This is a genomic window from Paraburkholderia lebeckiae (assembly GCF_050436225.1).
Classification (GTDB): domain Bacteria; phylum Pseudomonadota; class Gammaproteobacteria; order Burkholderiales; family Burkholderiaceae; genus Paraburkholderia; species Paraburkholderia tuberum.
In genome coordinates, this window is sequence record NZ_JBNDLU010000002.1 from 3903275 (window position 1) to 3960945 (window position 57671).

Genomic DNA, 57671 nt, shown 5'->3' on the forward strand with positions numbered 1-57671 from the left:
TCGGCGTCGGACTTCTCATCGTTCCTGTTGCAGGCGCAGGCGTCGAAGGCCCAGATCCTCGGTCTCGCGAACGCGGGCGGTGACACGATCAATGCGATCAAGGCCGCGAAGGAATTCGGCATCACCAAGACGATGAAGCTCGCCGCGCTGCTGATGTTCATCAACGACGTGCACAGCCTCGGTCTCGAAACGACGCAAGGCCTGGTGCTGACCGACAGCTGGTACTGGAACAAGGACGCCGACACGCGCAAGTGGTCGCAGCGCTACTTCGACAAGATGAAGAAGATGCCGTCGAGCCTGCAGGCTGCCGACTACTCGGCGACGATGAACTATCTAAAGGCGGTGCAGGCGGTGGGCTCGACCGATCCGGACAAGGTGATGGCGCAGTTACACAAGACGAAGATCGACGACTTCTACGCGAAGGGCTACATCCGTCAGGACGGCAGCATGATCCACGACATGTACCTGATGCAGGTGAAGACGCCGGCCGAATCGAAGGAGCCGTGGGATTACTACAAGATCACTGCGACGATTCCGGGCGATCAGGTCTTCACGACCAAGGCGCAGACCCGCTGCGCGCTGTGGAAGTAAGCGCGGGCGCAGTAAGCGGTCGAGGATCGCGCAGACCTGAGAGAACCGCCGGCGGTGCAGGGGCACGCGCTGGCGGATGACCGTTTCAGATGCCGCACGTGATGGGCAGCGTCGCCGCTCGTCGCGTGCCGGCCGGATCGTGCGTCACCGATCTCACCTTGACGATGGCTTGAAGGGCTAAGGGCTTCAATGGACATCTTTGGCGTTCCGCTACCGGCGATGCTGAGCCAGCTTCTGCTCGGGCTCGTGAACGGCTCGTTCTACGCGATTCTGAGCCTCGGGCTGGCGATTATTTTCGGCCTGCTCAACGTGATCAACTTCGCGCACGGCGCGCTGTTCATGCTCGGGGCGATGCTCGCGTGGATGGGGCTGTCGTATTTCAATCTGCCGTACTGGGTGATGCTCGTGCTCGCGCCGCTGATCGTCGGACTGGTCGGCGTCGCGATCGAGCGCTCGATGCTGCGCTGGCTTTACAAGCTCGATCATCTGTACGGCCTGTTACTGACGTTTGGCCTCACACTCGTGATCGAAGGCGTATTCCATTCGATCTACGGCTCGTCGGGCCAGCCGTACGACGTGCCGTCGGCGCTGTCGGGCGCGACCAATCTCGGCTTCATGTATCTGCCGAACTATCGCGCATGGGTGGTGGTCGCGTCGCTGGCCGTGTGCTTTGCGACATGGTTCGTGATCGAGAAGACGCGGCTTGGCGCGTATCTGCGCGCGGGCACCGAAAACCCGAAGCTCGTCGAGGCGTTCGGCGTCAACGTGCCGCTGATGATCACGCTGACCTACGGCTTCGGCGTCGCGCTCGCGGCGTTTGCCGGCGTGCTCGCCGCGCCGGTGATTCAGGTGTCGCCGCTGATGGGCCAGTCGATGATCATCACCGTGTTCGCGGTGGTCGTGATCGGCGGCATGGGCTCGATTATGGGCTCGATTCTGACCGGCCTGATGCTCGGCGTAGTCGAAGGACTCACGCGTGTGTTCTACCCCGAGGCGTCGGCGACCGTCGTCTTCGTGATCATGGCGCTCGTGCTGCTCGTGCGTCCGGCGGGTCTTTTCGGCAGGGAAAAATGATGCAGAGAAAAGTGCTCTACGGTCTGCTGCTGATCGTGCTGCTTGCGGTTCCGGTGCTCGGCATCTATCCGCTCTTCGTGATGAAGGTGCTGTGCTTCGCGCTGTTCGCGGCCGCCTTCAATCTGCTGATCGGCTATACGGGCTTGCTGTCCTTTGGTCATGCGATGTTTCTCGCGTCGGCCGGTTACGTGACCGGCTATGCGATGCAGACGCTCGGCTTTTCGCCGGAGCTCGGCGTGTTGAGCGGCACCGCGGCGGCGACGCTGCTTGGGCTCGTCGTCGGCTTCTTCGCGATTCGCCGTCAGGGTATCTACTTCGCAATGGTGACGCTCGCGCTCGCGCAGATGGTCTACTTCGTGTTCCTGCAGGCGCCGTTCACGCACGGGGAAGACGGTCTGCAAGGCGTGCCGCGCGGCAAGCTGTTCGGCGTGCTCGATCTCTCTTCGGATGTCGCGCTATATTTCGTCGTGCTCGCGGTGATCGTTGCGGCTTTCCTGCTGATCGTGCGGATCGTGCATTCGCCGTTCGGGCAGGTGCTCGTCGCGATCAAGGAAAACGAGCCGCGCGCGGTGTCGCTCGGCTACGACACCGACCGTTTCAAGCTGCTCGCATTCATTCTGTCGGCTGGCATTGCGGGTCTCGCGGGTTCGCTGAAGGTGCTGGTGCAAGGCTTCGAAACGCTCAGCGATGCCTATTGGACGATGTCCGGCCTCGTGATCCTGATGACGCTGGTGGGCGGCATGGGCACGCTGTTCGGGCCGTTGCTCGGCGCCGCGTTGATCGTGTCGCTCGAAGACAGGCTCGGCGATATCGGCGCGGCACTCGCGTCGATGACCGGCATCGACTGGTTCCGCTCGCTCGGCGAATCGGTGACGATCGTCACGGGGCTGATTTTCATCGCGTGTGTGCTGGCGTTCCGGCGCGGCATCGTCGGTGAGATCGTCGCGCGAGTGCGACCGTTGCGGGCTTGAGATTGGCTGTTTGATCCCGCCTGCGTGTGTGTGGTCGCCCGCTTGATGCAGTGCGATACGAAATCGCTTCGACGTCCGATCTAATTACGGCTCGTGCTGAAGGTCCGCTGGATCAAGGGCTCAGGCGAACCTGTGGCAAACCATGTGACGAAATGCCCCTACGTGCCCCAATCCGGTGCCGCAGTGCACCGCTAGGGTAATTGCTAGTTGTGACTGCTGGGGTGGTCGTTTAATCTTCACGCAGTTCTGATGCACCCCGAATTTGCAGGTGGAGAACGAGGAGACAATTGAGGCACTCAGTGCCCAGAAGAAAGCGCTGTTGGATTGATATCCAACAGCGCTTTTTTATTTCTGTTTATCGAATTTTTGACTTGATCTTTGGGCTATTTCGCGCGCCATTTTTTATTCTCCGCGAACCGCTGCATGTAACGTGACAAGCCTGCGAAACGCTTGCAGGACGGCGCTTGCGTCCGTTACACTCGCTATTCACCGACCACTGGGTTGGCAATTAAATCCGCGGGATTTAATTGCATTTGAATAACGGGGTTAATAGAGGAGCAGGATGAAGTCGGCATTGCGTTGGATCAGCGCGGCATTGGTCGCCACAGGGGTCTCGGCTGCATGGAGCGGCCATGCATTCGCGGACGTGAAAATCGGCGTCACCGTGTCGGCAACAGGACCGGCCGCATCGCTCGGGATTCCGGAAAAGAACACGATCGCGCTGCTGCCGAAAGAAGTGGCGGGCCAGAAGATCGACTACATCGTCCTCGACGACGCAACCGATTCCACCCAGGCGGTCAAGAACGCCCGCAAGCTCACTAGCGAAGACCACGTCGATGCACTGATCGGCTCGACCGTCGTGCCGAACTCGCTCGCCATGATCGACGTCGCCGCCGAAACCTCGACGCCGATGATCTCTCTGGCCGCGGCTGCGGGCATCGTCGAGCCGATGGACGCGAAGCGTGGATGGGTCTTCAAAACGCCGCAAAACGACATTCTGATGGCCACGGCGATCGCGCAGAACATGGCCCATCACGGCGTGAAAACGGTCGCGTTCATCGGCTTTTCCGACGCGTACGGCGAGAGCTGGTTCAAGGAATTCAGCAAAGCCGCCGACCTCGCGAAGATCAAGATCGTCGCGAACGAGCGCTTCGCGCGCAACGATGCATCGGTCACGGGCCAGGTGCTGAAGATGATGTCGCAGAACCCGGACGCGGTGCTGATCGCCGGTGCGGGCACGCCGGCCGCGCTGCCGCAGAAAACCCTGAAGGAGCGCGGCTACAAGGGCAAGTACTATCAGACGCACGGCGTCGCGAACAACGACTTCCTGCGCGTGTGCGGCAAGGATTGCGAAGGCACGTGGCTGCCCGCTGGCCCGCTGCTGGTCGCCGAGCAACTGCCCGAGGCGAATCCGGTGAAGAAGAGCGCGCTCGCGTACAAGCATGCGTATGAAACTGCGTATGGCGCGGAGACGGTGTCGACGTTTGGCGGTCACGCGTGGGATGCGGGTCTGCTGCTGCAGCATGCGATCCCGCTCGCGTTGAAGAAGGGGCAGCCAGGCACGCCGGCATTCCGCGAGGCGCTGCGTGCCGCGCTCGGAGGCACGAAAGATCTGTCCGCGTCGCACGGCGTCTTCAACATGAGCGCGAACGACCATGCCGGTCTCGATCAGCGGGCGCGCGTGATGGTGCAGATCGTCGACGGCAAGTGGAAGCTCGCCGGCGACTGAGCGAAGGCTCTGCGCCACGGGACCTCATCGAAAAAGACGCGTGCAGTTGACGCGTCTTTTTTATTACCCGAGCCGGGCGTCTGCATCGCGCAAAAATGTGGTTTCGCTGCTTCAGGACAAACCCGCATTTGGCGCACGCTCTCTTGACCGTCGATAATGCAGAACGCAAACTACTAACATATTAGTGGTCTATGCAATGCCTGATTGGAATAAAGCCGCGGCACAGAAACGGGGCGTATGACGCGAATGCGCACTCGCGCGACGCGAGAGGAGCGGTACCCAACGCAGCGGGGGAAGCTATGCGTGCCGAGCAGGGAAAACCATGCTTGGCACACCTGAACCCGCTCACTAGATTCAAACACCCGGCCCAGCAAGCCGGTTTATAGATAGGCGCTTTTCAAAGCGTTTGGAGACTCGCAATGAAAAAGACAAGGCATTGGGTACGCACCGGCATCGCGATGGCGCTGATGTGCGGCGCGGGGGCTGCATTCGCGCAGGTGAAGATCGGCGTCACGTTGTCGACGACGGGGCCGGCCGCGTCGCTCGGGATTCCTGAAAAGAACACGATCGCGTTGCTGCCGAAGGAGATCGGCGGCAAGAGCGTGCAGTACATCATCCTCGACGACGGGTCGGACACCAGCAAGGCCGTGCAGAACACGCGCAAGCTGATCGACGAAGACCGCGTCGACGCGATCATCGGCTCGACCGTCACGCCGAATTCGCTCGCGATGCTCGATCCGGCCGCTGAGGGCAAGACACCGGTGATCTCGCTCGCGGCATCGGCCGCGATCATCCAGCCGATGGATGCGAAGCGCGCATGGGCATTCAAACCGCCTCAGAACGACAGCCTGATGGCCGACGCTATCGCCGATTACATGCAGCATCACGGCGTGAAGACGGTCGGCTTCATCGGATTCTCGGACGCATACGGCGACAGCTGGAACACGACGTTCGACGCCGCCGCGAAAGCGCACAACCTGAAGATCGTGTCGAACGAGCGCTTCAACCGCACCGATGCATCGGTGACGGGCCAGGTGCTGAAGACGATGGGCGCGAATCCCGACGCGGTGCTGATCGCGGGCTCGGGCACGCCGTCGGCGCTGCCGGCCAAGACGCTGAAGGAGCGTGGCTACAAGGGCAAGGTCTATCAGACTCACGGGGTCGCGAACAACGACTTCCTGCGTGTGTGCGGCAAGGATTGCGAAGGCGAACTGCTGCCGGCCGGTCCGATTCTCGTCGTCGATCAATTGCCGGATTCGAACCCGGTGAAGAAGTCGTCGGAAGCCTATAAGAACGCCTATGAGAAGGCTTATGGCGCGGGTTCGGTCGCGACCTTCGGCGGCCACGCATGGGATGCCGGCCAGATGTTGCAGGCTGCGATTCCGGTTGCGCTGAAGACCGCCCAGCCGGGCACGCCGGAGTTCCGCGTGGCGCTGCGCAACGCGCTCGAAAACATCAAGGAGCTGCCAGTGTCGCACGGCATCATGAACACCACCGCGAACGACCACAACGGCCTCGACCAGCGCGCACGCGTGATCGTGCAGATCGTCGACGGCAAGTGGAAGTTGCAGAACAACTAAGACTATTTACACAAACAAGTAGCGGTACGCGCCTCTCGCGCAATCATGCGGTGCATGACGCCGCATTGCCATTGTGTTCGACGACAATGGCATCGACCGCCGCGCCGCGTCCCGGCGCGGCGGTTGTCTTTTCAGACATGCAGATCGATGGCCGGCTTCGCACCGCGCCGTCGCGACCGTTTCCCGGTTTTTCGATTTCGACGCTTCAGGACGAGGAAGTATGGATCTATCAATTGCGGCGATCCTCGCGCAGGACGGCATCACGACCGGTGCGATCTACGCACTGCTCGCGCTTGCGCTGGTGCTGGTGTTTTCCGTCACGCGGGTGATCTTCATCCCGCAAGGGGAGTTCGTTTCGTACGGTGCGTTGACGCTCGCCGCACTGCAAACGCAGAAGTTTCCGGCCACGTGCTGGCTGTTGATGGCGATGGGCGCGGCATGCTTCGTAGTCGAGACGGCGGCCGTGTTACGGCATGCTGAGCGGCGTCGTCACGCGGCGCGCACGCTGCCCGTGCTGGCGGGGAAGTACCTGCTGTTTCCGATCGCGGTCTACGCGCTCACGCGCGGCATCTTCCTGCAACCGCTGCCGATGATCGTGCAGATCGCGCTGACGCTGCTGATCGTGATTCCGATGGGTCCGTTCGTGTATCGCCTTGCCTACGAGCCGATCGCGGAGGCGACCACGCTGGTGCTGTTGATCATCGCGGTGGCCGTGCATTTCGCGATGGTCGGTCTCGGCCTCGTGATGTTCGGCGCCGAAGGCTCGCGCACCAACGCGTTTTCCGATGCGACGTTCAACATCGGCACGTTGTCGATCTCCGGGCAGAGCCTGTGGGTGATCGGCACCGCGGCCGTGCTGATCGGCGCGCTGTATCTGTACTTCGATCGCTCGATCTCGGGCAAGGCATTGCGCGCGACGTCGGTGAACCGGCTCGGCGCACGGCTTGTCGGCATCGGCACGACGCAGGCGGGACGTCTCGCGTTCACGCTTGCGGCGGGGCTCGGCGCACTGTGCGGCATCCTCGTCGCGCCGCTCACGACGATCTACTACGACTCGGGCTTCCTGATCGGTTTGAAGGGCTTCGTGGGCGCGATCATCGGCGGTCTGGTCAGCTATCCGCTGGCGGCGGCCGGCTCGATTCTCGTTGGTCTGCTGGAGTCGTATTCGTCGTTCTGGGCGAGTGCTTATAAGGAAGTGATCGTATTCACGTTAATCATCCCGGTGCTGTTGTGGCGTAGTCTTGCGAGCCCGCACGCCGAAGAGGAAGAGGAGTGACACGATGAAACGAATCATGCAAATGAAGGTCTTCTGGTTGTTCCTCGTGGTGCTGTTCGCTTTGCCGGTTCTGCCGCATCCGATCCATGTACCCGAGTACTGGGTCACGCTGCTGAATTACATCGGCCTCTATTCGATCGTCGCGATCGGCCTCGTGCTGTTGACGGGTATCGGCGGAATGACGAGCTTCGGGCAGGCCGCGTTCGTTGGCATCGGCGCGTATGCAACCGCGTATCTGACGACGAACTTCGGCGTGTCGCCGTGGCTCGCACTAATCGCGGGCGTGATCGTCACTGCGCTGGTTGCGCTGATGCTCGGTCTCGTGACGATGCGCCTATCCGGCCACTTTCTGCCGCTCGGCACGATTGCGTGGGGGCTCGCGCTGTTCTACCTGTTCGGCAATCTCGACATGCTCGGCAAGTACGACGGCATCAACGGCATCCCGGTGTTGAATGTTTTTGGGATCAATCTCGAGTCCGGCCGCCATATCTATTACCTGATCTGGGTGGTCGTGCTCGGCGCGGTCGTCTCTGTTCAGAATCTGCTTAATAGCCGGCCGGGTCGCGCAATCCGCGCGTTGCGCGGCGGTGGTCTGATGGCCGAGGCGATGGGCGTCAACACCGGCTGGATGCGCGTCGTGATTTTCGTCTATGCCGCGGTGCTTGCCTCGGTCTCGGGTTTTCTGTACGCGCACTTGCAGCGCGCCGTGAATCCGACGCCGTTTGGACTGAATCACGGCATCGAGTTCCTGTTCATGGCGGTGGTGGGCGGCGTCTCGCACGTTTGGGGCGCGGTGCTCGGCGCGGCGATCCTGACCGTGCTGCAGGATTATTTGCAGACGCTGCTGCCAAAACTGCTCGGCGAGAACGGCAACTTCGAAGTGATCGTGTTCGGCATCATCATGGTGCTGCTTCTGCAGTACGCGCGGCAGGGCGTCTGGCCGTTCGTCGCGCGCTTTTTCCCGCGTGGCCCGCGGGCGCATCTCGCAGATCACGCGGATCCTCTGCCGCAGCGCAACAAGCCACAGACCGGCGAAGACCTGCTGACGGTGAACAAGGCGCGCAAGCAGTTCGGCGGTCTCGTCGCGGTGAACGACGTCAGCTTCGAGGTCAAAGCAGGGCAGATCATCGGGCTGATCGGACCGAACGGCGCAGGCAAGTCGACGACCTTCAATCTCGTGACCGGTGTGCTGCAGGCGACTAGCGGCGAGATCACGTTCCGAGGCGAGCGCATCGATGCGCTGAGTTCACGTGAAATCGTCAAGCGCGGCATCGGCCGCACGTTCCAGCACGTGAAGCTGCTGCCGGGTATGAGCGTGCTCGAGAACGTCGCGATCGGTGCGCATCTGCGTGGCCATGCAGGCGTGTGGCGCAGTGTCGTGCGGCTGAACAGCTCCGAAGAGGCGCGGTTGATGGCCGAAGCCGCTCGGCAGATTCGCCGCGTCGGCCTCGAACAGCACATGTATGACGAAGCGGGCAGCCTGGCGCTTGGTCAACAGCGGATTCTCGAAATCGCGCGCGCCCTGTGCTGCGATCCGACTCTGCTATTGCTCGATGAACCGGCCGCTGGTCTGCGGTATCAGGAAAAGCTTCAGCTCGCCGAACTGCTGCGCAGACTGAAGACAGAAGGGATGAGCGTACTGCTCGTCGAGCACGATATGGATTTCGTAATGAATTTGACGGACCGGCTCGTGGTGATGGAGTTCGGCACGCGGATCGCAGAGGGCCTGCCCCAGGAAGTCCAGCAGGATCCGGCGGTGCTCGAAGCATATCTGGGTGGGGTGGAATGATGGACAACATGACAACGAACGGCGTGGCGGCGGCGGGGCCGATTCTCGAAGTGAGTCATTTGTCCGTCCGCTACGGCAAGGTTGAAGCGCTGCACAATGCGGCGATCAAGGTGCGGGCGGGGCAGATCGTCTCAGTGATCGGCCCGAACGGCGCGGGAAAGTCGACGCTGCTGAATGCGATCATGGGCGCGTTGCCGACGTCCGGTCATGCGAAAGGCGCGGTTTCCTATCAGGGCGACGACGTCAGCGCTATGCCGGTCGAAAAACGCGTTGCGCTTGGGATGTGCCTGGTGCCGGAAAAGCGCGAGCTTTTCGCTTCGATGACCGTCGAGGACAATCTGCTGCTTGGCGCCTACCGGCGCAAGCGAGCAGGGGAGCGCAACTTTCTCGATCAGCTGGAACCGGTGTTCGCACTGTTTCCGCGGCTGAAGGAGCGGCGCAAGCAGGCGGCCGGCACGCTTTCCGGCGGCGAGCGGCAAATGCTCGCTGTCGGCCGCGCCCTGATGGGCAAGCCCGATCTGCTGATGCTGGACGAGCCGAGCCTCGGTCTCGCGCCGCTGATCGTGAAGGAAATCTTTCATATCATCAGCGCCTTGCGGCAGACGGGCGTCGCGACGCTGCTGATCGAGCAGAATGCGCGCGCTGCATTGCAGATTTCGGACTACGGCTACGTGCTGGAAACCGGCGAATTGGCGTTGGAAGGACGGGCAACCGACCTCGCGCAGAATCCCCGGGTGATCGAAACCTATCTCGGTCTTGCCAAAAAGATGGCATAAGCGTGCACTTGTTTCGCTGATCGCTGTTTCTGGAAGCGGTGTGTTTCACGTGAAACACACCGCTTTTTTATTGTTTCACCATTCGGACGAAATTCGCGCCGCAACTGAACCCGTTATAATTCGCCCACACATTTCCTTTGAAGGCTCACGCGACGATCTGGCGTGAGATCCCGCGATGTTTTTTCCCACAGAATTTGACGTAATCGTCGTCGGTGGCGGTCATGCCGGCACCGAAGCTGCTTTGGCGTCGGCGCGCATGGGCAACAAAACGCTGCTTTTGACCCATAACATCGAGACCCTTGGTCAGATGAGCTGCAATCCGTCGGTTGGCGGCATTGGCAAAGGCCATCTGGTCAAGGAGATTGACGCGCTAGGTGGCGCCATGGCGGCCGCCACCGACGAAAGCGGCATCCAGTTTCGGATCCTGAATTCGTCGAAAGGACCGGCGGTCCGCGCGACGCGCGCTCAGGCCGACCGCGTGCTGTACAAGGCCGCGATCCGCCATCGTCTAGAGAATCAGCCGAACCTCTGGCTATTTCAGCAGGCCGTCGATGATCTGATGGTCGAGGGCGACCGCGTGGTCGGGGCCATCACGCAAGTGGGTATTCGTTTCCGGTCTCGCGCGGTGGTGCTGACGGCGGGCACGTTCCTCGACGGCAAGATTCACGTGGGGTTGAACAACTACACCGGCGGACGCGCGGGCGACCCGGCTGCGGTTTCGCTGTCGGCGCGCTTGAAAGAGCTGAAGCTACCGCAGGGCCGGCTTAAGACCGGTACGCCACCGCGAATCGACGGTCGCACGATCGACTATTCGCAGCTGGAAGAGCAGCCCGGCGATCTGGACCCGGTGCCGGTGTTCTCGTTCCTCGGGCGTGTCGAGCAGCACCCGCGCCAAGTGCCGTGCTGGGTCACGCATACGAATCAACGGACACACGACATCATCCGCGGCGGTCTCGATCGTTCGCCGATGTACACGGGCGTGATCGAGGGGGTGGGACCCCGCTATTGCCCGTCGATTGAGGACAAGATTCACCGGTTTGCGTCGAAGGAATCGCATCAGATCTACCTCGAGCCGGAAGGTCTGACGACCAACGAGTTCTATCCGAACGGGATTTCGACGAGCCTGCCCTTCGACGTGCAGCTCGAGCTGGTGCGTTCGATGCGCGGCCTCGAGCATGCGCATATCCTGCGGCCGGGCTACGCGATCGAGTACGACTATTTCGATCCGCGTGGGCTGAAGGCATCGCTAGAAACGAAGGTGATCAGTGGTCTGTTCTTCGCCGGACAGATCAACGGTACGACCGGCTACGAAGAGGCAGCTGCACAGGGCGCTCTGGCCGGCATCAACGCCGGTCTGTTCGTGCAAGGGAAGGAAGCATGGTGTCCGCGTCGCGACCAGGCCTATCTCGGCGTGCTCGTGGACGATCTGGTCACGCGCGGGGTGTCCGAGCCGTACCGGATGTTCACAAGCCGCGCGGAGTACCGTCTGAGCTTGCGCGAAGACAACGCCGATATGCGGCTGACGGAGATCGGGCGCGAACTCGGCGTGGTCGATGACGCCCGCTGGGACGCCTTCAGTCGCAAGCGTGACGCTGTTTCACGTGAAACACAGCGCTTGCGTTCAACCTGGGTTAATCCTAAGACCTTATCGGCAGAAGAGGCGACCGCTTTGCTTGGCAAGCCAATCGACCACGAATACAGTCTCGCGGACCTGCTGCGTCGTCCGGGCGTCAGCTATGACGGCGTCTGCGGGCTGCGTGACGGCACTTGTGGCGCGCCCGAAGCACTTGCGGAAGACCGCGTGCTACTCGCACAAATCAAGGAACAGATCGAAATCGGCGTCAAATATCAGGGGTACATCGACCGACAGGCCGGTGAGATCGAACGCAACGAGGCGCAAGAGAACACGCGTCTGCCTGAAGGGCTGGACTACACCGAGGTGCGTGGGCTGTCGTTCGAAGCTCGCCAGAAGTTGATGCAGTTCCGGCCGGAAACGATCGGACAGGCGTCGCGTATTTCGGGCATCACGCCTGCCGCGATCTCGCTGCTGATGGTCCATCTCAAGCGCGGCCTCGGGCGTCGTCCGTCGAAGTCCGCCGAGCCCGGCGCCGACAGCACGCCGGTGGTTCAATGACGGCAGCGCAGAGGGGAATCGACCAGCAGGCCTTGGCGTCATTGCTGGCGGACGGTGTTCGTGAACTCGGTCTCGAACTCAGCGATGCGCAGCAGCGCAGGTTGCTCGATTACGTCACGCTGCTCGCGAAGTGGAACAACGTCTACAACCTGACAGCGATCCGCGATCCGCAGCAGATGCTAATCCAGCACATTCTCGATTCGCTATCGATCGTGCCGCATCTGGCGCCGCGCGGGCCGTCGTCGGCGCTCGACGTCGGTTCGGGCGGGGGGCTGCCAGGCATCGTGCTTGCGATCGTGCTGCCCGATTGGACCATCACGACGAACGACATCGTCCAGAAGAAGACTGCCTTTCAGTCGCAGGCGAAGGCGGAACTGGGCCTCGCGAACCTATCGGTTGTGACCGGTCGGGTGGAGACGCTGCGGCCTGGCGCCGAAGTACCGGCAAAGTTCGACGTAATCGTCTCGCGCGCGTTCGCAGAACTCTCGGATTTCGTTACACTGGCCCGTCATCTGGTTGCGGAGCAGGGCGCGATCCTGGCGATGAAGGGTGTGCGGCCGGATGCCGAAATCGCGCGTCTGCCGGCGGGCGCCCACGTGGAACGGATCATCCGGCTGAACGTGCCGTCGCTGGACGCCGAGCGGCATCTGATCGAGGTGCGAGTGGACCCCGAAAGCTGACGGCCGCTGCGACCTGTAAGCACACTCAACGATTTTCACTTCATCCAAGCAGCAAAAGGGACACACCAACGATGGCAAAAATCTTCTGCGTTGCGAACCAGAAGGGCGGCGTCGGCAAGACGACCACCACAGTCAATCTGGCCGCGAGCCTGGCAGCGCAGGGACAGCGAGTCCTTCTCATCGATCTGGACCCGCAAGGCAACGCCACGATGGGCAGCGGTATCGACAAGGCCGAATGTACGAACACGGTCTACGAGGTGCTCGTGGACAACGTGTCGGTGGCCGATGCGCGCGTGCGGCCCGAGGCGGTCGGATACGACGTGCTGCCCGCGAACCGTGAGCTCGCGGGCGCCGAGGTCGAACTCGTCAGCATGCAGAATCGCGAGCGTCAACTGAAGGCGGCGCTCGCCGGGGTCGAGGGCGAGTACGATTTCGTGCTGATCGATTGCCCGCCGGCTTTGTCACTGCTGACGCTCAACGGACTATGCGCCGCGCACGGCGTCGTCATTCCGATGCAGTGCGAATACTTCGCCCTCGAAGGGCTGTCCGACCTCGTCAACACGATCAAGCAGGTCCACGCGAATCTGAATCGAGACCTCAAGGTGATCGGTCTGCTGCGCGTCATGTTCGATCCGCGCATCACGTTGCAACAGCAAGTCTCAGATCAATTGAAAGAGCACTTCGGCGACAAGGTCTTCGACGCCGTGATTCCACGCAACGTGCGATTGGCCGAGGCGCCCAGCTACGGGCTGCCCGGTGTGGTGTTCGACAGGGCGTCGCGAGGCGCGCAGGCGTACGTGCAGTTCGGCGTCGAAATGATTGAGCGGGTGCGCGCGCTGAATGACGCGCCCCAGGCATCCTAAGCGGATCGAGGAAGCACGATGAACGCAGTAGCAAGAAAGAAGGGACTGGGCCGCGGTCTGGAGGCATTGCTCGGCGGCACCGCCGATATCACCGAGGCAGCGGTGATCGACGGCGCGCCGAACGTATTGCCGCTCGGCAAGATGCAGGCGGGCAAATACCAGCCGCGCATGCGCATGGACGAAGGCGCGCTGCAGGAGCTTGCGGCCAGCATCCGCGCGCAAGGGCTGATGCAGCCGATTCTCGTGCGTCCGATCGCGGCGGATCGCTATGAGATCATCGCGGGGGAGCGGCGTTTTCGCGCGGCGCGGCTCGCAGGCCTCGACGAGGTGCCGGTGCTTGTGAAGGACGTGCCCGACCAGGCCGCCGCGGCGATGGCGCTGATCGAAAACATCCAGCGCGAGGATCTGAATCCCCTCGAAGAGGCCCAAGGTATCCAGCGCCTGCTCGACGAATTCAATTTCACGCATGAGCAGGCGGCGGAGTCGGTGGGACGTTCGCGCAGCGCGGTGTCGAACCTGCTGCGTCTGCTGAATCTTGCGACACCGGTACAGACGATGTTGCTCGCCGGCGATCTCGACATGGGCCACGCTCGCGCGCTGCTCGCCGTCGACGCTGCGACGCAGATCACGCTGGCCAACCAGGTCGTCAACAAGCGCCTGTCTGTGCGCGAGACGGAAAAGCTGGTTGCGATGACCACGAAGGTGACGCCGGCGGTCAAGGCCCGCGCGAATCCGGACGGCGGCCGTGACACGCGACGCCTGGAAGAGGAACTGTCGGACCTGCTGTCCGCGACGGTGAAAATCAAGCTCGGCCGACGCGGTCGCGGCCAGGTGCTGGTGGACTTCGGCGATCTCGACGCGCTGGAAGGCATTCTGGTTCGTTTGCGCGGGAACGCGAACGTCTGAGCGCAGATTGGCGCTCAGCAGGCAAGGGTGATGAACGGCTGGCGGCCTGTGCAAGAGCACTGCCGCTAGTTAGTCTACTTCGGTGCGAGCGACTATTGTGGATTCCAAAACAACCGATGCACGAATAATCAGGAATCCTAGCTTCAGGCGCTCCACCTCCACGCGATAATAATCCTGACGAGCCGCTGTCAAAGGCGGCGCGATCATCATCGAAAATTGCCGTGAGGTTGATTCAGCTCAATAGAAGAGCTGTCCCGTTCAGCCCTTAGAAAAGAGGCATTTGTTGCATTTTCGAGACGTCTGCCGCAGCGTCGAAACGCACCGCCAACGAGCTTCGATCCACGCGACCACCCGCACGGGTTTTGCCGCCCCTCGCCCGCCTTACATTTGACGTGTTTCGCGTCGTTAGCGTACGTTCTACCGCATCGTGAAGGGAAGTTTCACGCGATTATAGGCTGACCTAAAGCCTTGAATTGCCTGCAACTATCGCTTACAATCGCCCGGATTTAATTGCACGGCAACCCCGTAAGCGCTGCGTAAACTCGCGGGCTGAACGAGACTTTCGGAACATTGCGATGGCGGTCAAAACGTCGAATCTGTCGCCGGAGAATGGTGACGACAGACACCGCGCTGAACGCTCCGCACCCGAGATGTCCTCCAGTCGGCAGCTCGATCCGGCCGAAGCGTGGGATGACGCGCAGGAAGATAACAATATCGTTCCGCTCACGCGGGCCGAGGCGGAAAAGCTGTTTGGTCCCGGCGTGGGTCGTCCATCGCGCGTGACGCCGTTCAAGGTCGTCGCAGCGCAAATGGTTTTGTCCCTGGTTGCAACGCTGTTGTGGTGGCTGTTCTACAAGCCGCCGGGCGCTGCTGCGCTGTCCGCGTTCCTCGGGGGGGCGATCTGCTGGGTGCCGGGCGCGTTGTTCGCGGCACGACTGAAAAAGCAGGGCGGCGCCGAGACCGTGATGAGCTGGATGATCGGCGAAGCACTCAAGATGGGGACAACGATTGCGATGTTTGTCGCAATCGCCTTCTGGTATCACGACGTACGCTGGATTCCGCTGCTCGTGACCTACCTCATCGCGCTGAAGACTTACTGGATCGCCTTGGCGTGGCGCTAAGGTAGCAGCACAAAAAATAGCAGCAAAAAGAATTTAAGGCCGGCGCGTAGCGCCGGCACGGGTGTGCGGATGAGACAGGGCCCGCACCCGGTGCGTTCCCGCAACACAGTATTCCGGCGGGAGCGGCCTCGAACGATTTTCGACAATTTGGGTGGCTTTAACGATATGGCAGCTAGCGAAGGCACGCGCGCAATGGATCCGTCCGAGTACATCGCGCACCACTTGCAGAACTTTTCCACCGCACACCAGACGTCGATTTTCGACATCCATGTGTGGAATCTCGACACCCTTTTCTGGTCGATCGTGTGCGGCCTCGTCACGATTTTCGTACTGCACCTGGCAGCCCGTAAGGCAACGGCCGGCGTGCCGGGCCGCTTCCAATGCGCGATCGAAATGCTGGTCGAAATGGTCGAGGATCAATCCAAGGCCATGATCCACGGCTCGCGCACCTTCATCGCGCCGCTCGCGCTGACCGTGTTCGTCTGGGTCGCGCTGATGAACTCGCTCGACTTCATTCCCGTCGACCTGCCGGGCCGTGTGATCGGCTGGCTGGGTCTGTCCGAAGCCATCCCGCACCACCGCATCGTGCCGACCGCCGACCTGAACGGCACGATCGGCATCGCGCTCGGCGTGTTCGTGCTGATGATTTACTACAACTTCAAGATCAAGGGCGCTGGCGGCTTCGTGCATGAACTGCTGTCCGCTCCGTTCGGCGCGCATCCGCTTCTGTGGATCCCGAACCTGGCACTGAACATCATCGAGTTCGTCGCGAAGACGGTCTCGCTCGGCATGCGGTTGTTCGGCAACATGTACGCGGGCGAACTGTTGTTCCTGCTGATTGCCCTGCTCGGCAGCCTCTGGAGCTTCGGCGCGGACACGACGGTGCTTGGCTTCATCGGCCACGTGGTCGCCGGCACAGTGTGGTCGATCTTCCACATCCTGATCGTTCTGCTGCAGGCGTTCATTTTCATGATGCTGACGCTGGTGTACATCGGCCAGGCACACGACACGCACTAACCTGCGCTGTCGGCAAAGAATCGTAGTTTTTAAATCCCAGTTCCAACCAGTTCTAAAAGACTTTTCACAAAGGAGTGATCATGCAAGCTTTCATCGCCAACATCCAGGGTCTGACCGCCATCGGTATCGGCATCATCATCGGCCTGGGTGCTATCGGCGCCTGTATCGGTATCGGTCTGATGGGCGGCAAGTACATTGAAGCGTGCGCCCGTCAACCGGAACTGATGAACCCGCTGCAAACCAAGATGTTCCTGCTGGCTGGTCTGATCGATGCGGCGTTCCTGATTGGCGTTGGTGTGGCAATGCTGTTTGCGTTCGCGAACCCGCTGCTCTCGAAGCTGGCAGGCTGAGGTTCCTCGGAGGTTTGCGCCTGAGCTATAACTGGTAAAGGCGCAGGGCGGAACGGGTACTGGGGCGCTGATCGAGCAGAATCGATGAGCGCCTTGCCGTTTCACTTTCCGAACAAGCAACGTTTAAGGAAACACCGTGAATCTCAACGCAACCCTGTTTGCGCAAATGGTCGTGTTCCTGATCCTCGCGTGGTTCACGATGAAATTCGTGTGGCCGCCGCTGATCAACGCCATCGACGAGCGCGCGAAGAAGATCGCCGACGGTCTGTCCGCCGCGGAAAAGGGCAAGCAGGAACTCGAAGCCGCCCACAAGCGCGTCGACCAGGAGCTGGCTCAGGCTCGCAACGACGGCCAGCAACGCATCGCCGACGCTGAAAAGCGCGCGGTCGCAGTCGCCGACGAAATCAAGGCTCAGGCGCAGTCGGAAGCCGCCCGCATCATTGCGCAGGCGAAGGCCGACGCGGACCAGCAAGTCGTGAAGGCACGCGAGACGCTGCGTGGCGAAGTCGCAGCACTCGCTGTGAAGGGCGCTGAACAGATCCTGAAGCGCGAAGTCGACCAGGCAGCTCATGCTGACCTGCTGAATCAACTGAAAGCAGAGCTCTGATCATGGCCGAACTTGCAACCATCGCCCGTCCGTACGCGGAAGCGCTGTTTGGCGTGGCCGAAGCTGGTGACATCGCCGCCTGGTCCACGCTCGTGCAGGAGCTGGCACAGGTTGCGCGTCTGCCCGAAGTGCTGTCGATCGCCTCGAGCCCGAAAGTGAGCCGCGCCCAGGTTAGCGATCTGCTGCTGGCTGCGGTCAAGTCGCCGCTCAAGGACAACGCGCAAGCGAAGAATCTGGTGCAGATGCTGGTGGACAACCATCGCCTGCAGCTGCTGCCGGAAATCGCCTCGCAGTTCGAAGAGTTGAAGAACGCCCGCGAAGGGGCAGCAGATGTGCTGATCGTCAGCGCATTCCCGCTCGAAGGTGCGCAGTTGAACGAACTCGTCGCAAGCCTCGAACGCAAGTTCAAGCGTAAGCTGAAACCGACGGTCGAAGTCGATCACTCGCTGATCGGCGGCGTACGCGTGACGATCGGCGACGAAGTGCTCGATACCTCGGTCCGCGCGCGGCTCGCCAGCATGCAAACGGCTCTGACGGCCTGAAGCGCTTCGCGTTTTGGCGGCTGGCACGCAACAGAATTGACTATCAGGAGCGAATAATGCAACTCAATCCCTCTGAGATCAGCGAGCTGATCAAGAGCCGGATCCAGGGCCTTGAAGCGAGCGCAGACGTTCGCAACCAGGGCACCGTGATCTCCGTGACCGACGGTATCGTGCGCATCCACGGCCTGTCGGAAGTGATGCAGGGCGAAATGCTCGAATTCCCGGGCAACACCTTCGGTCTCGCGCTGAACCTCGAGCGCGACTCGGTCGGCGCCGTGATTCTTGGTGAGTTCGAACACATTTCGGAAGGCGACATCGTCAAGACGACGGGCCGCATTCTGGAAGTGCCGGTGGGTCCGGAACTGCTCGGCCGCGTGGTCGACACACTCGGCAACCCGATCGACGGCAAAGGCCCGATCAACGCGAAGATGACCGACGCAATCGAAAAGATTGCACCGGGTGTGATCTGGCGTAAGTCGGTTTCGGAACCGGTCCAAACCGGTCTGAAGTCGATCGACGCGATGGTGCCGATCGGCCGTGGCCAGCGTGAGCTGATCATCGGCGATCGTCAGTGCGGCAAGACCGCGGTCGCAGTCGACGCGATCATCAACCAGAAAGGCAAGAACCTCGTTTGTATCTACGTCGCGATTGGCCAGAAGGCTTCGTCGATCGTGAACGTGGTGCGTAAGCTCGAAGAATCGGGCGCGCTCGAATATACGATCGTCGTGGCCGCTTCGGCTTCGGATTCGGCCGCAATGCAATACCTCGCGCCGTACGCCGGCTGCACGATGGGCGAATACTTCCGCGATCGCGGCCAGGACGCGCTGATCGTTTACGACGACTTGACCAAGCAGGCTTGGGCATACCGTCAGATCTCGCTGCTGCTGCGCCGCCCGCCGGGCCGTGAAGCTTACCCGGGTGACGTGTTCTATCTGCACTCGCGTCTGCTCGAGCGCGCTGCTCGCGTCTCGGAAGAGTACGTCGAGAAGTTCACCAATGGTGAAGTGAAGGGCAGGAGCGGTTCGCTGACGGCATTGCCGGTCATCGAAACGCAGGCAGGCGACGTGACCGCATTCGTTCCGACGAACGTGATCTCGATTACCGACGGCCAGATCTTCCTTGAAACCGACCTCTTCAACGCAGGTATCCGCCCGGCAATTAACGCTGGCGTGTCGGTGTCGCGTGTGGGTGGCGCGGCTCAAACGAAGGTCGTGAAGAAGCTGTCGGGCGGTATCCGTACAGACCTCGCGCAGTACCGTGAACTCGCTGCGTTCGCGCAGTTCGCATCGGACCTCGACGAAGCGACCCGCAAGCAGCTCGAGCGCGGCCGCCGCGTGACGGAACTGCTGAAGCAGCCGCAGTATCAGCCGCTGCAGGTGTGGGAACTGGCTGTGTCGCTGTTCGCGGCGAACAACGGCTATCTCGACGACCTCGAAGTTGCTCAAGTCCTGCCGTTCGAAAAGGGCCTGCGCGACCACCTGAAGTCGAGCCATGCCGACCTGGTCAAGCGTATCGAAGATACCAAGGAACTCTCGAAGGACGACGAAGGCCTGCTGCACACGGCCGTCAAAGACTTCAAGAAGTCCGGCGCTTATTGATCCGCGAGTGATCCGCAAGGCATAAACGGACCTTGAAGCGGCGCGGGCCGCATGCGAATGCTCCCGCGCTACTTCGGCCGCATTGCATGGGACCCGAGTAAGCGCTAAAGCGCTAACTCGGGCCGACAAAGGAGCAAGCAATGGCTGGAATGAAGGAAATTCGCGGCAAGATCAAGAGCGTGCAAAACACGCGCAAGATCACGAAAGCGATGGAGATGGTGGCCGCATCGAAGATGCGCCGCGCTCAGGAGCGCATGCGCGCTGCTCGCCCGTATGCCGACAAGGTCCGCGATATCGCCGCGCACATGAGCCGTGCGAACCCGGAGTATCGTCACCCGTTCATGGTGTCGAACGAAGGCGCGAAGGCGGCCGGCGTCATCCTCGTCACGACTGATAAAGGTCTGTGCGGCGGGATGAACACCAACGTGCTGCGTGCGTCGGTGCAGAAGTTCAAGGAACTGGAAGGCCAGGGCAAGACGATCGAGGCAACCGCGATCGGCAGCAGGGGCTTGGGCTTCCTGAACCGACTGCAGGCGAAAGTCGTGTCGAACGTCGTGCAACTGGGCGATACGCCGCATCTGGAAAAACTGATCGGCGCTGTGAAGGTGCAACTCGACCTGTACTCGGAAGGGAAGATTTCGGCGGTGTACCTCGCGTACACGCGCTTCGTCAACACGATGAAGCAGGAGCCGGTGATCGAGCAACTGCTGCCATTGTCGGCGGACCAGTTCGAGCGCACGGAAGAAGACGGTACGACGCCGAGCACGCAGTGGGACTACATCTACGAGCCGGATGCGCAGGCAGTGGTTGACGAACTGCTGGTGCGTTATGTCGAAGCGCTGGTCTATCAGGCCGTCGCGGAAAACATGGCATCGGAGCAGTCGGCCCGCATGGTCGCGATGAAAGCCGCTTCGGACAACGCGAAGACGGTCATCAACGATCTGCAGTTGGTCTACAACAAGAGCCGTCAGGCCGCGATCACGAAAGAACTGTCGGAAATCGTCGGTGGAGCGGCGGCCGTCTGACCCCGGTCGGCAGGTCGTTGCGTGTGCGCCCGAGCGGCGCACCCATCGGAGAAACTGCGCCTTTGCGCGAGTGAAGAATTGAGTATCTAAAGGAAAAGCGATGAGTACTACTGCTTTGGTAGAAGGCAAGATCGTACAGTGCATCGGCGCGGTGATCGACGTGGAATTTCCGCGTGAAACCATGCCGAAGATCTACGACGCGCTCATTCTGGAAGGTTCGGAACTGACGCTCGAAGTCCAGCAGCAGCTGGGCGACGGCGTGGTCCGTACCATCTGTCTGGGTGCTTCGGATGGTCTGCGCCGCGGCACGATCGTCAAGAACACGGGCAACCCGATCAGCGTGCCGGTCGGCAAGCCGACCCTCGGCCGTATCATGGACGTGCTTGGCCGTCCGATCGACGAAGCCGGCCCGATCTCGAGCGACACCACGCGTGCGATCCACCAGAAGGCTCCGGCGTTCGACCAACTGTCGCCGTCGACCGAGCTGCTCGAAACCGGCATCAAGGTTATCGACCTGATCTGCCCGTTCGCAAAGGGCGGTAAGGTGGGTCTGTTCGGTGGCGCCGGCGTGGGCAAGACCGTGAACATGATGGAACTGATCAACAACATCGCGAAGGAACACGGCGGTTACTCCGTGTTCGCCGGTGTGGGCGAGCGTACCCGCGAAGGGAACGACTTCTATCATGAAATGAAGGACTCGAACGTTCTCGACAAGGTCGCGCTGGTCTACGGCCAGATGAACGAGCCGCCGGGCAACCGTCTGCGCGTCGCGCTGACCGGCCTGACGATGGCCGAGCACTTCCGTGACGAAGGCCTCGACGTGCTGTTCTTCGTCGACAACATCTACCGTTTCACGCTGGCCGGTACCGAAGTGTCGGCACTGCTCGGCCGTATGCCGTCGGCAGTGGGCTATCAGCCGACGCTGGCTGAAGAAATGGGTAAGCTCCAGGAGCGTATTACGTCGACCAAGACTGGCTCGATCACGTCGGTGCAGGCCGTGTACGTCCCTGCGGACGACTTGACCGACCCGTCGCCGGCTACGACCTTCGGCCACCTCGACGCAACCGTCGTGCTGTCGCGTGACATCGCCTCGCTCGGTATCTATCCCGCGGTGGATCCGCTCGATTCGACCTCGCGTCAGATCGACCCGCACGTGATCGGCGAAGAGCATTACTCGATCACGCGCGGCGTGCAGCAAACGCTGCAACGCTACAAGGAACTGCGCGACATTATCGCGATTCTGGGCATGGACGAACTCGCGCCGGAAGACAAGCTCGCCGTCGCGCGCGCTCGTAAGATTCAGCGTTTCCTGTCGCAGCCGTTCCACGTCGCCGAAGTGTTCACGGGTTCGCCGGGCAAGTACGTGCCGCTGAAGGAAACGATCCGTGGCTTCAAGATGATCGTCGAAGGCGAGTGCGACCACCTGCCGGAGCAAGCGTTCTACATGGTCGGCACGATCGACGAAGCCTTCGAAAAGGCCAAGAAGATCCAGTAAAGGTCGGGTGTAACGAAGCGAGCGCCGGCCTCGCGCATCACGGCCGCCAAAACGGTAGTGTTGCGCAAAGCCCGCGTCTCTCATTACGCTCAACCCGCCTTGCATGGGACGGGAGTCAGCACTAAAGCGCTAACTCTCCTCGACAGGAGTCGACACATATGGCAACCATTAAAGTAGACGTCGTCAGCGCGGAAGAGGAAATCTTCTCAGGCCAGGCGAAGTTCGTCGCGCTGCCAGGCGAAGCGGGTGAACTCGGCATTCTGCCGGGCCACACGCCGCTCATCACGCGGATCCGCCCGGGTGCGGTGCGCATCGAAGTTGAAAACGGCGAAGAAGAGTTTGTGTTCGTCGCCGGCGGCATCCTCGAAGTCCAGCCGGGCGCAGTGACGGTTCTCGCCGACACCGCGATCCGCGGCAAGGATCTCGACGAAGCCAAGGCCGAAGACGCACGCAAGCGTGCGGAAGAGGCGCTGCAGAACACGGGCTCGAACCTCGAGTACGCGACCGCACAGGCGGAACTCGCGTACGCGACGGCGCAACTCGCGGCAATCCAGCGTCTGCGCAAGCTGCGCGGCCAGCACTAAAGCAGCACGTAGTAGAAGAAAGCAGCCCGCGCGGCTGCTTTTTTTGATATCTAGTTGACGTTTACGTAAAGGTCGGCAAAATCCAAAGGGATGGAGATACGGACGGTCGCCGCGGTCGATGCGACGCGGGGCGGGTAAGACTTGATGCCGGCCGGATACGCGCCGGTGCACAATCGATTTCAAATTCATTTCAATCGAGCGCGCTTGCGCTCACGGAGACAACACCATGGCAACGCATAGCCCAGGAGAAGGTGCGCTCATCGAACCCGCGGATGGACTGTCGTATGTGCGCGGGTCGACTGAAAATCCGTTGAGCGAAGCGACCGTCGGCGAGCTTCTGCGCGATACCGCGGCGCGCTTTCCCGATCGGCCGGCCGTGGTGTTTCGGGAGCAGCGCATCCGCTGGACATGGAGCGAATTCGCACAGGAAGTGGATGTGCTTGCGTCCGGGCTGCTTGCACTCGGCATCGCGAAGGGCGATCGCGTTGGCATATGGTCGCCGAACCGCGTCGAGTGGCTGCTGACGCAGTTCGCGACCGCGCGCATCGGCGCAATCCTCGTCAACATCAATCCTGCCTATCGGCTCGCGGAACTCGAATACGCGCTGAACAAGGTCGGTTGCAAGGCGATCGTCACCGCCGAGCGCTTCAAGACGTCGATGTACCTCGAGATGCTGCAGGAACTCGCGCCCGAATTGGCGACGCAGCCGCCGGGCGAACTGCATGCCGCGCGGCTGCCGGAACTGCGCTACGTGATCCGCATGTGCGACACGGAGACGCCAGGCATGCTGAGCTTTTCCGACGTAATCGAGCGTGGCCGTGCGTCGTTCGACGCCACTCGGCTCGATGCGATCGGCGCGACGCTGTCGTGCCGGGAGCCGATCAACATCCAGTTCACGAGCGGCACGACGGGCAATCCGAAGGGCGCGACGCTGACGCATCGCAACGTCGTGAACAACGCGCGCTATATCGCGATGGCGATGCGGCTCAGCGAGCAGGACGGCCTGTGCATTCCAGTGCCGCTGTACCACTGCTTCGGGATGGTGCTGGCGGTGCTCGCGTGCGTGTCGGTCGGCGCGAACATGGTGTTTCCGGGCGAGGGCTTCGATCCGGCCGCGACACTCACCGCGACCGCGGAGGAGAAGTGCACCGCGCTGCACGGCGTCCCGACGATGTTCATCGCAGAACTCGACCATCCGACCTTCGCCTCATACGACTTCTCGCGGCTGCGCACCGGTATCATGGCGGGCTCGCCGTGCCCGATCGAGACGATGAAGAAGGTCGTCTCGAAGATGCACCTGAGCGAGATCACGATCGCCTACGGCATGACGGAAACCAGCCCAGTGTCGTTCCAGAGCTCGACGACCGATCCGCTCGACAAGCGTACGACGACAGTCGGGCGCATCCAGCCGCATCTCGAAGTGAAAATCGTCGATCCGCTCGACAATATCGTGCCGGTCGGCGAAACGGGCGAGCTATGCACGCGCGGCTACTCGGTGATGCTCGGTTACTGGGGGGACGACGCGAAGACGCACGAAAGTATCGTCGACGGCTGGATGCACACGGGCGACCTCGCGACGCTCGACGCCGAAGGCTATTGCAACATCGTTGGCCGGCTGAAGGACATGCTGATTCGCGGCGGCGAAAACATCTATCCGCGCGAGATCGAGGAGTTTCTGTTCCGCCACCCGAAGATCCAGAGCGTGCAGGTGTTCGGCGTGCCCGATACCAGGTATGGCGAAGAAGTATGCGCGTGGATCGTGCTGCGGACCGGCGAACAGGCGACCGCAGAAGAAATCCAGCAGTTCTGCCAGGGGCAGATTGCGCACTACAAGGTGCCGCGATATATCCGCTTCGTCGATGAACTGCCGATGACCGTGACCGGCAAGGTGCAAAAATTCGTGATGCGCGAACGGATGATCGGCGAGTTGAAACTCAGAGAGGACAAGACGGCATGACGCCGCCGCAGCACACTGCGCAGCCAAATATGCCAAATAGGTACGATAGAACAGGAGTTGCGCGGCGAGGACTCGTCGCGCGCAAACGTTTGAGCAGGCGAAAAAAAAGCGGGCCTGGAGCCCGCTAAAAACCACACGCTACGGGGTTAGCGCGAGGAGACCAAAGATGGGACGGTTGTCACGACGACCCTGCGTCGATGACGGCCCCAGCAGGGATGCCCCTTCACAGGGCTTCGGCAAGCGCCGACCGGCAAGTGCATCGTATCCGCTCACACCACGCACACAGCCACATCCGTGTTGAAACCGTTGAGGGCATTGTGGGCGAATTACCCTATGAACGCGGTAACAAAGTGTTTCAGGTTGTAACGCCCGCCCGATAAGGCGCTGCGGGATTTATTGCCAAAATGAGACCTTTAAATCGTAGTTATTACCGATGACTACGCCGCAATTTAATACGCATGATTGATACCATTCATGACGCTTGGTGCAGCAGAGATTGGGTCACTCATCAGCGTGAAATGGTTGCGTCTGCAGCGTTCGAGCGACGAATTTCCTGCGGAACCAGCGCTGTGACCCTGCCCCAAAATACGTCACAATCCGATGAAAAATCTGTGATGCAATGCAGCAAAGCGAATCCGCTTGTGCGGCGTATTGGAAAGGGGCGCATCGCTGCACCCTCGACCTGATCCGGACAGTTATTAATCCGTCGATGTCGCCCCTCGTTACATCATCGCCGGCACCAAATCTCCCAGGCGTGCGCAGGCCGCCCCCGCGATCAGTCAGCAGCTGACGGCCTCCAACGGACACGGTCGGCTTACTTCAACCACTTGTCCGAGATAGCCTGATACTCGCCGGTCGCTCGAGCGAGATGCAGCCACTGATCGACGTATTGCTGGAACGCGACATCCCCGCGCGGTAGCAACCAGGCCTTCTCGCCGTACTGGAACGGCTTGTCCGGATGCACCGAGCAGAGGCCGGGATTGAGTTTCTGCTGCAGCAGCGTTTCCGACGCATCCGTCACCATCACGTCCGCCTTGCCCGCGAGGATCTGCTTGAAGATCGTCACGTTGTCCGGATAAACGGTGAGGTTTGCGTGCGTGAAGTATTGCTTCGCGAACTTCTCGTTGGTGCCCCCCGGATTGACGATCACTCGTGTGGACGGTTGATCGATCTGCGCGACCGTCTGATATTTGTTGACGTCGTCGCAACGGACGATCGGCGTTTTGCCGTCGATCATGTAAGCCTGTGTGAAGAACGCATGCTTCTGGCGCTCGAGCGTCGGCGACACACCGCCAATGCCGATGTCGCACTTTGCGACGAAGTCGTTCATCAGGTTCGACCACGACGTCTTGACGAACTCGACCTGCACGCCGAGCGACTTCGCGAGCGATTCCGCCATGTCGATATCGATGCCCTCGAAGTGGCCATCGCCCCTGTAGAACGAATACGGCTTGTAGTCGCCGGTAGTGCAAGCGCGCAGCGTGCCGCGGCTGATGATGTCGTCGAGCCTGGACGGCGCGGGCGTGGCGTTTTGCGCGCTGGCGACGCCGACGTGCATCAGGACGCCGGCGAGCGCGCCGAGCATTGCGAGTGCTGCCTTCTTCATCGAGTCTCCTGGTGGTGTGTAGTGTGTAATTCATCGGTAAAGCTGTCGGATAGTAGCTTGGCAGCGCGGGCTTGAACATCGGCCGTTCAGCCAGGGCGACCCGGGCAGCGGAAGGGAGCGACCCCGACCCGTGCGCGCAGTGGCGGCCGGTAGCTGATCGAGGTGCGTCCGAGCTGCTTCCCGCCCGCTTCCCACGAGGTGCCGTCGCGACATTGATTACCCCGCGACGCGCGATGTCCGGAGCCGCCTCCGGTAAAATGCTCCTTTGCCCTCAGCTCTTCAGTCGCACGCAACGTGGCCCATCAAATCCTGAACGACACTTTTCTGCGCGCGCTGCTGCGCCAGCCCACCGACTACACGCCAGTCTGGCTGATGCGGCAGGCTGGCCGCTATCTGCCGGAATACAACGCCACGCGCGGCCGCGCGGGCAGTTTCCTCGGTCTCGCGAAGAACCCGGCTTTCGCGACGGAAGTCACCTTGCAGCCCCTCGATCGCTACCCGCTCGACGCCGCGATCCTGTTCTCCGACATCCTGACCGTGCCCGACGCGATGGGTCTCGGTCTCGAGTTCGTCAACGGCGAAGGGCCGAGATTTTCCCGTCCAGTGCGCACCGAAGACGACGTCGCGCGCCTCGCGGTGCCCGACATCGACGCGACACTGCGCTACGTGACCGACGCCGTGCGTGAAATCCGCTCGGCGCTGAAGGACGCGCAAGGCCGCCAGCGCGTGCCTCTGATCGGCTTCTCAGGCAGTCCGTGGACGCTCGCGTGCTACATGGTGGAAGGCGGCGGCTCGGCAGACTTTCGCACCGTCAAATCGATGCTGTACGCGCGTCCCGATCTGCTGCAACGGATTCTCGAGGTCAACGCGCGCTCGGTCGCGGCATATCTGAACGCGCAGATCGAAGCTGGCGCGCAAGCGGTGATGATTTTCGACACATGGGGCGGAGCGCTCGCCGATGGCATCTATCAGCGCTTTTCGCTGCGCTACATCGAGCAGGTGGTCAGTCAACTGAAGCGCGAACACGACGGCGAAAAAGTGCCCGTAATCGCATTCACGAAGGGTGGCGGCCTGTGGCTCGACGACATCGCCGCGAGCGGCGTCGACGCGGTGGGCCTCGACTGGACCGTGAACCTCGGCAAGGCGCGCGAACGTGTCGGTGGCAAGGTGGCGCTTCAGGGCAACATCGATCCGTCGGTGCTGTTTGCGCCGCCTGCCGCGATCCGCATGGAAACGCGCGCGGTGCTCGACAGTTTCGGCAATTATCCCGGCCACGTTTTCAATCTGGGTCACGGCATTTCACAGTTCACGCCGCCAGAGCATGTTGCTGAACTGGTCGACGAAGTGCATCGTCACAGCCGCGCTATTCGTAGTGGTGCACATACGCCCGCGTGAGACTGTAATCATTACCGTTTTTTGTTGCATTGCAGCGAATTGGGCTCTCGCCCTAAGGACCGCAGGTCCGCGAAGAGGCCGCCAGATGGTGGTCTTAGGAAAGTCAAGAGCCGACTTATGCACACTTCGCACGCTGCGGCGCGGCAGAGACTTTAATCGTGCCCCGACCCTTGCACATACTCGGCGCATTTGATCTGAGCCTTGTCCGGCAAGGGTTTGCGGGGCGCGTGATGAAATGTGCGGAACCCCACACAAGGCCGTCGTTATGCCGTTTGCGGCCCGTCGAAGTGAAGTTCTCAACAAAGTTATCCACAGGGCAGCGAGCCGAGCGCAATTGTTCAGTCGAATCCAAAACTTAGCGGTGAAATTAAGGTTTTACTTTAACTTCGACGGCTTCGCGTCCCGTGCGACCCACCCCGCGCCGCGAGCTGGCCTCGTGCCGGCTCATCCTCAGCGCCACGCCGAGTGAACCAAATGTTCGTCCGCGTCGCGCTCGACCATCCGCTGCCGACCCTGTTCGACTACCGCTGCGACATATCCGGGGCGGCTGTCGTAGGCACGCTCGTCAGCGTTCCGTTTGGCAAGCGGCACGTGGTGGGGCTCGTTTGCGAAGTGACCGCTCACAGCGACGTGCCGGCCGAGCGCCTGCGTGATGTGGATCAGGTCTGCACGGCGTGTCCGCCGGTGTCGGCACATTGGCTCGCGCTCGCCTCATTCGCCGCGGACTACTATCAGCGCGGTCTCGGCGAAGTGGCGCTGCCGGGGCTGCCTCAGGCGCTGCGCGACGCGTCGCGCTGGTCGCGGCTGTTCGCGCCGGAAGAGCGCTATCGGTTGACGGCCGAGGGCCGCACGGTATTGCCTGACGCCTTGCCCGCCCGCGCGACGGCGCTCAGAGCGCTCGCTCAAGCGCTCGCTCAAGCCGACTTCCTCCTCGCTGCCGACGCCCGCGCGCTGCATCCGAAGGCGCTGGCGACACTCGACACATGGCAGACGGCAGGCTGGGTCACGCTCGATGTGATCGACGCCGCCACGGTGCCCGCCGCCGCGTCGCTGCCGAACATGCCCGCGCCTGCCCTGCCAACCCTCACCGACGAACAGGCGAGTGCCGTCGAAGCGATCCGCGACGCCCACGGCTTCGCGCCCTTCCTGCTGCACGGGGTGACGGGCAGCGGCAAGACCGAAGTGTATTTGCGCGCGCTCGCCGCGATTCTGGCCGGCAAGCCCGCTGCGCAAGCGCTCGTGCTGGTACCGGAAATCAACCTGACGCCGCAGTTCGAGGCGGCGTTCCGCGCCCGCTTCGCCGCGCTCGACGCCAGCGCGATCGTCACGCTGCATAGCGGTCTCGCCGAAGGCGAGCGCGCCCGCAACTGGTTCGCCGCGCACACCGGCCGCGCGCGCATCGTGCTCGGTACGCGGCTAGCGGTGCTCGCGTCGCTGCCGCGGCTGGCGATCATCGTCGTCGACGAGGAGCACGATCCGGCCTACAAGCAGCAGGAAGGCTTGCGCTATTCGGCGCGCGATCTCGCGATCTATCGGGCGAAGCAACTCGGCGTGCCGGTCGTGCTTGGCTCGGCGACGCCGTCGCTCGAGAGCTGGTGGCAGGCAGATCAGGGCCGCTACGAGCGGCTCACGCTGTCGCGCCGCGCCGTCGCCGAGGCCGCGCTGCCGAGCGTGCGTCTCATCGATCTCGAAGACGAGCGCCGGCGCGGGCGGGGATCGATCGAAGGTTTGTCGGGCCCGTTGATCGCCGCGATGAAGGCGCGGCTCGAACGCGGCGAGCAGAGCCTCGTGTTCCTCAACCGCCGTGGCTACGCACCGCAACTCGCTTGCGATGCGTGCGGCTGGGTGGCCGGTTGTCCGCGCTGCAGCGCCTACGTCGTGCTGCACAAGCCCGAGCGCGCGTTGCGCTGTCATCACTGCGGCTGGGAGTCTCGTATCCCGCGTTCGTGCCCGGAGTGCGGCAACGTCGATATCGCACCGCTCGGGCGCGGCACGCAGCGCGTCGAGGAAACGCTTGCGAGCGCGGTGCCGGGCGCCCGCGTGCTGCGTATCGACGCCGACAGCACGCGCCGCAAGGGCAGCGCGCAACAGTTGTTCTCGGACGTGCACGCGGGCGAGGTCGATATTCTGGTCGGAACGCAGATGATCGCGAAGGGACACGATTTCCAGCGCGTGTCACTGGTTGGCGTGCTGAACGCCGATACCGCGCTGTTTTCGCATGATTTCCGCGCGAGCGAGCGCCTGTTCGCGCAGCTGATGCAGGTGAGCGGCCGCGCGGGCCGCGCCGGTCTGCCGGGCGAAGTGCTGGTGCAGACGCGCTATCCGCGCCACGCGCTGTATCACGCGCTGTGCCGTCATGACTACGTGGGCTTCGCCAATGCGACGCTCGCCGAGCGACGCGACGCGCACCTGCCGCCGTTCGTCTACCAGGCGCTGTTGCGCGCCGAAGGCCGCACGCTCGAAGCGGCGCTCGCGTTTCTGCAGCAGGCCGCTGCCGAACTTGCGCGGATTCCTGCCGCCGAGCGCGTCACCGTCTACGACGCAGTGCCGCTCACGATCGTCAAGGTGATGCACGTGCATCGCGCGCAGCTGCTGATCGAAAGCGCGTCGCGCGCGGCGCTGCAGGCTACGCTGCGCGCGTGGCAGCCATTGTTGCGCGCGCTCAAGGGCGTGCTGCGCTGGAACCTCGAAGTCGATCCGCTCGACATCTGACGCCACGGGCCAGATGACGCCCGCCATACTTCTTTGAGTCATATCCATAGAGCGAATGATCGTTTCGCTTTGCGATCGCGCTCGCCTATAGTCGCCAAATCGGCGCATTTTGGGGCAAAACGACAATAACTTCGCGCCGATGCCACTCAACTTTCTCGGGGCATCTGCAATGAGCGACAGCCATCACACCGTGCCGGCGGACGCGCCGGGTCAGCGGCAAGGTACACAAGACGCGCAAACCGCACGAGGCAGCGGCTTTTCGCTGACCGAAGACTGGCTCGCCGCTGGCGTCGGCCTGCTCGTGATCGTGATCGCTTGGGCGCTGTTCGCGTCGGGTAGCAGCATCAAGTGGCTCGCGGTCGCGCCGGCCAAATGGTCGAGCGTCGCGCAGGCCGCGCAGGACATTGGCAAGCATCTACCCAACTACCTCGCGCTATTCGCGACATTCGCGGTGCTGTTCGGCGCGAGCGTCGCCCTGCTCCGGCAGCGCGTCGGCGCGTTTCTCGCCGCGTTCATCGTCGTGTTCGTCGCTTCCGCGCTGATTCTGACGCTCGGCGCATGGGTAGACGCGTCCAGGTACAACCTCGAGCCGCCGCTCGTCGCGCTCGCGCTCGGGCTGCTCGTGTCGAACCTGTTCACGCTGCCGGAGTGGCTCGCGGCCGGGCTGCGCGTCGAGTTCTACATCAAGGTCGGTATCGTGCTGCTCGGCGCGACGCTGCCGTTCACGCTGCTCGTGTGGGCCGGTCCGGTCGCGGTCGTCCAGGCGAGCATCGTCTCATTGGTGACGTTCTTCGTGATCTTTTTCGTTGCGCGAGCATTCGGACTCGATCGACGCTTTGCCGCCGTGCTCGGTGTCGGCGGCGCGGTGTGCGGCGTGTCGGCGGCGATCGCGATTGCCGGCGCGGTACGGGCGAAGCGCGAGCAGGCGTCGGTCGCGATCACGCTGGTCGTGCTGTGGGCGATCGTGATGATCTTCGTGCTGCCGTTCGCGTCGCGCTCGCTTGGACTGCCGACGGCCGTCGCCGGCGCCTGGATCGGCACCTCCGAATTCGCCGACGCCGCGGGCATCGCCGCCGCCCAGGCCTACGGCGATTTCGCGCGCCACGCGGGCGGCGCGATCGCCGGCGCGCCGGAAGCGTCGTTGCAGGCCTTCACGCTGATGAAGGTGGTCGGCCGCGACATCTGGATCGGCATCTGGGCGTTCGTGCTCGCAATCGTCGCGACGACGCGCTGGGAAGCGCAGGACAGCGGAGTCGCCGCGCGCGCGAATGCCGGTGAGATCTGGGCGCGTTTTCCGAAGTTCGTGATCGGCTTCGTGATCGCGTCGGCGTTGGTCACGTGGATCGCGAGCCATTATTCACTCGCCGATTACCGTAAGGTCGTCACGCCGGAGTTCGTCGCGCCGATCACGGTGCTGCGCACGTGGGCGTTCACCTTCTGCTTCCTGAGCATCGGTCTGACGACGCGCTTCCGCTCGCTTGCCGCGACCGGTCTGAAGCCGTTCCTCGCGTTCACGGCGGGCGTGGTGGTCAATATCGCGATCGGTTACGCGCTGTCCGCACACGTGTTCGCGTCGTACTGGAACAGCCTCGGATAACGCCGTGAAGATTTCGATGGATCGAGGCGCGGGCGCTGCGCCATACATAGGCGCCGCAGAGCGCAGCAGCGCGGCGGACGCGCCCTGCTGCGCCGGATGCCGGCATCGCGTGAACGAACGGGATGCGCTCGAGCAGCGTATCCCAGGGCTTGCCGTGTTCAGTTCAGGGTTCGGCGCGAGCGTCGCCGATAGCCGGCTGTGTGGTCTGCATGACCAGTTGGTATCGCCCGGCGATGTCTGTGCGCGGTTCGAGCCGGTTGCGCCGTCGCTCGGGCCGCGCTAACCCAACAGCGATCTTCAGGCGCAAATCCCCGCGCCAATCCAGTCGCGCATCCCCACATTCGCGCGCATCCGGCTTCATGAGCCGTTGCGCGCTCTCTCCTGATCTCAGTCGTTCAGCGCGTTTCGCGTATTCTCCGCCGATCCACGCGAGGCCGCGCTCGCACGCTTGTGCTCCTCTTCGCGCCGATTCGAGGCCCTGGTCGCGCCTCGAATGAAAAACACCGCACAGGCCGCGCACATCGCCCAGACGCCCAGTATTACCAGCCACTTTTCCATTACACCAACCCTCGGGAACCCCGTTTATCTTTTCTGCGTGCCCTGAAACCGACGTTTCGGGCCGTCCGTCTTCGTGCTTCTGTATATCGGCGCGCGAAGTCGTTTGATAAGGCTTATTTCAAAAAGAATCACGCCAGGGAAAGTACCGATCGAAAATACCCCGGTTCGACTGTCGGTCACCGCCCGGAAACCCATGCTCCATAAGGCTTCCGGCGGGGTGCAACCAACCTGCCGATTTGGTTGCACCTTTTTATTTGGAGGCGTACGATTCGCCCAACTTTTAGTCTTTCGCCAGGCTCGCGCCCGGTATCAAAGAAGGAAACATGGCTAGCACCACTCTTGGCGTCAAGGTCGACGACCTCCTGCGTTCCCGGCTCAAAGATGCCGCCACCCGCCTCGAGCGCACCCCGCACTGGTTAATCAAGCAGGCGATTTTCGCCTACCTCGAAAAGATCGAGCACGGCCAGTTGCCGGCCGAACTGTCAGGCGCGACCGGCACGGCCGATCTTGCCGACGGCGCGGCGGTCGAGAACGACGAAGACGGCGCGTCCCATCCGTTCCTCGATTTCGCGCAGAACGTGCAACCGCAGTCGGTGCTGCGCGCGGCGATCACCGCCGCGTATCGCCGCCCTGAACCCGAGTGCGTACCGTTCCTGCTCGGCCAGGCGCGTCTGCCGGCCAACCTCGCCGGCGACGTGCAGGCGATGGCCGGCAAGCTCGTCGAAACGCTGCGCTCGAAGAGCAAGGGCGGCGGCGTGGAAGGGCTGATCCGCGAGTTTTCGCTGTCGAGCCAGGAAGGCGTCGCGCTGATGTGCCTCGCCGAGGCGCTGCTGCGCATCCCCGACCGCGCGACCCGCGACGCGCTGATCCGCGACAAGATCAGCAAGGGCGACTGGAAATCGCACGTCGGCCAGGCGCCGTCGCTGTTCGTCAACGCGGCGACCTGGGGTCTGATGATCACCGGCAAGCTGGTGACGACCAATAGCGAGACGAGCCTGTCGTCGGCGCTCACGCGCCTGATCGGCAAGGGCGGCGAGCCGCTGATCCGTAAGGGCGTCGACATGGCGATGCGCCTGATGGGCGAGCAGTTCGTGACCGGCGAGAACATTTCCGAAGCGCTCGCGAACAGCCGCAAGTACGAGGCGCGCGGTTTCCGCTATTCATACGACATGCTCGGCGAAGCGGCCACCACCGAGGCCGACGCGCAGCGCTACTACGCGTCGTACGAGCAGGCGATCCACGCGATCGGCAAGGCCGCGGGCGGCCGCGGCATCTACGAAGGTCCCGGCATCTCGATCAAGCTGTCGGCGCTGCACCCGCGCTACTCGCGCGCGCAGCAGGAACGCACGATGAGCGAGCTGCTGCCGCGCGTGCGTTCGCTGGCGATCCTCGCGCGCCGCTACGACATCGGCCTCAATATCGACGCCGAAGAAGCCGACCGCCTCGAACTGTCGCTGGATCTGCTCGAAGCGCTGTGCTTCGATCCGGAGCTGCAAGGCTGGAACGGCATCGGCTTCGTCGTGCAGGCGTATCAGAAGCGCTGCCCGTTCGTGATCGACTACCTGATCGATCTGGCGCGCCGCAGCCGTCACCGTGTCATGGTAAGGCTCGTGAAGGGCGCGTACTGGGATACGGAAATCAAGCGCGCGCAGGTCGACGGCCTCGAAGGCTATCCGGTCTACACGCGCAAGGTCTACACCGACGTGTCGTACCTCGCCTGCGCGAAGAAACTGCTCGGCGCGCCCGACGCCGTCTATCCGCAGTTCGCGACGCACAACGCGCACACGCTGTCGGCGATCTATCACCTCGCGGGCAACAACTACTACCCCGGCCAGTACGAGTTCCAGTGCCTGCACGGCATGGGCGAGCCGCTGTACGAAGAAGTCACCGGCCGCGACAAGCTGAACCGCCCGTGCCGCGTGTACGCACCGGTCGGTACGCATGAGACGCTGCTCGCGTACCTCGTGCGCCGGCTGCTTGAGAACGGCGCGAACACGTCGTTCGTGAACCGCATCGCCGACGAATCCGTCGCGATCAAGGACCTGGTCGCCGATCCGGTAGAGGAAGCGTCGGGGATCGTGCCGCTCGGCGCGCCGCACGCGCGCATTCCGCTGCCGCGCAATCTGTATGGCGCGGAACGGCTCAATTCGATGGGCTTCGATCTGTCGAACGAGCATCGGCTCGCGTCGCTGTCGTCGGCGCTGCTCGCGAGCGCGCATCACCCCTGGCGCGCCGCGCCGATGCTCGAAGACAACGAGATCGCGGTCGGCGCTGGGCGCGACGTGCGCAACCCGGCCGACCAGCGTGATCTCGTCGGCACGGTCGTCGAAGCGACGGCGGAGCATGTGAGCGCCGCGCTCGGCCATGCGGTGGCCGCCGCGCCGATCTGGCAGGCGACGCCGGTCGAGGCGCGCGCGGATTGCCTCGCGCGCGCCGCGGATCTGCTCGAAGCGCAGATGCACACGCTGATGGGCCTCGTGGTGCGCGAAGCGGGCAAATCGCTCGCCAACGCGGTCGCTGAAATCCGCGAGGCGATCGACTTCCTGCGCTACTACTCGACGCAGATCCGCGACGAGTTTTCGAACGATACGCATCGTCCGCTCGGTCCGGTGGTCTGTATCAGCCCGTGGAATTTCCCGCTGGCGATTTTCATGGGCCAGGTGGCCGCCGCGCTCGCGGCCGGCAACACGGTGCTCGCGAAACCGGCCGAACAGACGCCGCTGATCGCAGCTCAAGCGGTGCGAATTCTGCGCGAAGCGGGCGTGCCGGCGGGCGCGGTGCAACTGCTGCCGGGCAATGGCGAGACGGTCGGAGCCGCGCTGGTCGCCGATCCGCGCACGCGTGCGGTGATGTTCACCGGCTCGACCGAAGTCGCGCGTCTGATCAACAAGACGCTGTCCGGCCGACTCGATCCGGATGGCAAGCCGATTCCGCTGATCGCCGAAACCGGCGGCCAGAACGCGATGATCGTCGACTCGTCGGCGCTCGCCGAGCAGGTCGTCGCCGACGTGCTGCAGTCGTCTTTCGACTCCGCCGGTCAACGGTGTTCGGCGTTGCGCGTTCTTTGTTTGCAGGACGATGTCGCGGACCGCACGCTCGAAATGCTGACGGGCGCGATGCGCGAGCTCGCGCTCGGCAACCCGGACCGGCTGTCGACCGACGTCGGCCCGGTGATCGACCTGGACGCGAAGCGCGGCATCGACGCCCACATCGCGGCGATGCGCGACAAGGGCCGCAAGGTCGAGCAACTGCCGCTGCCGGAGGGCGCGACGCAGGGTACTTTCGTGCCGCCGACGCTGATCGAGCTCGACAGCATCGACGAGCTGAAGCGCGAAGTGTTCGGTCCGGTGCTGCACGTGGTGCGCTACCGCCGCAGCCAGCTCGACAAGCTGCTCGAACAGATTCGCGCGACGGGTTACGGTTTGACGCTCGGCATCCACACGCGCATCGACGAAACGATCGCGCACGTGATCAGCCGCGCACACGTAGGCAACATCTACGTGAACCGCAACGTGATCGGCGCGGTGGTCGGGGTGCAGCCGTTCGGCGGCGAAGGACTGTCGGGTACGGGGCCGAAGGCCGGCGGTGCGTTATATCTGCAGCGTCTGCTCGCAACTCGTCCGGCTGGTTTGCCGAAGTCGCTCGCGCAGGCGCTGGTGGTCGAAGTACCGCAGGCGGCAGAAAAGGGCGACAATCCGGCGGCCGCGCTGACCGCGTTGCGCGACTGGCTGATCGCCGAGCGCGAGCCGCAGCTTGCCGCACGTTGCGACGGCTATCTGTCGCATGTGCCGGCGGGCGCGACCGCGGTACTGTCGGGGCCGACCGGCGAGCGCAATACGTACACGCTGGGCCCGCGCGGCACGGTGCTGTGTATCGCGTCGACGGCGAGCGGTGCGCGCGTGCAGTTCGCGGCGGCGCTGGCTACGGGAAATCGTGCGTTGTTCGAGGGCGCGGCCGGTGAACAATTGGTTTCGCAATTGCCGGCGTCGCTGAAGGCCCACGCGAGCGTGAAGAAGAGCGCCGACGCGCCGTTCGACGCCGTGCTGTTCGAAGGCGACAGCGATGAACTGCTCGCGCTCGTGAAGGAGGTCGCGAAGCGCGCGGGGCCGATCGTGTCGGTGCAGGGCGTCGCGGCCCGTGCGCTCGCGAGCGGCGACGAGGACTACGCGCTCGAGCGTCTGCTGACCGAGCGCTCGGTCAGCGTGAATACCGCGGCGGCAGGCGGCAATGCGAATTTGATGACGATCGGTTGAGCGAACCTCGGCGATTTATTCAATAGAAAGGAAGCGGCACGGCGACCCCGACACCGCTTCATCCACACCTGGTATCAAGGAGAAGCTATGCAACACAAAATGAAACAGCTGGCAGGCGCAGCTCTGGTTGCCGCCATGTCGCTGGCGGGGACGGCCAACGCTCAATCGACGGAAGACGTGAAGATCGGTTTCGCCGGTCCGATGACGGGCGCACAGGCGCACTATGGCAAGGACTTCCAGAACGGCATCACGCTCGCGGTCGAAGAGTTCAACGCGACGAAGCCGGTGATCGGCGGCAAGCAGGTTCACATCGTGCTCGACTCGGCCGACGACCAGGCCGACCCGCGCACCGGCACGACGGTCGCGCAGAAGCTCGTGGATGACGGCATCAAGGGCATGCTGGGCCACTTCAACTCGGGCACGACGATTCCGGCCTCGCGCATCTACGCGAACGCGGGCATTCCGCAGATCGCAATGGCGACGGCGCCGGAATACACGCAGCAGGGCTTCAAGACCACCTTCCGCATGATGACGTCCGACACGCAGCAAGGCTCGGTCGCTGGCACGTTCGCGGTGAAGAACCTCGGCATGAAGAAGATCGCGATCGTCGACGATCGCACCGCTTACGGCCAGGGTCTTGCGGATCAGTTCGAGAAGGCTGCGAAGGCGGCAGGCGCGACGATCGTCGATCGTGAATACACGAACGACAAGGCCGTCGACTTCAAGTCGATCCTGACCAAGCTGAAGTCGTCGAACCCCGATCTGATCTATTACGGCGGCGCGGATTCGCAAGCCGCACCGATGGTCAAGCAGATGAAGCAGCTCGGCGTGAAGGCGCCGCTGATGGGCGGCGAAATGGTCCACACGCCGACCTTCATCAAGCTCGCCGGCGATGCGGCGAACGGCACGGTGGCCTCGCTCGCCGGTCTGCCGCTCGAAGAAATGCCGGGCGGCAAGGCATACGTCGAGAAGTACAAGGCGCGCTTTAACGAAGACGTGCAAACGTACTCGCCGTACGCGTTCGACGGCGCGATGGCGATGTTCACCGCGATGAAGACCGCGAACTCGACCGATCCTGCCAAGTACCTGCCGGTGCTCGCCAAGACGTCGAAGCCGGCCGTGACGTCGGCCAACCTCGCGTACGACGCGCGCGGCGATCTGAAGAACGGCGGTATCACGCTGTACAAGGTCGTCGATGGCAAGTGGACGACGCTGCAAAGCGTGGGCGGCAAGTAAGTTTTTTGCTGACTACGGTTGATAAAAGAAAACCCCGCTCTGGCGGGGTTTGTTTATAGGCGGCGCATTCGACACGCTGTCGGGCCACGTGGCGATTTTCACTGCCCGCGCATCTTCCTCCCCTGCTCACGAATCATCTCGAGCGTCGCCGCGGGCGTGCTCGCTTCCTGCGGCATGCGAATTTCGATCACGGCCGGCAACTGCGATTCGATCGCGCGTTGCAACGCCGGCAGAAAATCCCCAGTACGTTCAACGGTTTCGCCATGCGCGCCGAACGATCGCGCGAATGCCGCGAAGTCCGGATTCGTGAGGCCGGTGCCATGCACGCGATGCGGATAGTGTCGCTCCTGATGCATGCGGATCGTCCCGAATTGGCTGTTGTTGACGACGATGAACAGTACGCGCAGGTCGTACTGCATCGCTGTCGCGAGCTCCTGCGCGGCCATCATGAAGCAGCCGTCGCCGGCGAGCGCGACCACCGCGCGCTGTGGATACAGCGACTTCGCCGCGAGCGCCGCCGGCACGCCGTAGCCCATCGCGCCGCTCGTCGGCGCGAGCTGAGAACGGAAGTGCCGATACGAGAAATGCCGATGCAGCCACGTCGCGTAATTGCCCGCGCCGTTCGTGAGGATCGCGTCGTCGGGCAAGTGGGCGCGTAACTGCTGGATCACTTCGCCCATCTGCACGTCGCCGGGAATTGGGCGCGGCTTGCGCCAATCCAGATACGCGCGATGCGCTTCCTCAGCGGCACCCGCCCAGGCGAGCCTGCCGGACGACGACGGTTTCAGTTCCGCAAGCATCGCCGCAAGCTCAGGCATGCCCGAGACGATCGGCAGATCGGCCGCATATACGCGGCCCAGTTCTTCCGTGCCCTGATGCACGTGCACGAGCGTCTGCTTGGTCTTCGGGATGTCGAGCAGCGTGTAGCCGTTGGTCGTCGCTTCGCCGAGGCGCGGACCGAGCGCGAGCAGCAAGTCCGCGTCGCGAATGCGCTGAGCGAGCGCCGGATTGATGCCGAGACCGACGTCGCCCGCGTAGTTCGGATGCTCGTTGTCGAAGGTGTCCTGGAAGCGGAACGCGAGGCCAATCGGCAACTGCCAGTTTTCGATGAAACGCCGCAGGTCCGCGCATGCGGCCTCTGTCCAGCCGCTGCCGCCGGCGATCACCATCGGCCGTTGCGCGCCTTCGAGCAACTCGCGCAGCTTCGCAATCTGCGCGGCCGACGGCGACGCCGCCACGCGGTGATAAGCGGGTGCGCCAGGTACCGCGTCGCAGGCATCGCTCAGCACGTCTTCGGGCAGCGCCAGCACGACCGGCCCGGGCCTCCCAGAGGTGGCCGTATGAAACGCATGGCTCAGATATTCGGGGATGCGCTTCGGGTCGTCGATCTGCGCGACCCACTTCGCCATCTGACCGAACATGCGCCGGTAGTCGATCTCCTGAAATGCCTCGCGGTCGAGATGTTCGCGCGCGCACTGACCGATCAGCAGAATCATCGGCGTGGAGTCCTGAAACGCAGTATGAACGCCGATCGACGCGTGCGTCGCGCCCGGCCCGCGCGTGACGAGTGCGACACCCGGGCGGCCGGTCAGCTTGCCGAGCGCTTCGGCCATGTTCGCGGCCGCGGCTTCGTGACGGCAGACGATCGTCTGGATGCGCCCGGTTTCGTCGTGCAGCGAATCGAGCACGGCGAGAAAGCTTTCGCCGGGGACGCAGAACACGCGCTCGACGCCGTGTGTGAGCAACGCCTCGACGACGAGGCGCGCGCCGGTCGTGCGTGCGGGATGGGAAGCGATGGCGGAATGGGAAGCGGAATCGGCAGCGGGAGCATTCGGCAGCGACATTGCGAAGAAGCCTCCTGGCAGTGCGTGGGTGCGTTGGGATAGAGCCGCATCGGCGGAACGTGCAACAGCGGCCGATGGGCGCTTCGACAGCTTACGCCGAGCACGTGGGCGTTGTCATGGCGCAGCGCAACTGTTCGATCGGCGTGCGCGCAACACGATTGCGCAAATGAAAACGCGAGCCGCAGGGCCCGCGCTTTTCCGATGCGATCGCACGCAATTGAATGCCGCGCTCAACGACTCAACACTCGACGATATTTACCGCGAGTCCGCCGCGCGACGTTTCCTTGTACTTGGTCTTCATGTCCGCGCCGGTTTCGCGCATCGTCTTGATCACCGAATCGAGCGACACGTAGTGGCTGCCGTCGCCGCGCAACGCCATGCGCGCGGCATTGACCGCCTTCACCGATGCCATCGCGTTGCGCTCGATGCACGGAATCTGCACCATGCCGCCGACCGGATCGCAGGTGAGACCGAGGTTGTGCTCCATGCCGATTTCCGCGGCGTTCTCGACCTGCTTCGGCGTGCCGCCCATCACGGCGGCCAGCGCGCCCGCGGCCATCGAGCATGCGACGCCGACTTCGCCCTGACAGCCCACCTCCGCACCGGAGATCGACGCATTCAGCTTGTACAGGATGCCGATCGCGGCGGCCGTCATCAGGAAGTCGATCACGCCCTGCTCGTTCGCGCCCGGCATGAAGCGCGTGTAGTAATGCAGCACCGCCGGAATGATGCCGGCCGCGCCATTGGTCGGCGCGGTGACGACGCGGCCGCCCGCCGCGTTCTCTTCGTTGACGGCGATCGCGTACAGGTTGATCCAGTCGACCATGGACAGCGGATCCTGCAACGCGCGCTCCGGGTTGCCCGTCAACGCGCGATAGAGCTGCGGCGCGCGCCGCTTCACCTGGAAAGGTCCGGGCAAGTGACCATCGGCATCGGGATTGTTGATGCCGCATCCGCGCGCGACGCATGATTGCATCACGTCCCAGATCTTCAGCAGACCCGCGCGGGTTTCTTCCTCGCTGTGCCAGACGCGCTCGTTTTCCCACATCAGCTGCGCGATGCTCTTGCCGCTCGCCGCGCACAGCGCGAGCAATTCGTTGCCAGTACGGAACGAATGCGGAAGCTGATCGACGGCGCTCAATACCTTCGTGTTCGGCGCGCCGGCCGTCACGACGAAGCCGCCGCCGACCGACAGATAGGTCGACTCGCGCAGCGTTGCCCCTTGCGCATCGAAGGCGAACAGCTTCAGGCCGTTCGGGTGCTCGGGCAGCGCCTGACGATAAAACGCGATGTGCTCTTTCTGCACGAAGGGCACCTCGTGCGTGCCGAGCAGCGCGAGTTGGCGCGACGTGCGCACTGCTTCGAGCCGTTGTGCGATCGTCTCGGGATCGACGGTGTCGGGCGCGTCGCCCATCAGGCCCAGCATGACGCCGCGATCGGTGCCGTGTCCCTTGCCGGTCGCGCCGAGCGAGCCGTACAGCTCCGCTTTCACCGATGCAGTGGAAGCGAGCAGCCCGTCGCGCTCGAGTCCCTGGACGAACATTAGCGCCGCGCGCATCGGCCCGACCGTGTGCGAGCTCGACGGACCAATGCCGATTTTGAAGAGATCGAAGACGCTGACTGCCATGTACTGCTCCCTGCCTATAGAAAGAGTTTAGCGCGCCGGCAGCGGCAAGCACACGGCGAGCCACGCGGGCGGCGTGGGTGCGAGCTGCAGGGCGACTGGCGTAAAGCGTCCGTCGAGACGGGCCGCCAGGTGAAACAGTTCCGTCGCGTTCTTCGGATCCCACTGACCCGAATAGCCGGGCAAGCCGGCCTCGCGACGTTTTGCATCGAACGCGACGTTCGAATGCACGAATTCCTCATGCGTCTGGCCGCCGGTAGCAAACGGCACGAGCCAATTCAGCGCGGCGAGCAGCGTCGCGCCGTTCGCGCCCTTCTCCTGCAGCCAGTTGCGGTTGTGGCGGCGCGCGGCGAGCGCGGCCGTCACCAGCGGTTGCAGATCGTAGGTCACGTAGTGCAGCGCATCGCGCTCGCCGAAGTCGATCGTCGAGCCGTCCGGGGCGATGTTGTCGCCGATATGCTCGACGAACAGCCGCTGCGCGGCGTTGATCATCTTGCGGTTGTCGAGCGTGAATGCCGCCATCGCGATCAGCTTGATGCGGTGGCTTTGCCAATTGTTGCGGAACGTGCCCGTGAGCGGCCGCGGCTGCGCGTCGATCTGCGCGATGTAGCCGTTCGCGAGCTTCGTCAGAAACGCCATCGCCGCGTTGCGCGTTTTGACGGGCAACGCGCTCGCGGTCATGTCGTACGCGAGGATCAGACCTTCGAAACGCGTTTCGTCGATCGGATTGAAGCTCGGCTGATAGGTCGTGACCCACGCGTACAGAAGACGGTCGACGAGCTTCAGGAAGCGGTCGTCGCTGGTCGCGCGCCACGCGAGCGCGGCGTCGCGCAGCAGGTCGAGATCCTTCTCCGCTTCGACGCTCTGATCGTAGATGCCCTCGTGCGGCAGCGTGCCCTCGGTGTGCAATTTGGCGAGCGCATGCGGCTGCTCGTTCAGATGTGCCTGCACGTTGGCGACGAGCGCCTTGACGCCGGGATCGGCATTGGTGCGCTCGCTCGTTTGCAGCGCCGGCGCCGCGCAGAAATTCATCGCGGCCTGCGCCGCGCGCAGCGGCAGCAACGCGGCCGCTGCGGCCAACAGTACCGCGTAAGCGGGCCGCCACGGACGGACGCCTGCCGCTTCGGCCCGGCTTTGCATCAATCGCACCTTTCGCGCCATGCGAAACTCCTCGTTAGGCTGATTCGGTGTGTGATGTTAGCCGGTTGCGGCTTTCAACGACAGGACCGCGGGTGGACCGCTCGCAAACGCCGACGGACCTTCACAGCGCCGCGCATGACGTCTCGCCGACTCGCGCCGCTTACTCGTAATCGGCGATCGGCACGCACGAGCAGAACAGGTTGCGATCGCCGTACACGTTGTCCGCGCGACCGACCGGCGGCCAGTACTTGTTCGCGATCAGCGTCTTCAGCGGGTAGGCGGCAGTCTCGCGCGCATACGCATGCTTCCAGTCGTCAGAAATCACGACCGCCGCCGTGTGCGGCGCGTGCTTCAGCGGATTGTCCTCGCGGTCCGCGCGGCCTTCCTCGACCGCGCGGATTTCCTCGCGGATCGCGATCATCGCCTCGATGAAGCGGTCGAGCTCTTCCTTCGACTCCGACTCGGTCGGTTCGACCATCAGCGTGCCCGGTACCGGGAAGCTCATCGTCGGCGCGTGGAAGCCATAGTCGGCGAGGCGCTTCGCGACGTCGTCGACGGTGATGCCGCTCGTGTCCTTGATCGGACGCAGATCGAGAATGCACTCGTGTGCGACGAGGCCGCCGGGGCCCGAGTACAACACCGGATAGTGCGGCGCGAGCTTGTTGGCGACGTAGTTCGCGTTGAGGATCGCGGTTTCGGTCGCGGCGGTCAGGTTCTTCGCGCCCATCATCGCGATGTACATCCACGAGATCGGCAGGATCGACGCCGAGCCGTACGGCGCGGCCGACACCGCGCCGATGCCATCGTCCGCGCGCTGGTAGCCCGACGAGGTCTGGTTCGGCAGGAACTGCGCGAGATGCGCGCCGACCGCGACCGGACCGACGCCCGGTCCTCCGCCGCCGTGCGGAATGCAGAAGGTCTTGTGCAGGTTCAGGTGCGAGACGTCGCCGCCGAACTGACCCGGCGCGCACAGGCCGACCATCGCGTTCATGTTCGCGCCGTCCACGTACACCTGGCCGCCGTGCGCATGCACGATCTCGCAGATTTCGCGGACGTTCTGTTCGAACACGCCGTGCGTCGACGGGTACGTGATCATGATCGCCGCGAGCTTATCGGCGTGCTGCGCGGCCTTCTTCTTCAGGTCTTCGATATCGACGTTGCCCTGCGCGTCGCATGCGACGACCACGACCTGCATGCCGGCCATTTGCGCCGACGCCGGGTTCGTGCCGTGCGCCGAAGCGGGAATCAGACAGACATCGCGATGCGCTTCGCCGCGCGACGCGTGATAGGCGTGGATGATCAAAAGGCCCGCGTACTCGCCCTGCGAGCCCGCGTTCGGCTGCAGCGACACGGCCGCATAGCCGGTCGCGGCGACCAGCATCTCTTCGAGCTGATCGATCATCTCGCGGTAGCCGACGGTCTGTTCGGTCGGTGCGAACGGATGGATCTGGCCGAACTCGGGCCACGTGACCGGCAGCATTTCCGACGTCGCATTCAGCTTCATCGTGCAGGAGCCGAGCGGGATCATCGAGCGATCGAGTGCGAGGTCCTTGTCCGACAGACTGCGCAGATAGCGCAGCATTTCCGTTTCCGAATGATGACGGTTGAACACGTGATGCGTCAGGTACGCGCTCGTGCGTTCGAGCGCGGCCGGCACCGACGCAGAGTTCGATGCGTTGTGCGCGGCGTCGAGCGCGTCGACTTGCGGCACGTCGCTCGCGAAGGCAGCTTGAGCGAACACCGCGAGCAGGTCGGCCAGATCGTGGCGCGTGGTGGTTTCGTCGATCGACAGGCCGACTTGCGTCGCGCTCACGTGGCGCAGGTTGATGCGCCTGGCCGTAGCCGCGTCGTGCAGCGCTTGCGTGCGGGCGCCGGTGTCGAACGTGAGCGTGTCGAAGAAAGTTTCGTTGACGAGCTTATAGCCAAGCTGCTTCGCGCCTTCGGCGAGCAGCGTGGCGATGCGATTGACGCGCAGTGCGATCGTCTTCAGGCCACGCGGGCCGTGATAGACCGCGTACATGCTCGCCATGATCGCGAGCAGCGCCTGCGCGGTGCACACGTTCGAGGTCGCCTTCTCGCGGCGGATGTGTTGCTCGCGCGTTTGCAGCGCGAGACGCAGCGCGGGGTTGCCTTGCGCGTCGACAGTTACGCCGACCAGACGTCCCGGCATTTGCCGCTTGAATTCGTCGCGCACCGCGAGGTACGCGGCATGCGGGCCGCCGAAGCCGACCGGCACGCCGAAACGCTGCGTATTGCCGACCGCGACGTCCGCGCCCCATTCGCCCGGCGGCGTAAGCAGCGTCAGCGCGAGCAGGTCGGCGGCGACGACGACATGGCCGCCCGCCGCGTGGATCGCTTCGGTCAGCGCGCGGTAGTCGCGCACGTCGCCGTTCACGCCCGGGTATTGCAGCAGCACGCCGAATGCGTTGGCGTCGGCGGCTTCAGCGGCCGGGCCGACTTTCACTTCGATGCCGACCGGCGTCGCGCGCGTCTTCACTACTTCGATGGTCTGCGGCAGCACGTCGTCGGCAACGAAGAACACGTTCGACTTCGGTTTGCCGACGCGTTGCAGCAGCGTCATCGCTTCGGCGGCGGCGGTCGCTTCGTCGAGCAGCGATGCGTTCGAGATCGCGAGGCCGGTCAGGTCGGTGACCATCTGCTGGAAGTTCAGGAGCGCTTCCAGACGGCCTTGGGAAATTTCAGGCTGGTACGGCGTGTACGCGGTGTACCACGCCGGATTTTCGAGCACGTTGCGCAGGATCACCGTCGGCGTATGGGCGTTGTAATAGCCCTGGCCGATGTAGGAGCGGAACACCTGGTTCTTGTCCGCGAGCTCGCGCAAGGCGGCGAGCGCTTCGGCTTCGCTCTTCGGTTGCGCGAAGGGGCCGAGCGGCAGCGTTTCGGTGCGGCGGATCGTCTTAGGGATGACGGCGTCGATCAATGCCGCGCGCGACGCGAAGCCGAGCGCTTCGAGCATCGCTTGCTGGTCGGCCCTATCCGGGCCGATATGCCGTTCGGCGAAGGCGTCGTGCACTTCGAGCGCGGCGAGCGAGAGAGGAGTGCGGTTCATCAGACGATCCGGGTGTTCGAGCTTCATGGGTGTTCCTGGCGGCGCGGCGCGCCGTTGTGCGAGCGCCGCGCCTGACGGTTAAAACAAAAGGCGACTCAGGCGCCGATCGACTTCGCGTACGCCTCGGCGTCGAGCAGACGGTCGAGCGACGCATCGGCGGCCGGCTTGATCTTGAACAGCCAGCTGTCGTACGGCGTGCTGTTGACGGTTTCGGGCGAGTCCGCGACGGTCGTGTTCGCCTCGATGACTTCGCCCGAGACCGGCGCGTAGATATCGGAGGCGGCCTTCACCGATTCGATCACGGCGACGGTGTCGCCCGCGGTCACGGATTTGCCGAGTTCCTGGACTTCGAAGAAGACGATGTCGCCGAGCGCTTCTTGCGCGTGATCGGTGATGCCGACCGTCAGCGTGCCGTCCGCTTCGGTGCGGACCCATTCGTGCGATTCGGTGTATTTCAGTTCGGCCGGGATGCTCATTGGATGCTCCTGAACGGTATGTTCGGTAGTGTTTGAATGTAGGGGCGTGCGCCGGCCGCTTAGACCGCCAGCACCTTGCCGTTGCGCACGAACGGCAGTTTTACCACGCTTGCGGGACAGGCTTTGTCGCGAATCTGGACGTGCACGGTGTCGCCCGGCCGCATGCCTTTCGGTACGCGCGCGAAGGCGATCGATTCCTGCATGGTCGGCGAGAACGTGCCGCTGGTGATTTCGCCGTCGCCGTGCGGCGTGACGACTTTCTGATGCGCGCGCAGCACGCCCGCGGCCTTGCCGTTTTCCTTCAGCAGCATCAGGCCGACGAACGCGGCGCGCGAGCCGTCGGCTTCGAGGCTGCTCTTGCCGACGAACTCGCGCGGCGAGGCCAGGTCGACGGTCCATGCGAGGCCGGCGTCGAGCGGCGACACATTGTCGTCCATGTCCTGGCCGTACAGGTTCATGCCGGCTTCGAGGCGCAGCGTATCGCGCGCGCCGAGACCGGCCGGGCGCACGCCGTGGGCCGCGAGCGCATTCCACAGGGCTTCGACGTGGGTAGCCGGCACGATGATCTCGAAGCCGTCTTCACCGGTATAGCCGGTGCGCGCGACGGTCAGCTCGCCGAACGGCGTGCCGTCGACGCGCGCGGCGTTGAACGGCTTCAGCGCTTCAGTCGCGGCGCGCGCGGCCGGCACGGTTTGCCAGGCCTTTTCGCGTGCGTTCGGGCCTTGCACGGCGACGATCGCCAGATCGCGGCGCGGCGTGATGGTGAGACCGAAGCCGCCCGCGTTGAGCTGGCCGAACCAGGCGATGTCTTTGTCGGCGGTGCCGGCGTTGACGACCACGCGGAAGTGGTCTTCGGCGAAGTAATAGACGATCAGATCGTCGATCACGCCGCCGTTCGGATTCAGCATGCAGGAGTAGAGCGCGCGGCCCGGCGTTTGCAGCTTCGCGACGTTGTTCGCGAGCGCGTATTCGAAGAACGCGCGGACGCGCTCGCCGGTGAAGTCGACGACGCACATGTGGGACACGTCGAACATGCCGGCGTCGGTGCGCACCGCGCGATGTTCCTCGATCTGCGAGCCGTAGTTGACGGGCATGTCCCAGCCGCCGAAGTCGACCATGCGAGCATTGAGCGCGCGGTGAGCGGCGTGGAGCGGGGTGTGTTTGAGTTCGGTCATGGGGCCTCGGGCATCTCGCGAAACAAAAAAGGTCATGCGGCGCACTGCCTCGCGGCCGTGTGCCTGCGAGCGTGCTTCTGCATGACCCCTCTGTCCTCGATACCTGAGAGATTGCGCCGCCGCGACTGGCTCAATGAGCTCGATCCGTCACGGTGAAACGCGCGCCCCTTCGGTGGGCAGCCTGCCTGCGGTGCACGACGTGCGACGCGGATGGCTACTGCCGCTCTCCAGAGTGCGAAAAAGCCGCCGGAAGACGGGTTTTTCGACGCGGTCGGTCCTTTTGCCTGAGAGTTTGCGGGTGTGCCCCTTCGGCGGCGCGGCCTGCGATTTTTCGCCTGCCAGCACGCTCTCCCGACGCGTGCGGCGAATTTACGCGACGGGCCGGGGCTTGTCAAATAAAGGCCTGGGAGCGGTGTAGGGCCGGTTGTGGCTGTTCGGGGGCGTCAAAAAGAAAAGCGCGGACCGTGGTGCCCGCGCTTTTCAGTTGCTTCTCCCGGTGCCATCCGTGACCGCACGATGAGCGGTAGTGGGGGCTCACCTGGTGGCTCGTTTGCCGATTCGGTTTGCCCACTTGCTCGCTGACTCACTCGCCGATCGCATGAGCCGCATTGTCCAGTTCCTGATTCAGCACGCGCTGTTCTTCCGCGGACAAACCGCCGCCATGCTGGGCGGCCATGTCATGCGCTTCCTGGCGAATCGTCTCGAGACGATGATGCAGCGCGGCGCCTTGCGGCGGCGGGTAATAGCCCTGATTCACGCGGTTATCGATACGGTGCGCGAGATTGTCGATGCGGCCGTCGACCTGATGCAGACGCTGGTCCGCGATCTGCTGCGGAGTCGGGCCCGGATGCGGCGCCGGCGGGGGCGTTACCACGCAGGCGGCGACGGAGCCGAGCAGCGCGCATGCAACAAGGGCACGGATGATTCGAGACATGGATTCTCCCGGAGTCGTTGTCGTGTTTGGTTGCTACCTCACTAGCAACGGCTGACGAAGAACGCCCGCTGACTCTACAGCGGGCGAATTTGTAACGTTATGTTCCTTTCCGGAACGTCAGGAAAGCCCGCGCCGACAGCCTTCGCGGCGCTAAAGGCGGTCCCGTTTTTGGTACACAGCTCGTGGTGTCGCGGTGTCGACGCGCAGCGCGGCGGGGCTCAGCGAATCCGCTCGAACGGCAGTCGCACGCCCTGCTCGGAACTGCGCGCGGCCAGGTCGATGATCGTCATCACGTCGACCGCGTCGCGCGTGCTGATCGGAAATGCGACGCGGTTCTGGATCGCGTCGGCCAACGCAATATAGAAGCCTGCGTACTCGCCGTTGCGGGTCGGCAATTCGCACTCGACTTCCTCGTCGCCTTCGAGCACGCGCAGCACGCCGGGGCTGTTGCCGGCGCCGAAGCCTGCGTCGCCGGGGCGCAGGCCCGCTTTCAGCTGATCTTCCTGGGTGTCGAGGCCGTACTTCACGTAGCTGCCGCGCGTGCCGTGGATAGCAAAGCGCGCTCCCGGCAACGCGGTCAGCGCGCTTGCGTGCAGCACGACCTCGAACTCGTCGTAGCCGAGCTGGATGTGCACGTAGTCGGGTGCACTTGCGTCGTCGCGATGGGTGCGCACCGTCGCCGATACGGTCTTCGGCGCGCCGAAGAGGGCGAGCGCCTGGTCGATCAGATGCGGACCGAGATCGAACAGCAGACCGCCGCCGCGCGTCACGTCTTCGCGCCAGCGCTGACGCACGCCCGGCCGGAAGCGGTCGAAATGCGATTCGTACTGCGTGAGGCGACCCAGTTCCACGCGCGCGAGCAGATCGCGCACGGTCAGAAAATCGCCGTCCCAGCGGCGGTTGTGAAAGGGCGCGAACAGCTTGCCGCGCGCGAGCGCGATATTGGCAAGCGTGTGGGCGTCGGCGGCGCTCAGCGTGACAGGCTTGTCGACGACCACATGCTTGCCGGCTTCGAGGGTGCGGCGCGCGAGGTCGAAGTGGGTGTCGTTGGGCGTCGCGATCACGACGCAGTCGATGTCGTCGAGCGCAAGCAGCGCGTCGAGATCGGCGACGATTTTCGCGTGCGGATAGTCGGCGTGCGCGCGCTCGGATTGCCCGGTCGCAATCGCGGCGACCCTCGCGCGTCCGCAGTGTTCGATCACCGGTGCGTGAAACGTCGCGCCGGCGAAGCCGTAGCCCATCAATCCAATTTTCAGCGTTGCGGACATGCGAGTCTTCCTGGAGGAGCGGCGCGCCGCCTTGCCACCGCGGCGGCGGCGCGCAATCTCATCATTGTGGCATTTGTGGGCTGGACTGGGGGCTGAGCATGACGGCCCGCCTTGCGCGCAGCCCGTCGGGGCGTCCGAACCATCGAGGCATCCAACGAGGGCGTCCATCGCGGTGACCATCGCAGTGTCCATGTTAACATCGCACCTCTCGCGCGCACTGCGCCGCGCAGCATGTCCCGGGCCTTCGGTCGGCGCCACCCGCCGGTCCGATCTCAGCGGCCTTCAACCGTATTCCCCATCAACAAACGATGTCCGCAGGCCTGAACCCCGCTCAAAGTGAAGCGGTCCGTTATCTCGACGGTCCCTGTCTCGTGCTCGCCGGCGCCGGCAGCGGCAAGACGCGCGTGATCACGCAGAAAATCGCGCACCTGATCGAAGCGAAGGGCTTCGAGCCACGCCACATCGCCGCCGTCACGTTCACGAACAAGGCCGCGGCGGAGATGCGCGAGCGCGTCGGCAAGCTGCTCGAAGGCAAGACGCTGACCGCACCCGGCAAGGAAGGCCGCAAGGTGCCCGTGAACCAGCTGACGGTGTGTACCTTCCACTCGCTCGGCGTGCAGATTTTGCGTCAGGAGGCGGAGCATGTCGGCCTGAAGCCGCAGTTCTCGATCATGGATTCCGACGACTGCTTCGGCATGATCCAGGAACAGGTCGGCTCGACGGACAAGGGCTTCATCCGCAAGATCCAGTCGATCATCTCGCTGTGGAAGAATGGCCTGATCATGCCCGAGCAGGCGATCGCGACCGCCTCGACCGAGGACGAGCATCAGGCGGCGATCGTCTATCGCAACTACGTGGCGACGCTGCATGCGTACCAGGCGGTCGATTTCGACGATCTGATCCGCCTGCCCGCCGAACTGTTCGCGAGCAACGAGCAGGTGCGCGACCGCTGGCAGAACAAGCTGCGCTATCTGCTGATCGACGAGTATCAGGACACCAATGCGTGCCAGTACGAACTGGTAAAGCTCCTGGCCGGCAAGCGCGCCGCGTTCACGGCGGTTGGCGACGACGACCAGGCAATCTATGGCTGGCGCGGTGCGACCCTCGAAAACCTCGGCCAGCTCGGCAAGGATTTTCCGAACCTGCATCTGATCAAGCTCGAGCAGAATTACCGCTCGACGGTGCGGATCCTGACCGCCGCGAACAACGTGATCGCGAACAACCCGAAGCTGTTCGAGAAGAAGCTGTGGTCCGAGCACGGCATGGGCGACACGATCACGGTGACGGGCTGCAACGACGAGGAGCACGAGGCGGAGTCCGTCGTGTTTCGGCTGTCCGCGCACAAGTTCGAGCGGCGCGCGAATTTCCGCGACTACGCGATCCTCTATCGCGGCAACTTCCAGGCGCGCATCTTCGAACAGGTGCTGCGCCGCGAACGGATTCCGTACGTGCTGTCGGGCGGCCAGTCGTTCTTCGATAAGGCCGAGATCAAGGACATCTGCGCGTACCTGCGTCTGATCGCCAACGCGAACGACGATCCCGCGTTCATCCGCGCGATCACGACACCGCGTCGCGGCATCGGCAATACGACGCTGGAGGCGCTCGGCGCGTTCGCGGGTCAGGCGAAGGTGTCGCTGTTCGAGGCGGTCTACATGGGCGGCATCGAGGCGCGTCTGTCGCCGCGTCAGATCGAGCCGATGCGCGTGTTCTGCGACTTCATGCAGCGCCTGACCGACCGCGCGGAGAAGGACGCGGCGGGCACGCTGCTCAATGAGCTGATGGAGGCGATCCACTACGAAGCGTATCTGTACGACGCGTTCGACGAACGCCAAGCGCAGGCGAAGTGGCAGAACGTGCTGGAGTTCATCGAGTGGCTCAAGCGCAAAGGCACGAAGGAAGAGCCGGAGCACGGCAGCGGCAGCGAAGCGACCGGCTACGACACCGCCGACGGCTTCGGCGACACCGGCAAGAACCTGCTCGGGCTGATCCAGACGGTCGCGCTGATGTCGATGCTCGAAGGCCGCGAGGAAGATCCGGATGCGGTGCGGCTGTCGACCGTGCATGCGTCGAAGGGGCTCGAGTATCCGCACGTGTTCCTGGTCGGCGTCGAGGAAGGCATCATGCCGCATCGCGGCGGCGCGGACGACGAGCCGATCGACGACGCGCGCATCGAGGAGGAACGCCGGCTGATGTACGTCGCGATCACGCGCGCTCAGCGCAGCCTGCATCTGAACTGGTGCAAGAAGCGCAAGCGGGCGCGGGAGACGGTCGTCTGCGAGGCGTCGCGCTTCATCAACGAAATGCTGCTCGACGATGCGCCGCCGCCGACACCGGAAGAAGCGCCGATGTCGCCGAAGGACCGGCTCGCGAGCCTGAAGGCGTTGTTGCAGAAATCGTGAGCGGGCGGGACTGCAAGTGCCCGCCAGTTGCGGTTGCTTGCGATTGCACATAAAAAATCCCTGCATCGCGTTAGCGCATGCAGGGATTTTTCATTTCAGCGACGGACGATGCCGCGTGCTTTACTTCACCGCGCTGACCATATAGTCGACCGCGGCCTTCACGTCCGCATCCGATGCGTTCGAGCCGCCCTTCGGCGGCATCGCGCCCTTGCCGTGCAGCGCGTAGTTATAGACGGTGTCCATCGGGTCCTTCAGGCGTGGCGCCCATGCTTCCTTGTCGCCGAACTTCGGCGCGTTCAGCACGCCGGCCGCGTGACAGGCCTGGCATACCGACTGATACAGCGCCTTGCCGGCCTGCGAGGCGTCCGCGCTTTGCGCGCCAGCTGCTGCCGGGGCGGGAGTCTGCGGCACGCTGGCCATTGCGGCCATCGCCGCGGCGGCCTGGGCCGCGCCCGCATCCGATGCACCTGCTGCACCGGACGCCGCTGTCGCGCCGGATGCCGCGGCCGCGCCCGCCGCCGGCTGGGCCGGCTCGGGGAAGCTCGCGCCCGAATTGTTCGCCATATAGACGACCGCGCGCGCGATCTCGAAGTCACTGTAGTCGTCGGGGCTCGTGCCGCCGCGCGGCGGCATGGCGCCCTTGCCGGACAGCGCGGTGTGCCACAGCGTGTCGAAGCCCTGCGCGATGCGCGGCGCCCAGTCGGCGGTGTTGGTGAATTTCGGCGCGCCTGCGGCACCCGACGCGTGACACGCCGAGCAGACCGCCTTGTAGACTTCCTCGCCGCTCTTGTAGACGCGCGGTGCGTTGGCGTCGCGGATCTCGACTTGGGCGATCGGATGGATGCGGGAGGTGACTTCGGCTTCCGAGAGAGAGTCGGTGCCGGCGCCGGTGCGCGTCGAATTATCGACGTAGACGGCGAGCAGAACGATGATGACGATCGGCACAGCGAACCCGGCGATGACCGCGGCGATGAGCTGTGCTGGGGTTTTGATCGGGGCTCCGTGTGGTGCTTCGCTCATGCTTGTCTCGTCTCCGTGGGTGTGTGAGCGGTACAGCGCGACGGCAACTTCTTGTTCTTTATCAGCCACGGACGATTATAGACGCAAGCTTTCGGCGGCGGCGAGGTGCCCAGGACGGTGTTCAGCAGGCGTTTACCCGGATCGGCACGGACGATGGCAGGGATGGGGGAAGACGCTGGGATGGGCGTCGGAGGCCGTCCTGTGGACGGTTCGGCCGAAACCGGGTATCCTTGCGGTCTCTCGCGTTGGCGTCGCGTCCGTTCCGGTTGGCGCGCTGTCGCGTAGATTCCCCGCAGTTTTGTGGTGAAGCGCCCGTAGCTCAATGGATAGAGTACTGCCCTCCGAAGGCAGGGGTTGCTGGTTCGATCCCAGCCGGGCGCGCCATATCTGACCAGCCTTCCAGCAATTTTCTTTTCCTCCATATTGGCCCTATACGGAAACCATACGGAAATCCGCCCCACGAAATCTTGGCCGATCCGTCCAGCCACGCCCCGTTTCTCTCACCAGTAGCACCGGTAGGCGATCATGGGTCGTCTGGACTTTGCGGCCGGCTCAGGTTTACGATTGTTCGACTGATGTATTGGGTGTTCGCACATAGACTTGGGGGAGGATGGATGCGCGCCGTCACTGTTGTTGATCTGCCTGATGGCGATCTGGTTAGCCGCCGGGATTTGGCCCTCGCGATTGCTGAAGCTTTTGTACCCGCATCCGAGCGGAACATATCGGAATCATCGAATTTATGAGCGCGCCGTCCGAAAATCGGAACCGTGCGCGTCGTCAAGCGCCACAATCGCTATTGCCAAAGCTGACGACGGATACGCTACCGCCGCGCGCATACTTCACTGTCGAACAGGCAGCTTCTATCGCAAAATGCACTGCTGCCGACCTACTGCATTTCGGCGGGCTTGCAAAGATTCGCTTATCTGTCGCGGTTCCTCCTGGGACCACGGTTTATAGCGTCATTTGTAGCCGAGCAAGCACGATTCGCAAGGTAACTGAAGAAGATCGAAAGAATGGTGGTGAAACAGGCAGCCTGAAGCAGCGCGACGTGGAACTACTATGCGTTGCCCCGGAAGATTGCCGAAAAATTGAGCTGACCGGCGAGTGTTGGCAGTCGTATTTCCTGTCCGGTTGGGAATTCAAACAACTCGTGCCACTCAATGTTGGGCCAGGAGAGTGGGATGATCGTACGCTGCCCATCGGTTCATTTGCTCGTCGTTTCGTGGTGCACGACGCCGCTGGCATGGCACCGATAAGGGTCCTGTCTGCACACGTCTTTGTGATGGCGATGGACTTGGAGAACTTTCTCCAGGGTAAGGAGATTGTTCCGTCAGACGAGGGGACTAACCTGCGCGCCGGGCGTCCGTGGGAAACCGAGTTGTTGAACCATCTGATTCAAGCATCGGAGCAGTTTTTTAAGACCATGGATCTTGGCCAAAAGGACACGTACGCACCCAAGAGGGACGTGTGTAAATGGCTTATGGGTAAGGGTTTCACGGAAACATTGGCGCGGCATGCTGATTCCATCATTAGGCCAGCGGAAGCAAAGCGGCGTGGGGGACGGCCTGACGGCGGTGGTCGCGCAAGAAATGGGTAATTCGCCGCAACCCTTGCCTGGCAAGGAGTTGAAAGGGGTATCACCTATTTCTGAAATAGCGATTTCGTTTTTTTCCTAGCAGTCCTGCTCGATTATCCCGCCATGTTCAACGACACCCGAGGAGGTGTGACATGGCGGAGCAACTCAAGGCTGCATTCAAAATCCTGCGTCTGAAGCAGGTAGTCGATCGTACCGGTCTTTCGCGCGCGACCCTTTACGCGCTAATGGCTACAGATCCGACGTTTCCGACCAAGATCCGGCTAACCGCACGCACGATCGGTTTTCTCGAAAGCGAGGTCGACGCATTTATCGAGGCTCGCGCTGCCGCCCGTCACGTTGCGAAGGAGGCGGCATGAAAGCTTCCATCGAGCACAATGCGCCGTCTGATGACAAAAAGATCAAACGAAAGAGCCTGAGCATCGACGAGATCAACGCCCTTAATCGCCATATCGCCGAAACCTGGACTCCGGAGATGGACGAGGAGATTGAACGGATGACCCGCCAAGAGGACCCGCGCAAGCGTCGTCTCGGCACGGCGGCGTAAGGGGGCACAATGATCCAAGAAAATCACCAACAGGGCTTCGCCGGATTCGCGGAGGCGTTCGGCGATCTCTTTGGCGACATCCTCGCCAAGAAGGACGTCGCAGCCGAACAGAAAAAGCACGAATCCAAGCGTGAACCTCAGCCCATCCAGGTCGAGACGCGGACGCGTCTCACCGGTGAGCGCGTGCGGGAAATTGTCAGCGACCAGGTCGAGGAACTCGCGGATTTCGTCGAATCGCTTCTTCTTGACCAGCGTGAAATCCTCGAGCGCCAGCATGCTGCCCAGCTTGATCAGTTGAGCAAGATCGTCGCGCTTGTTGGCCAGATGCACGGGCCTGAGCATCGCAGCGACGGCCTCGCAGATCGCCGCATCTGTGTGGGGAGTCTGCGCGAAAAAGTTCTCGACATCGGCCATGCCGCTGCCAATGGTGTCGCAGTCGAAGAGTTGATCAAGCAGTTCCTCCTGCAACTCGACGAAGTATCCTTGTGCCCGTGCATGACGATGGGCACGGGCGGCTTCGGCGCGGCAGCGTAAGGGGGAAGAAATGGCGAAACTTAATTCTTCCGAAGGCTCGAAGGTTGACATCGCGGCGCTGAAGAAGGCGATTAGCGCTCTCGAATCGCCCAAGACCAAGCGCGCGCGCGAGCGTGTCGCACTGTTCGCGGAGCTTTACGAGGTCATCCGCGACCAGATCAACGAGGACGTATCGAAAAGCAGGATCATCAAGACGCTTGCTAACCAGGGTATGTCGGTCAGCAATGCCGTGTTCGACAATCTGCTCGCAGACGAAGCGAAGCGCCGCGGCGATCCGATGCCGGGCAAGGATAAGGAGGCTGGTGAGGGCGTCCCGGAGCCGGTCGAAATCCATCCGCACGCGCCGCAGGCTGGTGCGAAGGAAGAGGTGACTGCATGATGACTCCCCCTGCCTATCCAATGGGCGGGGGCTTTATGCCCTCGCCAAATTTTGGTCCGTTGTCGCAGCCGATGGGCCACCTGCCGGCAGGTTATCTCGCGCCTTCATTGCAGCAGGCCGTCAGTGCTCTGACTCCAGGTCTGTACCGTGCAGCAAGCGAATGCCGTGTCATTCGCGGGTCAAGCTATGGCGCTGTCCTTGCCAATGTGCTCGGCAAGGTATCTTTCGCGGTTTCCAGCAACTTCCGCATCCGCGGCCACAACGGCAGGTCGATGCCGCTCAGCCTGCATATCCGGTTCGCCGGAGCGCGGCTGAGCGGCAAGACGGAAGCACACGACCGGTTTAATGCGCCCATTATCGAAGCGATGAAGGGCTGGAGGAAACGTTGGCTGTTCGACAACGTATTGCCTCCGACTCTGTTGCGCAAGATTCGGGCGGGTTCGGTTCTGATCATGTTGAGCATGTCGGAAGGGCGCGATCACCTTGACGGCCCGCTCAGCCGCTCGTTTCAGGATTTGAGCGATCTGTATGACAGCACTCTGCCGCCGTTCGATCGTGCGGATGACGACGATGAGGATCTTGTCGAGCACGCGCCGGACAGTGCGATTTTCGTCACGTGCGTGAACGTGCAGGACGACAAAAATCGGGAATGGCTCAACAAGCACGGGCAGAGTGCGATTGGGTCTGGTTACGTGTTTCGCTTGCTGATGATGGAAAGCGACGAGCTTGCCATTGAGGGGGCTGGCGAGCAGCAACCGGAGTTTGCGCTGCGCGACTACGACCATCGTATCGTCGAACTGGTCGCGAGTGGCCTGATGAAGCTTAAGAGCATGCCGGTCAACAAGCTTCCGGAACTCAAGGTCGAGCCTGCCGCTGAGCATGTCCTGAGGCAAGCTCAGGAGCGATTCAAGTTCATGGCGAGCGTGAGCGCAATGCTGCCAGAGCGTGACACGACCGTGTTTGCCGTGCGTCTGGTGGCTAACGCGCGTCGGATTGCAGGTTGCATGCACGTGTTCGAGGGCTATGACGGGCCGGTGTCGGTCGACACGGTGACGCGTGCCGTGACGATTGCGGAGTTTTTTGGTGAGCGCTGGCTTGCGACGGTATTTCCTCCCAAGCCGGTGCCGCCCCACGTGCTGCGTGGGCAGCGCTTGCTCAACTACCTGTACGCTAGGGCACTCCAGGCCGGACTGCATGCGCCGAGCTGCCGGAAAGCGGATATTGAAGCGCTGGCTCCAAACTTCGGGTGGGCCAAGGCCGAAATGGTCGAGGCGATTACCTGGATCTGCGAGCAGGGCTTCGCCCAGGTTGTGCCGCGCATCGAAAACGGGCGTCGCGTCATCAAATTCGAACTGCTCCCGAATTCACCGGGATTCATGCCTAGCCATCAGGGCTATCCGCCGCGGCTCATCTGATCACTCCCGTATCCCCGCTCGCTGCAAGCGAGCGCGGCTTCTTCACGTCGTGCAACGCTTCCGCGTTGCACCCATCGAACACCACCACGTTGCCATGAAAACGCCGAAAACACTTGCCATGATCGAGACTCAGACCCTGGATGAACTTGGCCATCACTTTGAGCGCAACCTTAACTTTCACGTCGACTCGGAGGGTCGCCAGTTCTGGAAGATTGACGGTCCGGAGATCG

Annotated in this window: 46 protein-coding genes, 1 tRNA gene and 2 riboswitches (2 of these 49 running past the window's edge); of the genes, 37 read left to right on the forward strand and 10 right to left on the reverse strand. The window is 63.1% G+C overall.

The window, feature by feature from the left end; all coding sequences use genetic code 11:
* From OKW45_RS32565 to OKW45_RS32670, 22 genes are all read left to right on the forward strand, one after another.
* On the forward strand, positions 1–591 hold the 3' portion of the coding sequence (locus tag OKW45_RS32565) for an ABC transporter substrate-binding protein (protein WP_018418870.1). The gene continues 624 nt to the left of window position 1, outside the view; only the last 591 of its 1215 coding nucleotides appear in the window; its start codon lies beyond the left edge, outside the window; it ends in the stop codon at positions 589–591.
* A gap of 189 nt (positions 592–780) precedes the next feature.
* Entirely contained in the window at positions 781–1665 is an 885-nt protein-coding gene (locus tag OKW45_RS32570) for a branched-chain amino acid ABC transporter permease (RefSeq protein ID WP_184003074.1), read from the forward strand.
* Complete coding sequence (locus OKW45_RS32575; protein WP_018418868.1) at positions 1665–2636, forward strand: branched-chain amino acid ABC transporter permease; 972 nt, start codon at positions 1665–1667, stop codon at positions 2634–2636. Before OKW45_RS32570 ends, OKW45_RS32575 begins: the two co-directional genes overlap by 1 nt.
* A gap of 562 nt (positions 2637–3198) precedes the next feature.
* Complete coding sequence (locus tag OKW45_RS32580) at positions 3199–4365, forward strand: ABC transporter substrate-binding protein (RefSeq protein ID WP_429473008.1); 1167 nt, start codon at positions 3199–3201, stop codon at positions 4363–4365.
* Positions 4366–4784: 419 nt separating this feature from the next.
* Positions 4785–5945, forward strand: a complete 1161-nt coding sequence (locus OKW45_RS32585; RefSeq protein WP_429473009.1) for an ABC transporter substrate-binding protein — start codon at positions 4785–4787, stop codon at positions 5943–5945.
* Between the two features lie 220 nt (positions 5946–6165).
* A complete protein-coding gene (locus tag OKW45_RS32590; protein WP_018418864.1) occupies positions 6166–7221 on the forward strand; it encodes a branched-chain amino acid ABC transporter permease in 1056 nt (351 codons plus the stop codon).
* A gap of 4 nt (positions 7222–7225) precedes the next feature.
* Entirely contained in the window at positions 7226–9010 is a 1785-nt protein-coding gene (locus tag OKW45_RS32595) for a branched-chain amino acid ABC transporter ATP-binding protein/permease (protein WP_429473010.1), read from the forward strand.
* Positions 9010–9786, forward strand: coding sequence for an ABC transporter ATP-binding protein (locus OKW45_RS32600; RefSeq protein ID WP_429473403.1), 777 nt, complete (start codon positions 9010–9012; stop codon positions 9784–9786). Before OKW45_RS32595 ends, OKW45_RS32600 begins: the two co-directional genes overlap by 1 nt.
* Positions 9787–9961: 175 nt before the next feature.
* Positions 9962–11920 (forward strand): tRNA uridine-5-carboxymethylaminomethyl(34) synthesis enzyme MnmG, encoded by a 1959-nt coding sequence (mnmG, locus tag OKW45_RS32605; RefSeq protein WP_429473011.1) that lies wholly within the window; start codon positions 9962–9964, stop codon positions 11918–11920.
* A complete protein-coding gene (gene rsmG / locus OKW45_RS32610; protein WP_429473012.1) occupies positions 11917–12600 on the forward strand; it encodes a 16S rRNA (guanine(527)-N(7))-methyltransferase RsmG in 684 nt (227 codons plus the stop codon). Before mnmG ends, rsmG begins: the two co-directional genes overlap by 4 nt.
* Before the next feature lie 71 nt (positions 12601–12671).
* Positions 12672–13463, forward strand: a complete 792-nt coding sequence (locus OKW45_RS32615) for a ParA family protein (RefSeq protein ID WP_090802387.1) — start codon at positions 12672–12674, stop codon at positions 13461–13463.
* 18 nt (positions 13464–13481) lie between these two features.
* Positions 13482–14369, forward strand: a complete 888-nt coding sequence (locus OKW45_RS32620; protein WP_018418858.1) for a ParB/RepB/Spo0J family partition protein — start codon at positions 13482–13484, stop codon at positions 14367–14369.
* Positions 14370–14944: 575 nt separating this feature from the next.
* Positions 14945–15490 carry an ATP synthase subunit I gene (locus OKW45_RS32625; protein WP_018418857.1) on the forward strand — a complete coding sequence of 182 codons (546 nt, stop codon included), beginning with the start codon at positions 14945–14947 and terminating at the stop codon, positions 15488–15490.
* Positions 15491–15655: 165 nt separating this feature from the next.
* Positions 15656–16507, forward strand: a complete 852-nt coding sequence (gene atpB / locus OKW45_RS32630) for a F0F1 ATP synthase subunit A (protein ID WP_026225522.1) — start codon at positions 15656–15658, stop codon at positions 16505–16507.
* Positions 16508–16587: 80 nt separating this feature from the next.
* Positions 16588–16857 (forward strand): F0F1 ATP synthase subunit C, encoded by a 270-nt coding sequence (atpE, locus tag OKW45_RS32635; protein ID WP_007180033.1) that lies wholly within the window; start codon positions 16588–16590, stop codon positions 16855–16857.
* 136 nt (positions 16858–16993) lie between these two features.
* Entirely contained in the window at positions 16994–17464 is a 471-nt protein-coding gene (locus OKW45_RS32640) for a F0F1 ATP synthase subunit B (protein WP_018418855.1), read from the forward strand.
* A 2-nt stretch (positions 17465–17466) separates the two neighbouring features.
* Positions 17467–18006: a F0F1 ATP synthase subunit delta gene (locus OKW45_RS32645; protein WP_018418854.1), complete on the forward strand. Its 540-nt coding sequence runs from the start codon at positions 17467–17469 to the stop codon at positions 18004–18006.
* A gap of 56 nt (positions 18007–18062) precedes the next feature.
* The gene (gene atpA, locus OKW45_RS32650) at positions 18063–19604 is read left to right on the forward strand and encodes a F0F1 ATP synthase subunit alpha (RefSeq protein ID WP_429473013.1); all 1542 of its coding nucleotides are present in this window, start codon (positions 18063–18065) and stop codon (positions 19602–19604) included.
* A gap of 140 nt (positions 19605–19744) precedes the next feature.
* Entirely contained in the window at positions 19745–20629 is an 885-nt protein-coding gene (gene atpG / locus OKW45_RS32655; protein WP_026225521.1) for a F0F1 ATP synthase subunit gamma, read from the forward strand.
* Between the two features lie 100 nt (positions 20630–20729).
* The gene (gene atpD / locus OKW45_RS32660; protein WP_026225520.1) at positions 20730–22124 is read left to right on the forward strand and encodes a F0F1 ATP synthase subunit beta; all 1395 of its coding nucleotides are present in this window, start codon (positions 20730–20732) and stop codon (positions 22122–22124) included.
* A 158-nt stretch (positions 22125–22282) separates the two neighbouring features.
* Positions 22283–22708: a F0F1 ATP synthase subunit epsilon gene (locus OKW45_RS32665; RefSeq protein WP_008917918.1), complete on the forward strand. Its 426-nt coding sequence runs from the start codon at positions 22283–22285 to the stop codon at positions 22706–22708.
* Positions 22709–22934: 226 nt separating this feature from the next.
* The gene (locus OKW45_RS32670) at positions 22935–24665 is read left to right on the forward strand and encodes an AMP-binding protein (protein WP_429473014.1); all 1731 of its coding nucleotides are present in this window, start codon (positions 22935–22937) and stop codon (positions 24663–24665) included.
* Positions 24666–25479: 814 nt separating this feature from the next.
* Here the strand turns inward: OKW45_RS32670 and OKW45_RS32675 are convergent.
* Positions 25480–26271, reverse strand: coding sequence for a transporter substrate-binding domain-containing protein (locus tag OKW45_RS32675; RefSeq protein ID WP_429473015.1), 792 nt, complete (start codon positions 26269–26271; stop codon positions 25480–25482).
* A gap of 294 nt (positions 26272–26565) precedes the next feature.
* On the opposite strand from OKW45_RS32675, the gene hemE reads away from it, so the two are divergent.
* From hemE to OKW45_RS32705, 6 genes are all read left to right on the forward strand, one after another.
* Positions 26566–27666, forward strand: a complete 1101-nt coding sequence (hemE, locus tag OKW45_RS32680) for a uroporphyrinogen decarboxylase (RefSeq protein WP_429473016.1) — start codon at positions 26566–26568, stop codon at positions 27664–27666.
* A 474-nt stretch (positions 27667–28140) separates the two neighbouring features.
* Positions 28141–30378, forward strand: a complete 2238-nt coding sequence (locus OKW45_RS32685) for a primosomal protein N' (protein ID WP_018418847.1) — start codon at positions 28141–28143, stop codon at positions 30376–30378.
* Positions 30379–30547: 169 nt separating this feature from the next.
* Entirely contained in the window at positions 30548–31975 is a 1428-nt protein-coding gene (locus tag OKW45_RS32690; RefSeq protein ID WP_018418846.1) for a YeiH family protein, read from the forward strand.
* A 109-nt stretch (positions 31976–32084) separates the two neighbouring features.
* Positions 32085–32258 (forward strand): hypothetical protein, encoded by a 174-nt coding sequence (locus OKW45_RS32695; protein ID WP_429473017.1) that lies wholly within the window; start codon positions 32085–32087, stop codon positions 32256–32258.
* A 598-nt stretch (positions 32259–32856) separates the two neighbouring features.
* Positions 32857–36786 carry a trifunctional transcriptional regulator/proline dehydrogenase/L-glutamate gamma-semialdehyde dehydrogenase gene (gene putA, locus OKW45_RS32700; RefSeq protein WP_429473018.1) on the forward strand — a complete coding sequence of 1310 codons (3930 nt, stop codon included), beginning with the start codon at positions 32857–32859 and terminating at the stop codon, positions 36784–36786.
* Between the two features lie 87 nt (positions 36787–36873).
* Positions 36874–38022 (forward strand): branched-chain amino acid ABC transporter substrate-binding protein, encoded by a 1149-nt coding sequence (locus OKW45_RS32705; RefSeq protein ID WP_018418842.1) that lies wholly within the window; start codon positions 36874–36876, stop codon positions 38020–38022.
* Between the two features lie 98 nt (positions 38023–38120).
* Here the strand turns inward: OKW45_RS32705 and OKW45_RS32710 are convergent, their stop codons facing one another.
* From OKW45_RS32710 to OKW45_RS32745, 8 genes are all read right to left on the reverse strand, one after another.
* Complete coding sequence (locus OKW45_RS32710) at positions 38121–39866, reverse strand: thiamine pyrophosphate-binding protein (protein ID WP_429473019.1); 1746 nt, start codon at positions 39864–39866, stop codon at positions 38121–38123.
* Positions 39867–40104: 238 nt separating this feature from the next.
* Complete coding sequence (locus tag OKW45_RS32715; protein ID WP_090802417.1) at positions 40105–41493, reverse strand: L-serine ammonia-lyase; 1389 nt, start codon at positions 41491–41493, stop codon at positions 40105–40107.
* 27 nt (positions 41494–41520) lie between these two features.
* On the reverse strand, positions 41521–42651 hold the full coding sequence (locus tag OKW45_RS32720; protein WP_018418839.1) for an alginate lyase family protein: 1131 nt from the start codon (positions 42649–42651) through the stop codon (positions 41521–41523).
* Between the two features lie 139 nt (positions 42652–42790).
* Positions 42791–45727, reverse strand: a complete 2937-nt coding sequence (gcvP, locus tag OKW45_RS32725; RefSeq protein WP_429473020.1) for an aminomethyl-transferring glycine dehydrogenase — start codon at positions 45725–45727, stop codon at positions 42791–42793.
* A gap of 68 nt (positions 45728–45795) precedes the next feature.
* A complete protein-coding gene (gene gcvH, locus OKW45_RS32730; RefSeq protein WP_184003117.1) occupies positions 45796–46176 on the reverse strand; it encodes a glycine cleavage system protein GcvH in 381 nt (126 codons plus the stop codon).
* 59 nt (positions 46177–46235) lie between these two features.
* Positions 46236–47351 carry a glycine cleavage system aminomethyltransferase GcvT gene (gene gcvT / locus OKW45_RS32735; protein ID WP_429473021.1) on the reverse strand — a complete coding sequence of 372 codons (1116 nt, stop codon included), beginning with the start codon at positions 47349–47351 and terminating at the stop codon, positions 46236–46238.
* An 80-nt stretch (positions 47352–47431) separates the two neighbouring features.
* Positions 47432–47592: riboswitch (glycine riboswitch) on the reverse strand.
* A 21-nt stretch (positions 47593–47613) separates the two neighbouring features.
* A riboswitch (glycine riboswitch) is annotated at positions 47614–47715 on the reverse strand.
* A gap of 219 nt (positions 47716–47934) precedes the next feature.
* Positions 47935–48285: a hypothetical protein gene (locus OKW45_RS32740; RefSeq protein WP_018418835.1), complete on the reverse strand. Its 351-nt coding sequence runs from the start codon at positions 48283–48285 to the stop codon at positions 47935–47937.
* Between the two features lie 218 nt (positions 48286–48503).
* A complete protein-coding gene (locus tag OKW45_RS32745; protein WP_018418834.1) occupies positions 48504–49553 on the reverse strand; it encodes an oxidoreductase in 1050 nt (349 codons plus the stop codon).
* A 308-nt stretch (positions 49554–49861) separates the two neighbouring features.
* Here OKW45_RS32745 and OKW45_RS32750 point away from each other — a divergent pair, with 308 nt between their 5' ends.
* Positions 49862–51952, forward strand: coding sequence for a UvrD-helicase domain-containing protein (locus OKW45_RS32750; RefSeq protein ID WP_429473022.1), 2091 nt, complete (start codon positions 49862–49864; stop codon positions 51950–51952).
* A 120-nt stretch (positions 51953–52072) separates the two neighbouring features.
* On the opposite strand, the gene OKW45_RS32755 is transcribed toward OKW45_RS32750, so the two are convergent.
* Positions 52073–52972, reverse strand: coding sequence for a c-type cytochrome (locus tag OKW45_RS32755; RefSeq protein ID WP_018418832.1), 900 nt, complete (start codon positions 52970–52972; stop codon positions 52073–52075).
* A gap of 308 nt (positions 52973–53280) precedes the next feature.
* Between OKW45_RS32755 and OKW45_RS32760 the strand changes: the two genes are divergently transcribed.
* The 8 genes from OKW45_RS32760 to OKW45_RS32795 all read left to right on the forward strand — a co-directional run.
* Positions 53281–53356: transfer RNA gene (locus OKW45_RS32760), tRNA-Arg, on the forward strand.
* Positions 53357–53711: 355 nt separating this feature from the next.
* Positions 53712–54569, forward strand: a complete 858-nt coding sequence (locus OKW45_RS32765; RefSeq protein WP_429473023.1) for a hypothetical protein — start codon at positions 53712–53714, stop codon at positions 54567–54569.
* Positions 54570–54700: 131 nt separating this feature from the next.
* Complete coding sequence (locus tag OKW45_RS32770; RefSeq protein WP_429473024.1) at positions 54701–54925, forward strand: helix-turn-helix transcriptional regulator; 225 nt, start codon at positions 54701–54703, stop codon at positions 54923–54925.
* A complete protein-coding gene (locus OKW45_RS32775) occupies positions 54922–55113 on the forward strand; it encodes a hypothetical protein (RefSeq protein ID WP_429473025.1) in 192 nt (63 codons plus the stop codon). The genes OKW45_RS32770 and OKW45_RS32775 overlap by 4 nt, the downstream gene beginning before the upstream one ends.
* A 9-nt stretch (positions 55114–55122) precedes the next feature.
* A complete protein-coding gene (locus tag OKW45_RS32780) occupies positions 55123–55647 on the forward strand; it encodes a hypothetical protein (protein ID WP_429473026.1) in 525 nt (174 codons plus the stop codon).
* Between the two features lie 10 nt (positions 55648–55657).
* Positions 55658–56026, forward strand: coding sequence for a hypothetical protein (locus OKW45_RS32785; RefSeq protein WP_429473027.1), 369 nt, complete (start codon positions 55658–55660; stop codon positions 56024–56026).
* The gene (locus OKW45_RS32790; protein WP_429473028.1) at positions 56023–57441 is read left to right on the forward strand and encodes a DUF3987 domain-containing protein; all 1419 of its coding nucleotides are present in this window, start codon (positions 56023–56025) and stop codon (positions 57439–57441) included. The genes OKW45_RS32785 and OKW45_RS32790 overlap by 4 nt, the downstream gene beginning before the upstream one ends.
* Before the next feature lie 94 nt (positions 57442–57535).
* On the forward strand, positions 57536–57671 hold the 5' portion of the coding sequence (locus tag OKW45_RS32795) for a hypothetical protein (protein WP_429473029.1). The gene runs 1124 nt beyond the window's last position; 136 of the gene's 1260 nt are visible here — the first part of the coding sequence; the start codon lies at positions 57536–57538; its stop codon lies beyond the right edge, outside the window.

Coding starts and splice junctions, on each gene's coding strand:
- OKW45_RS32570 (WP_184003074.1), top strand. CDS start 781: ATGGACATCTTTGGCGTTCCGCTACCGGCGATGCTGAGCCAGCTTCTG.
- OKW45_RS32575 (WP_018418868.1), top strand. CDS start 1,665: ATGCAGAGAAAAGTGCTCTACGGTCTGCTGCTGATCGTGCTGCTTGCG.
- OKW45_RS32580 (WP_429473008.1), top strand. CDS start 3,199: ATGAAGTCGGCATTGCGTTGGATCAGCGCGGCATTGGTCGCCACAGGG.
- OKW45_RS32585 (WP_429473009.1), top strand. CDS start 4,785: ATGAAAAAGACAAGGCATTGGGTACGCACCGGCATCGCGATGGCGCTG.
- OKW45_RS32590 (WP_018418864.1), top strand. CDS start 6,166: ATGGATCTATCAATTGCGGCGATCCTCGCGCAGGACGGCATCACGACC.
- OKW45_RS32595 (WP_429473010.1), top strand. CDS start 7,226: ATGAAACGAATCATGCAAATGAAGGTCTTCTGGTTGTTCCTCGTGGTG.
- OKW45_RS32600 (WP_429473403.1), top strand. CDS start 9,010: ATGGACAACATGACAACGAACGGCGTGGCGGCGGCGGGGCCGATTCTC.
- mnmG (WP_429473011.1), top strand. CDS start 9,962: ATGTTTTTTCCCACAGAATTTGACGTAATCGTCGTCGGTGGCGGTCAT.
- rsmG (WP_429473012.1), top strand. CDS start 11,917: ATGACGGCAGCGCAGAGGGGAATCGACCAGCAGGCCTTGGCGTCATTG.
- OKW45_RS32615 (WP_090802387.1), top strand. CDS start 12,672: ATGGCAAAAATCTTCTGCGTTGCGAACCAGAAGGGCGGCGTCGGCAAG.
- OKW45_RS32620 (WP_018418858.1), top strand. CDS start 13,482: ATGAACGCAGTAGCAAGAAAGAAGGGACTGGGCCGCGGTCTGGAGGCA.
- OKW45_RS32625 (WP_018418857.1), top strand. CDS start 14,945: ATGGCGGTCAAAACGTCGAATCTGTCGCCGGAGAATGGTGACGACAGA.
- atpB (WP_026225522.1), top strand. CDS start 15,656: ATGGCAGCTAGCGAAGGCACGCGCGCAATGGATCCGTCCGAGTACATC.
- atpE (WP_007180033.1), top strand. CDS start 16,588: ATGCAAGCTTTCATCGCCAACATCCAGGGTCTGACCGCCATCGGTATC.
- OKW45_RS32645 (WP_018418854.1), top strand. CDS start 17,467: ATGGCCGAACTTGCAACCATCGCCCGTCCGTACGCGGAAGCGCTGTTT.
- atpA (WP_429473013.1), top strand. CDS start 18,063: ATGCAACTCAATCCCTCTGAGATCAGCGAGCTGATCAAGAGCCGGATC.
- atpG (WP_026225521.1), top strand. CDS start 19,745: ATGGCTGGAATGAAGGAAATTCGCGGCAAGATCAAGAGCGTGCAAAAC.
- atpD (WP_026225520.1), top strand. CDS start 20,730: ATGAGTACTACTGCTTTGGTAGAAGGCAAGATCGTACAGTGCATCGGC.
- OKW45_RS32665 (WP_008917918.1), top strand. CDS start 22,283: ATGGCAACCATTAAAGTAGACGTCGTCAGCGCGGAAGAGGAAATCTTC.
- OKW45_RS32670 (WP_429473014.1), top strand. CDS start 22,935: ATGGCAACGCATAGCCCAGGAGAAGGTGCGCTCATCGAACCCGCGGAT.
- OKW45_RS32675 (WP_429473015.1), bottom strand. CDS start 26,271: ATGAAGAAGGCAGCACTCGCAATGCTCGGCGCGCTCGCCGGCGTCCTG.
- OKW45_RS32685 (WP_018418847.1), top strand. CDS start 28,141: ATGTTCGTCCGCGTCGCGCTCGACCATCCGCTGCCGACCCTGTTCGAC.
- OKW45_RS32690 (WP_018418846.1), top strand. CDS start 30,548: ATGAGCGACAGCCATCACACCGTGCCGGCGGACGCGCCGGGTCAGCGG.
- putA (WP_429473018.1), top strand. CDS start 32,857: ATGGCTAGCACCACTCTTGGCGTCAAGGTCGACGACCTCCTGCGTTCC.
- OKW45_RS32705 (WP_018418842.1), top strand. CDS start 36,874: ATGCAACACAAAATGAAACAGCTGGCAGGCGCAGCTCTGGTTGCCGCC.
- OKW45_RS32710 (WP_429473019.1), bottom strand. CDS start 39,866: ATGTCGCTGCCGAATGCTCCCGCTGCCGATTCCGCTTCCCATTCCGCC.
- OKW45_RS32715 (WP_090802417.1), bottom strand. CDS start 41,493: ATGGCAGTCAGCGTCTTCGATCTCTTCAAAATCGGCATTGGTCCGTCG.
- OKW45_RS32720 (WP_018418839.1), bottom strand. CDS start 42,651: ATGGCGCGAAAGGTGCGATTGATGCAAAGCCGGGCCGAAGCGGCAGGC.
- gcvP (WP_429473020.1), bottom strand. CDS start 45,727: ATGAAGCTCGAACACCCGGATCGTCTGATGAACCGCACTCCTCTCTCG.
- gcvH (WP_184003117.1), bottom strand. CDS start 46,176: ATGAGCATCCCGGCCGAACTGAAATACACCGAATCGCACGAATGGGTC.
- gcvT (WP_429473021.1), bottom strand. CDS start 47,351: ATGACCGAACTCAAACACACCCCGCTCCACGCCGCTCACCGCGCGCTC.
- OKW45_RS32740 (WP_018418835.1), bottom strand. CDS start 48,285: ATGTCTCGAATCATCCGTGCCCTTGTTGCATGCGCGCTGCTCGGCTCC.
- OKW45_RS32745 (WP_018418834.1), bottom strand. CDS start 49,553: ATGTCCGCAACGCTGAAAATTGGATTGATGGGCTACGGCTTCGCCGGC.
- OKW45_RS32750 (WP_429473022.1), top strand. CDS start 49,862: ATGTCCGCAGGCCTGAACCCCGCTCAAAGTGAAGCGGTCCGTTATCTC.
- OKW45_RS32755 (WP_018418832.1), bottom strand. CDS start 52,972: ATGAGCGAAGCACCACACGGAGCCCCGATCAAAACCCCAGCACAGCTC.
- OKW45_RS32765 (WP_429473023.1), top strand. CDS start 53,712: ATGAGCGCGCCGTCCGAAAATCGGAACCGTGCGCGTCGTCAAGCGCCA.
- OKW45_RS32770 (WP_429473024.1), top strand. CDS start 54,701: ATGGCGGAGCAACTCAAGGCTGCATTCAAAATCCTGCGTCTGAAGCAG.
- OKW45_RS32775 (WP_429473025.1), top strand. CDS start 54,922: ATGAAAGCTTCCATCGAGCACAATGCGCCGTCTGATGACAAAAAGATC.
- OKW45_RS32780 (WP_429473026.1), top strand. CDS start 55,123: ATGATCCAAGAAAATCACCAACAGGGCTTCGCCGGATTCGCGGAGGCG.
- OKW45_RS32785 (WP_429473027.1), top strand. CDS start 55,658: ATGGCGAAACTTAATTCTTCCGAAGGCTCGAAGGTTGACATCGCGGCG.
- OKW45_RS32790 (WP_429473028.1), top strand. CDS start 56,023: ATGATGACTCCCCCTGCCTATCCAATGGGCGGGGGCTTTATGCCCTCG.